Annotated in this window: 52 protein-coding genes and 4 pseudogenes (1 of these 56 cut by a window edge); 25 read left to right on the top strand and 31 right to left on the bottom strand. The window is 64.9% G+C overall.

Features of this window, described 5'->3' with window-relative positions; all coding sequences use genetic code 11:
• From NI2_RS30205 to NI2_RS30190, 5 genes and pseudogenes are all read left to right on the top strand, one after another.
• A protein-coding gene (locus NI2_RS30205; RefSeq protein ID WP_067497928.1) for an NADH:flavin oxidoreductase crosses the window boundary here: on the top strand, positions 1 to 393 show its 3' portion. The gene continues 804 nt to the left of window position 1, outside the view; the window shows 393 of its 1197 coding nt (coding positions 805-1197); the start codon falls outside the window, past its left edge; its stop codon occupies positions 391 to 393.
• Positions 394 to 416: 23 nt separating this feature from the next.
• On the top strand, positions 417 to 1250 hold the full coding sequence (locus NI2_RS30200; RefSeq protein ID WP_067497924.1) for an SDR family NAD(P)-dependent oxidoreductase: 834 nt from the start codon (positions 417 to 419) through the stop codon (positions 1248 to 1250).
• A 220-nt stretch (positions 1251 to 1470) separates the two neighbouring features.
• The gene (locus tag NI2_RS30195; RefSeq protein ID WP_067497980.1) at positions 1471 to 1971 is read left to right on the top strand and encodes a GNAT family N-acetyltransferase; all 501 of its coding nucleotides are present in this window, start codon (positions 1471 to 1473) and stop codon (positions 1969 to 1971) included.
• A 207-nt stretch (positions 1972 to 2178) separates the two neighbouring features.
• A pseudogene (locus NI2_RS34235) lies at positions 2179 to 2559 on the top strand (RrF2 family transcriptional regulator); the annotation flags it as partial.
• Positions 2560 to 2652: 93 nt separating this feature from the next.
• The gene (locus NI2_RS30190) at positions 2653 to 3876 is read left to right on the top strand and encodes a globin domain-containing protein (RefSeq protein WP_067497978.1); all 1224 of its coding nucleotides are present in this window, start codon (positions 2653 to 2655) and stop codon (positions 3874 to 3876) included.
• A 99-nt stretch (positions 3877 to 3975) separates the two neighbouring features.
• Here the strand turns inward: NI2_RS30190 and NI2_RS30185 are convergent, their stop codons facing one another.
• The 3 genes from NI2_RS30185 to NI2_RS30175 all read right to left on the bottom strand — a co-directional run bounded on the left by NI2_RS30185 (position 3976) and on the right by NI2_RS30175 (position 6763).
• Positions 3976 to 4194: a hypothetical protein gene (locus NI2_RS30185; RefSeq protein ID WP_133734299.1), complete on the bottom strand. Its 219-nt coding sequence runs from the start codon at positions 4192 to 4194 to the stop codon at positions 3976 to 3978.
• Between the two features lie 795 nt (positions 4195 to 4989).
• Complete coding sequence (locus tag NI2_RS30180) at positions 4990 to 5703, bottom strand: ABC transporter ATP-binding protein (protein WP_067497918.1); 714 nt, start codon at positions 5701 to 5703, stop codon at positions 4990 to 4992.
• Between the two features lie 10 nt (positions 5704 to 5713).
• Positions 5714 to 6763 carry an ABC transporter permease gene (locus NI2_RS30175; protein WP_067497917.1) on the bottom strand — a complete coding sequence of 350 codons (1050 nt, stop codon included), beginning with the start codon at positions 6761 to 6763 and terminating at the stop codon, positions 5714 to 5716.
• Between the two features lie 130 nt (positions 6764 to 6893).
• On the opposite strand from NI2_RS30175, the gene NI2_RS30170 reads away from it, so the two are divergent.
• The 3 genes from NI2_RS30170 to NI2_RS30160 all read left to right on the top strand — a co-directional run bounded on the left by NI2_RS30170 (position 6894) and on the right by NI2_RS30160 (position 9539).
• The gene (locus tag NI2_RS30170; protein WP_067497975.1) at positions 6894 to 8234 is read left to right on the top strand and encodes a sensor histidine kinase; all 1341 of its coding nucleotides are present in this window, start codon (positions 6894 to 6896) and stop codon (positions 8232 to 8234) included.
• Complete coding sequence (locus NI2_RS30165) at positions 8231 to 8848, top strand: LuxR C-terminal-related transcriptional regulator (RefSeq protein ID WP_067497914.1); 618 nt, start codon at positions 8231 to 8233, stop codon at positions 8846 to 8848. Before NI2_RS30170 ends, NI2_RS30165 begins: the two co-directional genes overlap by 4 nt.
• Before the next feature lie 451 nt (positions 8849 to 9299).
• Positions 9300 to 9539 carry a hypothetical protein gene (locus tag NI2_RS30160; protein ID WP_133734298.1) on the top strand — a complete coding sequence of 80 codons (240 nt, stop codon included), beginning with the start codon at positions 9300 to 9302 and terminating at the stop codon, positions 9537 to 9539.
• Between the two features lie 253 nt (positions 9540 to 9792).
• Here NI2_RS30160 and NI2_RS30155 read toward each other — a convergent pair whose 3' ends face one another.
• Complete coding sequence (locus tag NI2_RS30155; RefSeq protein WP_243750156.1) at positions 9793 to 11073, bottom strand: PucR family transcriptional regulator; 1281 nt, start codon at positions 11071 to 11073, stop codon at positions 9793 to 9795.
• 229 nt (positions 11074 to 11302) lie between these two features.
• Between NI2_RS30155 and NI2_RS30150 the strand changes: the two genes are divergently transcribed.
• From NI2_RS30150 to NI2_RS30140, 3 genes are all read left to right on the top strand, one after another.
• Positions 11303 to 12499, top strand: coding sequence for an esterase/lipase family protein (locus NI2_RS30150; RefSeq protein ID WP_243750155.1), 1197 nt, complete (start codon positions 11303 to 11305; stop codon positions 12497 to 12499).
• Positions 12500 to 12506: 7 nt separating this feature from the next.
• The gene (locus NI2_RS30145) at positions 12507 to 13628 is read left to right on the top strand and encodes a PucR family transcriptional regulator (protein ID WP_067497902.1); all 1122 of its coding nucleotides are present in this window, start codon (positions 12507 to 12509) and stop codon (positions 13626 to 13628) included.
• Positions 13629 to 14018: 390 nt separating this feature from the next.
• On the top strand, positions 14019 to 15341 hold the full coding sequence (locus NI2_RS30140; protein WP_067497972.1) for a lipase family protein: 1323 nt from the start codon (positions 14019 to 14021) through the stop codon (positions 15339 to 15341).
• A 137-nt stretch (positions 15342 to 15478) separates the two neighbouring features.
• Here the strand turns inward: NI2_RS30140 and NI2_RS30135 are convergent, their stop codons facing one another.
• The 5 genes and pseudogenes from NI2_RS30135 to NI2_RS30115 all read right to left on the bottom strand — a co-directional run bounded on the left by NI2_RS30135 (position 15479) and on the right by NI2_RS30115 (position 21139).
• Positions 15479 to 16276: a helix-turn-helix domain-containing protein gene (locus tag NI2_RS30135; protein ID WP_067497900.1), complete on the bottom strand. Its 798-nt coding sequence runs from the start codon at positions 16274 to 16276 to the stop codon at positions 15479 to 15481.
• Positions 16273 to 17868, bottom strand: coding sequence for a hypothetical protein (locus NI2_RS30130; protein WP_133734297.1), 1596 nt, complete (start codon positions 17866 to 17868; stop codon positions 16273 to 16275). Before NI2_RS30130 ends, NI2_RS30135 begins: the two co-directional genes overlap by 4 nt.
• Positions 17865 to 18647 carry an AAA family ATPase gene (locus tag NI2_RS30125; protein WP_243750154.1) on the bottom strand — a complete coding sequence of 261 codons (783 nt, stop codon included), beginning with the start codon at positions 18645 to 18647 and terminating at the stop codon, positions 17865 to 17867. Before NI2_RS30125 ends, NI2_RS30130 begins: the two co-directional genes overlap by 4 nt.
• Positions 18644 to 20163 (bottom strand): annotated as a pseudogene (locus NI2_RS30120) (TnsB C-terminal domain-containing protein). Before NI2_RS30120 ends, NI2_RS30125 begins: the two are co-directional and overlap by 4 nt.
• A 364-nt stretch (positions 20164 to 20527) precedes the next feature.
• Positions 20528 to 21139, bottom strand: coding sequence for a TetR/AcrR family transcriptional regulator (locus NI2_RS30115; protein ID WP_067497895.1), 612 nt, complete (start codon positions 21137 to 21139; stop codon positions 20528 to 20530).
• A gap of 113 nt (positions 21140 to 21252) precedes the next feature.
• Here NI2_RS30115 and NI2_RS30110 point away from each other — a divergent pair, with 113 nt between their 5' ends.
• Complete coding sequence (locus NI2_RS30110) at positions 21253 to 22269, top strand: NADPH:quinone oxidoreductase family protein (protein ID WP_067497967.1); 1017 nt, start codon at positions 21253 to 21255, stop codon at positions 22267 to 22269.
• A gap of 143 nt (positions 22270 to 22412) precedes the next feature.
• On the opposite strand, the gene NI2_RS30105 is transcribed toward NI2_RS30110, so the two are convergent.
• From NI2_RS30105 to NI2_RS30055, 11 genes are all read right to left on the bottom strand, one after another.
• Positions 22413 to 22970, bottom strand: a complete 558-nt coding sequence (locus NI2_RS30105; RefSeq protein WP_067497891.1) for an NUDIX hydrolase — start codon at positions 22968 to 22970, stop codon at positions 22413 to 22415.
• Positions 22957 to 23451: an NUDIX domain-containing protein gene (locus NI2_RS30100; protein ID WP_067497888.1), complete on the bottom strand. Its 495-nt coding sequence runs from the start codon at positions 23449 to 23451 to the stop codon at positions 22957 to 22959. The genes NI2_RS30105 and NI2_RS30100 overlap by 14 nt, the downstream gene beginning before the upstream one ends.
• A gap of 44 nt (positions 23452 to 23495) precedes the next feature.
• A complete protein-coding gene (locus NI2_RS30095; RefSeq protein WP_166655846.1) occupies positions 23496 to 24338 on the bottom strand; it encodes an SAM-dependent methyltransferase in 843 nt (280 codons plus the stop codon).
• 101 nt (positions 24339 to 24439) lie between these two features.
• Positions 24440 to 25117, bottom strand: a complete 678-nt coding sequence (locus NI2_RS30090; protein ID WP_067497882.1) for a hypothetical protein — start codon at positions 25115 to 25117, stop codon at positions 24440 to 24442.
• Entirely contained in the window at positions 25114 to 25641 is a 528-nt protein-coding gene (locus tag NI2_RS30085) for a hypothetical protein (RefSeq protein ID WP_067497879.1), read from the bottom strand. Before NI2_RS30085 ends, NI2_RS30090 begins: the two co-directional genes overlap by 4 nt.
• A 168-nt stretch (positions 25642 to 25809) precedes the next feature.
• Positions 25810 to 26094 carry a hypothetical protein gene (locus NI2_RS30080; RefSeq protein WP_067497878.1) on the bottom strand — a complete coding sequence of 95 codons (285 nt, stop codon included), beginning with the start codon at positions 26092 to 26094 and terminating at the stop codon, positions 25810 to 25812.
• Positions 26095 to 26125: 31 nt separating this feature from the next.
• Entirely contained in the window at positions 26126 to 27865 is a 1740-nt protein-coding gene (locus tag NI2_RS30075; RefSeq protein ID WP_084476989.1) for a cutinase family protein, read from the bottom strand.
• Between the two features lie 373 nt (positions 27866 to 28238).
• On the bottom strand, positions 28239 to 28838 hold the full coding sequence (locus NI2_RS30070; RefSeq protein ID WP_067497872.1) for a DUF5753 domain-containing protein: 600 nt from the start codon (positions 28836 to 28838) through the stop codon (positions 28239 to 28241).
• A gap of 86 nt (positions 28839 to 28924) precedes the next feature.
• Positions 28925 to 29365 (bottom strand): hypothetical protein, encoded by a 441-nt coding sequence (locus NI2_RS30065; RefSeq protein WP_067497869.1) that lies wholly within the window; start codon positions 29363 to 29365, stop codon positions 28925 to 28927.
• A 236-nt stretch (positions 29366 to 29601) separates the two neighbouring features.
• Positions 29602 to 30021, bottom strand: coding sequence for a hypothetical protein (locus NI2_RS30060; RefSeq protein ID WP_067497866.1), 420 nt, complete (start codon positions 30019 to 30021; stop codon positions 29602 to 29604).
• Between the two features lie 20 nt (positions 30022 to 30041).
• Complete coding sequence (locus tag NI2_RS30055) at positions 30042 to 30587, bottom strand: hypothetical protein (RefSeq protein ID WP_067497864.1); 546 nt, start codon at positions 30585 to 30587, stop codon at positions 30042 to 30044.
• 488 nt (positions 30588 to 31075) lie between these two features.
• Here NI2_RS30055 and NI2_RS30045 point away from each other — a divergent pair.
• Positions 31076 to 32241 (top strand): IS3 family transposase gene (locus NI2_RS30045; protein ID WP_157104700.1). Its coding sequence is split into 2 segments (ribosomal slippage): positions 31076 to 31360 and positions 31363 to 32241, totalling 1164 coding nucleotides; the frame shifts between segments, so codons are not numbered across the junction.
• Here NI2_RS30045 and NI2_RS30040 read toward each other — a convergent pair.
• Positions 32238 to 32483 (bottom strand): cold-shock protein, encoded by a 246-nt coding sequence (locus NI2_RS30040; protein WP_067497856.1) that lies wholly within the window; start codon positions 32481 to 32483, stop codon positions 32238 to 32240. The two genes, NI2_RS30045 and NI2_RS30040, sit on opposite strands and share 4 nt — an antisense overlap.
• Positions 32484 to 32716: 233 nt before the next feature.
• Between NI2_RS30040 and NI2_RS30035 the strand changes: the two genes are divergently transcribed.
• Positions 32717 to 34072 carry an NsdA family TPR-like regulatory protein gene (locus tag NI2_RS30035; protein WP_208115434.1) on the top strand — a complete coding sequence of 452 codons (1356 nt, stop codon included), beginning with the start codon at positions 32717 to 32719 and terminating at the stop codon, positions 34070 to 34072.
• Positions 34073 to 34322: 250 nt separating this feature from the next.
• Here NI2_RS30035 and NI2_RS30030 read toward each other — a convergent pair whose 3' ends face one another.
• Entirely contained in the window at positions 34323 to 34829 is a 507-nt protein-coding gene (locus NI2_RS30030; RefSeq protein WP_067497962.1) for a hypothetical protein, read from the bottom strand.
• A gap of 442 nt (positions 34830 to 35271) precedes the next feature.
• Here NI2_RS30030 and NI2_RS30025 point away from each other — a divergent pair, with 442 nt between their 5' ends.
• The 3 genes from NI2_RS30025 (at position 35272) to NI2_RS33375 (ending at position 37730) form a co-directional block, all read left to right on the top strand.
• Positions 35272 to 36540: a helix-turn-helix domain-containing protein gene (locus NI2_RS30025; RefSeq protein WP_084476983.1), complete on the top strand. Its 1269-nt coding sequence runs from the start codon at positions 35272 to 35274 to the stop codon at positions 36538 to 36540.
• Positions 36541 to 36550: 10 nt separating this feature from the next.
• Entirely contained in the window at positions 36551 to 37021 is a 471-nt protein-coding gene (locus NI2_RS30020; protein WP_067497850.1) for an SAM-dependent methyltransferase, read from the top strand.
• A gap of 97 nt (positions 37022 to 37118) precedes the next feature.
• The gene (locus NI2_RS33375; protein WP_084476981.1) at positions 37119 to 37730 is read left to right on the top strand and encodes an NUDIX hydrolase; all 612 of its coding nucleotides are present in this window, start codon (positions 37119 to 37121) and stop codon (positions 37728 to 37730) included.
• Here the strand turns inward: NI2_RS33375 and NI2_RS30015 are convergent.
• On the bottom strand, positions 37668 to 38768 hold the full coding sequence (locus NI2_RS30015; RefSeq protein ID WP_067497847.1) for a helix-turn-helix domain-containing protein: 1101 nt from the start codon (positions 38766 to 38768) through the stop codon (positions 37668 to 37670). The genes NI2_RS33375 and NI2_RS30015 overlap by 63 nt on opposite strands.
• 568 nt (positions 38769 to 39336) lie before the next feature.
• Between NI2_RS30015 and NI2_RS30010 the strand changes: the two genes are divergently transcribed.
• From NI2_RS30010 to NI2_RS35425, 3 genes and pseudogenes are all read left to right on the top strand, one after another.
• Complete coding sequence (locus NI2_RS30010) at positions 39337 to 39822, top strand: hypothetical protein (protein ID WP_067497844.1); 486 nt, start codon at positions 39337 to 39339, stop codon at positions 39820 to 39822.
• Positions 39823 to 39945: 123 nt separating this feature from the next.
• The gene (locus NI2_RS30005) at positions 39946 to 41709 is read left to right on the top strand and encodes a hypothetical protein (RefSeq protein ID WP_133734313.1); all 1764 of its coding nucleotides are present in this window, start codon (positions 39946 to 39948) and stop codon (positions 41707 to 41709) included.
• A 173-nt stretch (positions 41710 to 41882) separates the two neighbouring features.
• Positions 41883 to 42002 (top strand): annotated as a pseudogene (locus NI2_RS35425) (dUTP diphosphatase); the annotation flags it as partial.
• Positions 42003 to 42317: 315 nt separating this feature from the next.
• On the opposite strand, the gene NI2_RS30000 reads toward NI2_RS35425, so the two are convergent.
• Positions 42318 to 42521: a hypothetical protein gene (locus NI2_RS30000; protein ID WP_067497959.1), complete on the bottom strand. Its 204-nt coding sequence runs from the start codon at positions 42519 to 42521 to the stop codon at positions 42318 to 42320.
• A 307-nt stretch (positions 42522 to 42828) separates the two neighbouring features.
• Between NI2_RS30000 and NI2_RS35420 the strand changes: the two are divergent.
• Positions 42829 to 43381 (top strand): annotated as a pseudogene (locus NI2_RS35420) (GrpB family protein).
• 4 nt (positions 43382 to 43385) lie between these two features.
• Here NI2_RS35420 and NI2_RS35570 read toward each other — a convergent pair.
• Entirely contained in the window at positions 43386 to 43739 is a 354-nt protein-coding gene (locus NI2_RS35570) for a hypothetical protein (protein WP_279537634.1), read from the bottom strand.
• 227 nt (positions 43740 to 43966) lie between these two features.
• Between NI2_RS35570 and NI2_RS29985 the strand changes: the two genes are divergently transcribed.
• Entirely contained in the window at positions 43967 to 44212 is a 246-nt protein-coding gene (locus NI2_RS29985; RefSeq protein ID WP_133734314.1) for a hypothetical protein, read from the top strand.
• Between the two features lie 143 nt (positions 44213 to 44355).
• Here the strand turns inward: NI2_RS29985 and NI2_RS29980 are convergent, their stop codons facing one another.
• The 5 genes from NI2_RS29980 to NI2_RS29960 form a co-directional block, all read right to left on the bottom strand.
• Positions 44356 to 45153: an SAM-dependent methyltransferase gene (locus NI2_RS29980; protein WP_067497832.1), complete on the bottom strand. Its 798-nt coding sequence runs from the start codon at positions 45151 to 45153 to the stop codon at positions 44356 to 44358.
• Between the two features lie 178 nt (positions 45154 to 45331).
• Positions 45332 to 45940 carry a DUF5753 domain-containing protein gene (locus NI2_RS29975; RefSeq protein ID WP_067497829.1) on the bottom strand — a complete coding sequence of 203 codons (609 nt, stop codon included), beginning with the start codon at positions 45938 to 45940 and terminating at the stop codon, positions 45332 to 45334.
• A gap of 203 nt (positions 45941 to 46143) precedes the next feature.
• The gene (locus NI2_RS29970) at positions 46144 to 46665 is read right to left on the bottom strand and encodes a DUF8176 domain-containing protein (protein WP_067497827.1); all 522 of its coding nucleotides are present in this window, start codon (positions 46663 to 46665) and stop codon (positions 46144 to 46146) included.
• Between the two features lie 156 nt (positions 46666 to 46821).
• Positions 46822 to 47043: a hypothetical protein gene (locus tag NI2_RS34220; protein ID WP_133734315.1), complete on the bottom strand. Its 222-nt coding sequence runs from the start codon at positions 47041 to 47043 to the stop codon at positions 46822 to 46824.
• 623 nt (positions 47044 to 47666) lie between these two features.
• Positions 47667 to 47882 carry a hypothetical protein gene (locus NI2_RS29960; RefSeq protein ID WP_067497821.1) on the bottom strand — a complete coding sequence of 72 codons (216 nt, stop codon included), beginning with the start codon at positions 47880 to 47882 and terminating at the stop codon, positions 47667 to 47669.
• Between the two features lie 251 nt (positions 47883 to 48133).
• Here NI2_RS29960 and NI2_RS29955 point away from each other — a divergent pair, with 251 nt between their 5' ends.
• From NI2_RS29955 to NI2_RS29945, 3 genes are all read left to right on the top strand, one after another.
• Positions 48134 to 49486 (top strand): helix-turn-helix domain-containing protein, encoded by a 1353-nt coding sequence (locus NI2_RS29955; RefSeq protein ID WP_166655847.1) that lies wholly within the window; start codon positions 48134 to 48136, stop codon positions 49484 to 49486.
• Positions 49483 to 50367 carry a phosphotransferase enzyme family protein gene (locus tag NI2_RS29950; protein ID WP_067497818.1) on the top strand — a complete coding sequence of 295 codons (885 nt, stop codon included), beginning with the start codon at positions 49483 to 49485 and terminating at the stop codon, positions 50365 to 50367. The genes NI2_RS29955 and NI2_RS29950 overlap by 4 nt, the downstream gene beginning before the upstream one ends.
• Before the next feature lie 339 nt (positions 50368 to 50706).
• Positions 50707 to 50937, top strand: a complete 231-nt coding sequence (locus tag NI2_RS29945; protein WP_133734317.1) for a hypothetical protein — start codon at positions 50707 to 50709, stop codon at positions 50935 to 50937.
• A gap of 388 nt (positions 50938 to 51325) precedes the next feature.
• On the opposite strand, the gene mobF is transcribed toward NI2_RS29945, so the two are convergent.
• The gene (gene mobF / locus NI2_RS29940; protein WP_067497813.1) at positions 51326 to 57223 is read right to left on the bottom strand and encodes a MobF family relaxase; all 5898 of its coding nucleotides are present in this window, start codon (positions 57221 to 57223) and stop codon (positions 51326 to 51328) included.
• Positions 57224 to 57406 lie beyond the last annotated feature (183 nt).

Genomic DNA, 57406 nt, shown 5'->3' with positions numbered 1-57406 from the left:
CGCCGCTCCTTCGCGAAAGTGCTGCCGGGTCCGGCCCGCCTGGGCTTCCGCCTGGTCGGGAGCTCCTTCCTGAAGGAGTACCCGTACCAGGAGGCGTACCTGCTGGAGCGGGCCCGCCACTTCCGGCGAGCGCTGTCGATGCCGCTGATCCTGTTGGGCGGCATCACAAATCTCGACACCATGTGCCTGGCCAGGACCGAGGGTTTCGAATTCGTCGCCATGGGCCGGGCCCTGCTGCGCGAACCGAATCTGTTGCGCCGCATCCAAGCCGATGACTCGACGCGCTCGGCGTGTGTGCACTGCAACGAATGCATGCCCACCATCTACACGGGCACGCGCTGCATGTACCGCCCCACCCTTTCGCGTGAGCCGATCCAACTCACGCTCGACTGAACACCCGACAGAGGAAACCACACATGCACATCGAGCGAAGCGTCTTCGTCGTCACCGGAGCCGGGAACGGCATCGGCCGATGCGTCGCATTGGAGCTGATCGCCCGCGGAGCGTTCGTGGTCGGGGCTGATCGTGATGAGCAGGCACTGACCGCTACCGCCGCACTGGTCACGGACCGCGAGCGCTTCACCTCCCACCCGATCGATATCTGCGACCGTGCCGCCGTGGCCGCGTTTCCAGCCAGCGTGATCGCCTCTCGCGGACAGATCGACGGTCTGTTCAATATCGCGGGAATCGCCCAGGAACTCCAGCCCGTCGCAGATCTGAGCGACGCCCGGATCGAGACGCTGATGCAGGTGAACTTCTTCGGCGCGGTGTGGATGTCGCGAGCCTTCCTCCCGCACCTGCTGCAACGCCCACGAGGGGTCATCCTGAACACCTCGAGCCTGTCAGCGATCGTTCCGGTGCCCGGCTCCGCGATGTACGGCGCGTCCAAGGCCGCGCTCGCCCTGTTCAGCTACGGTCTGGCGCAGGATCTGCGGGGCCGCTCGAATGTCACCGTGACCACGGTGCTCCCGGGTTCGGTGTGGACCGACCTGGTGCGCAAGGTCGCTCGGCAAATGGGTGCGCCCGAGAAGCTCGCCAAGGCATTCTCGGCCCAGCCCGAACACGTGGCGCACCGTATCGTCGACGCGACCGTAAAGGGTACGGGCCGTGTCGTGATCGGCAAGGACGCCCACTTCTACGACGCCGTCCGACGACTCAGCACTTGGCTGGCCGATCGGCTGTCCTACTTACAGGTCGGTCACGGCGTCTACCCCAAGCGCGCCGCACCCGCTCGAGGCAGCGACAATTGACCGACCCCATTTCGCCCATATGCCGCCGCTACGTGCGATTTCACACACGTTGACGCAGGAAAACCAGCTACTCGACTTGATCCTCGAACAACGAACCCCACGTGGGAATCCATGCACTACCTGCACATTGACGAGAACTCTCGACTCGCCGGGGTCGAATCCGGCTGCCCGGAAATTATCCGTGTGACAAACCCGGCGTTCCTCGACCATGCTCGACCGCATGCTGATTCGCACAGGTGGCTCCGCCGACGCCGCGGCCATCGCCGCTCTCCATACCGCCAGTTGGCGTATCGCCTACGCGGGCATCTTTCCCGACGAGTACCTCGACGGCCCGGTCGACGCGGATCACGCCATCCGCTGGCGCACGCTGCTGTCCGAGCCGGTCACGGCGGGAGTGTTCGTCGCCGAGAAAGACTCAACCGTCGTCGGTTTCGCCTATTTCCGTCCCACCGAAGACGGCAGGGTCCTGCTCGACAACCTCCACGCACACCCCGATGCGCACGGCGTCGGTATCGGTACCGGCCTCATCGACTCGGGTCTGACCTGGTCGGCCGCTACCTACCCCGAGCGCCCGGTCTACCTGGAGGTTCTTACTGCGAACACCCCCGCCATCAAGTTCTACGAGAGTAGAGGTTGGCACCGAACCGGTTCCGGCACCGTCACATTCGAGGCGGGATTCACTGTCCCCGAATACGAGTACACCTGGCAGCAGACGGGGTGAGCGGCGTGTGACGGCGGCGGACCCGAGGCGGCCGAGCGCGCGACTTGGGCTCCAACCACAGAGGCCGATGCCCATTATCGCTGCACGCTGATCAAGCGTGACGGCGGTAGTCACACCAGATTGCCTGACCTATGCGCACATCGGGCCGCGCGTAACACCTGTCACATAAATTAGTATCCCAGATACGAATTAAAGTACGGTCTGGTCATGCAGCTCACCCGGTTCACCGACCTCGGACTGCGGATCGTCATGCGGCTCGCTGTGGCCGCCGACGGTGAGCGCCCCGGAAGCCGGGGCATCGCCGACGAACTGTCGGTGTCCTACGCACACGCGACGAAAGTGATTACCCGACTCTCCGAGCTCGGCATCGTCGATGCACGCCGCGGACGCGGAGGAGGCCTGACTATCACCGAACTCGGGCACACCGCCTCGGTGGGATGGCTCGCGCGCCGCCTCGAAGGTGACGCGGAAGTGGTCGAATGCGACGGCGCCAATCCGTGCCCGCTGCGGTCGGGTTGCCTGCTGCGCTCGGCGTTGCGCCACGCACAAGAAGCCTTCTTCGAGTCACTGGACCCTCTCACCATCGAGGACCTCACCCGGGCACCCACCGGAACCATCCTGCTCGCCCTGCCCCAGCCGGTCGGCGCAGTCACCCGCATTTCTTCAACGATCGGAAATGACATGCTCTCGCCCACTGCGACCGAGATCATCCGCGCGACCCTGCCCGTAGTCGGCGCCGCCATCGAAGACATCACAACGCTGTTCTACCGCAAGATGTTCGCCGCCCACCCCGAACTCGAACGCAACCTGTTCAACCGCGGAAACCAGAAACAAGGCGGCCAGCAGAAAGCGCTCGCCGGAGCCGTCGCCGCCTTTGCGGCTCTTCAATTGGAGCCCGATCAGGCCCGTGTCGATCTGATCCTGTCCAGAATTGCCAACAAGCACGCGTCGCTGGGAATCGAGCCCGCACAGTACGCGATCGTGCACACGCACCTGTTCGAAGCCATCGTCGAGGTGCTCGGTGACGCCCTCACCCCCGAGGTCGCTGCTGCCTGGGACGAGGTGTACTGGCTGATGGCGCAGACACTGATCTCGATGGAAACCGGGCTCTACCAGGCTGCAGGTGTCGCGGTAGGCGATGTCTGGCGCCAGGTGCGTGTCCGCGACCGCCGCCACGAGTCGGCCGACACGGTCTCCTTCGTGCTTGCCTCGGCAGACGGCACACCCCTGCCTTCCTTCGCCCCAGGACAATATCTGTCGGTCGGTGTCCATCTCGAGGATGGCGCGCGGCAGATCCGTCAGTACAGTCTGTCCTCTGCACCCTCGCACGATGACTGGCGCATTACCGTCAAGCGCGTCGACGCCCGGATTCTGGCGAACGAGTCGCCTATCCCCGCTGGCGAAGTGTCGAACTTCCTGTTCCACAATGTTTTCGAAGGCGACACGCTGAACGTCACCACGCCGTTCGGTGACCTGGTACTTCACGACGATGACGCGCCGTTGCTGCTGATCTCGGCCGGCATCGGCTGCACGCCGATGATGGGAATGCTCAGCCACCTCGCCGAAACCAATGACTCGCGTCCGATCTCGGTGCTGCACGCCGACCGCTCACCCAGCAACCACGCTCACCGTGCCGAACTCACCGAACTGGTAGAACGCCTACCGTTCGCGGTCATGCACCGCTGGTACGAGAACCTCGGCGCCCGCCACCCCGAAGACGGCCTCCGGCAGGGCCGCGCCGACCTCGGTGAGATCACCATCGCACCCGGCACCCGAGCCTACCTGTGCGGTCCTCTGCCGTTCATGCTCGGCATGCGAGAGGTGCTACTCGCCAAGGACGTGGCACCCGAGAACATCCACTACGAGGTCTTCGGTCCCGACAGCTGGGCGACTGCCACCGTGTGAGCCGCCCATCCGCACGACCGCCAAGGGGCGGCAGAGCGGGTAGCCCGGCCTCGGACCTTCGGACAGAATCCGCCGGAACCCGTGTCCGGAGACGATGCTTTATTGGATCGCCCGACGTAGCCGACAGTCATCATCGGTGGGGCTCTCGGCCACGGTCAGCCAATCGGCCACATTGCCCAAAGTGCCGAAGCACACAACCCGGAACGGGTTGTAAAGCTCCCACCCGGTGGGCGGTTCGTCGGACCACCTGATCGCCATCGAACGGCGCTTGGCCCGCTCGGTCAACTCGGCGGGTACGCGGCGGGTTGTGTCGTTCATCGGCTGTGCGGTCTCCTCGAGGGCGGTGAAGTGAGCGCCCACGGCGCCGGTGACTGCTCGTCGGATCGGCGTCGTGCGGCGTGGCCATAACGCTAGGAGTGGGGGCGACCGCGACAGAATAATGTTGCGAAATGTTGCGCAACTGTGAGCCATTGACCCATCCGCATCCCGGAGAGACCAGGATGAACGGGCAGCAGATCGCGCAACACCTTTGGGGAGGGGGCTGTCATGAGTTTGTTGTTCGTCGTCTTGAACGTGTGTGGTGGAGGAATGTCCATGGCCGCGGTCGTCGGGTTGGTCACCTCGGACCGTGTCGGGCACGAGGGGGCGTAGCGTTCGTTTCCGCGATTCTCATCGGTTGCGCTTCAAGCTTGGGCGAAGCTGCGGCGTTCAAGTAACGCGCAATGAGCCGCACTTGTTCGAACGAATTCAGGGGCGGCTCCCTTCGGCTCGACTGTGCTGCAACACTTCCGGCACCCTGGTGACGAGGCTGGCGGCTGACACTGAAATGTTGGCCGCGGATGCGAGGTCGATGGGGCGCAAAGCAGGCTATGAGCTTCCTGGAAAATCGAAAGCGGTCCCGCCCGCCTCACCGACCGGTCCATCAGACACCGGCGTGAACCGGGCATTTATTCCGGTCGCGGCCCGGTACCGATTGAAGAGCGGCTGGCTTCTCCCGGGCCGCGAACAGGAGCGACCCGACATTCGCAGCGATGCCGAATCATCCGATATTCGAAACCCGCGAACCCGCGGACTGCTGGCAACCGACGATCAGAAACATGCGCACCGGGACCGTCAGCTGACCGTGCTCGGCACCTCGAATGTGGTCAGTGTGCCGTCGGTCATTCGGTAGACGGCGTCCATGCGGTGCAGGTGGGTGGAGTCGTGGGTGACCAGGATGGTCGCCGCGTGGTGGGTGCGGGCGATCGTGGTGATGAGGTCGATGATGGCGGCGCCGCGCTCGGAGTCCAGCGCACTGGTCGGTTCGTCGACGACGAGCAGGGCGGGGTCGTTCATCAGGGCTCGGGCGATATTGACGCGTTGCCGCTGGCCCCCGGAGAGTTGGGCCGGGCGTTTGTGGGCGTGTTCGGTCAGGCGAACGGCGTCAATGAGTTCTTTCGCGCGGGCGCTGGATTCGCTGCGTGATGCCCGCTTCGGGCCGCCGAGGTGGGCAATGACTTCCAGCTGCTCGATGGCGGTGAGCGAGGCGATGAGATTGGGCTGTTGGCAGACGATGCCCATCGAGGTCCGGCGAGCTGTCGCCGCCGCCCGTCGGCTCAGCGTGGCGAGATCGGTGGTCCCCGCATCGCTGTCGAGCTCGACCTTGCCGGAGTCGGGACGGATCAGGGTCGCCGCGACGGCGAGCAGGCTCGACTTGCCCGAGCCGGACGGCCCGGTGACGGCGGCGATCGTGCCACCGGGAACATGCAGGTTCACCCGGTCCAGGGCGGTGAGACGGCCCGCGCCGTCGGGATAGGTGAGGGTTACGTCGGTGAGGGTGAGCGCCATGGGAAGTCCTTCAGCGAGTCGCGCCGAGCGCGGTCAGTGGGTCGGTGGTGAACAGGAAACGCAGCGCCACAGCGGCGCCGGCCAAGCCGAGCACGATCAGGGCCAGCGCGGGCACCAGGGTGGTCGCGGCGCTGAGCACGAAAGGCATAGCGTCGCCGAGCAACAGTGAGGCGACGGCCGTGATGGACAGGCCGAGGGTGACACCCGCGATCAAGACGATCGCCGCTTGGGCGAGAGCGTCGCGGACCAGCGACCCGGTGGTCGCGCCGAGCGCTTTCAAGGTCGCGATATCGGGTTGGCGCTGCACGGTCCACACCGTGAAGAAGGCACCGATGACCAGCGCCGAGATGGCGAACAACAGCAATGTCATCAGGGTGAGCGAGCTGTTCTCGGCCTGGTAGGAGCCGATAGCCCCGACTGCATCCTTCGCGGGCAGCGAGTGTGTCCCCGCTTCGGCATCGAGACCGCCGGGGACGCCTCCGGTCACCGCGAGCACTGTCGCGCCACCGGCGCGCGGGCTGGCCGCCTGCCAGTCCGGCATGCTCGTCCAGATCACCGGCGTGTGGCTGTACCACTCGTCCCCGGCGACGTCCGCGACGGTGAACTCGTGCCCCGCCAGCAGCACCGTGTCACCGGCGCCCGCGGACAGTTTACGAGCCGCCGCCGAACTCAATACCACCGCTCCTGGCTCGGTAGCAGGACGATTGCTGAATGCCGACGGGCTGCCGCCGAACAACGCGACCTGCGTCGGGCTGGCGCCCGCGTGCTCGGCCCGCGTGCGCGAGATGCCGATCGGGGTGGCATCGAGCCCGTCCACCGACTGCCACCGCGCGATCTGCTGGTCGGTGAGCACCGACGAGTCGAAGGACGGATCGGTCCCGGTCTCGGCGAAAACCACCTGGTCGGCGTCGATGCCTTGGACAGCGGAGATGTTCTGATGCGCCAGCCCCGCGGTGAGCCCGCTGAGGAAACTGACCAGCACCGCCACCAGCAACACGACGGTGGCGATGAGCAGGAAACGGCCACGAGCGGCCCGCAGATCTCGGAGTGCAACGAACATGACTCCACTGTGTCCGCACCGGCCGTCGACGCCATCGCACCGGCGCACGAAACGCCGTCCATCCAAGGTCTGTCGGCGTTTACACCTTTCGATGGATGCCCGTCCGGTTGCCGCACATAAGCTGGTCGACGTGCACTCGTCCCCTTTGACCCCGGTGGTCACCACGCTGCGGCTGGGCCTGCATGTGCTGGTGACGACACTGGCAGCAGTGGTCGCGGTGCGTGCGTTGCTGCCCGACGGTGGCGGCCACGGTGTCACGGTGGTTGCGCTGACGGTGGTGTGGTTGCTCGTCTACTTCGCCGGGGCCGAGCTTCCTCGTCGCTCTGCTGAGCGTGCGGAACCCGTTGGTGCCGGCGCAGTCCGGGGGGATCGCGCGGTTGCCGGTGGTGTGCGGGCGAAGCCGGTTGGTGGCGTTTCGGCTGCGCGGGGTGATGGTGCGGTGGCTCGCGGTACCGGAGCGGCGTCGGTCGATCATGTCGAGCCCGGTGCCCATCGGTGGTCGGGTGCGGTGTGGATATGGATGGCTGCGCTCACCGTGCTGTGGCTGGCCTTGCTCGCCCTCACTCCCGATGCCGTCTATCTCGCGTTCGGGTTGTTCTTCGTCTACCTGCATCTGCTGCCTCGACCGTGGAATCTGATCGCGGTGGTACTCGCGACCGGGGTCGGGGTGCTGGGTTTCGCGGCGCATCGTGGATGGTCGGCCGGTGCGGTGGTCGGGCCGGTGCTCGGCGCGCTGGTGGCGATCGGGATCGGGCTCGGGTATCAGGCGCTGCGTCGCGAGGCGGTCGAACGGGAGCGTCTGATCGACGAATTGCTCGGTACCAGAGCGATTCTCGCGGAACGGGAACGCACCGCGGGCAAGCTCGCCGAGCGTGAGCGGCTGGCCAAGGAGATCCACGACACCGTTGCCCAGGGCCTGAGCAGTATCCAGCTGCTCCTGCACGCCGCCGAGCAGGCCGCGCCGGATCATCCTGCGCTGGATCGTATTCGGCTCGCGCGGGAGACAGCCGCGGAGGATCTGGCCGAAACCCGAAGGCTCATAGACGAGTTGTCGCCCGCCGCACTGGACGGGCAGTCACTCGCCGAGGCGCTGGAACGCATCTGCCTTCGCGCGCAGTCGCCGACCCTGACCACGCAACTGCTCGTCGAGGGCGAACCGGAGCGACTGCCGATGCCGGTCGAGGCGGCGCTGGTGCGGATCGCGCAGAGCGCGGTGGCCAATGTGGTGCAGCATGCGCGGGCCGAGCGCATGCGGGTCACCCTCACCTACGACGACACCGACGCGCACCTGGACATCGTCGACGATGGGATCGGCATCGAACCGGATATGCTGCGCCACCCCAGATCCGGCGCTTTCGGCCTCGCCGCCATGCGCAGCCGCGTCGAGCAACAGGGCGGTGCGATGACGGTCGAATCCGAACCCGGCCACACCGCCGTGACGGTGAGCTTCCCGCTCGGAGCGGCATCGTGATCCACCTGCTCCTCGCCGACGATCACGCTATCGTCCGCGCGGGCCTTCGCGCGCTCCTCGACGCCGCCGACGACATCGCCGTTATCGGTGATGTCGCGGATGCCGATGCGGCAGTGGCTTTTTGCGCCGCCACCCCCGTAGACCTGGTCCTGATGGACCTGCGCTTCGGTGACGGCCGCTCCGGTGCTTCCGCCACCGCGGGCCTGCGCGCCCTGCCCACCCCGCCGAACGTGCTCGTCGTCACCAATTACGACACCGATGCCGACATCCTCGGGGCCATCGAAGCAGGCGCCGTCGGCTATCTCCTCAAGGACACCCCACCCACCGAACTTCTCGCGGCAGTCCGCGCCGCGGCAGCAGGCGAAAGCGTCCTGTCCTCAACAGTCGCCTCCCGCCTGATGACTAGAGTCCGCCGAGCCGACACCACCCTCAGCCCCCGCGAAGTAGAGGTCCTGCGCCTGGTAGCCGCGGGCCTGTCCAACCGCGACATCGCCAAACAACTGTTCCTCAGCGAGACAACCGTGAAGTCCCACCTCGTCCACAGCTACGCCAAACTCGGCGTGAAATCCCGAACCTCCGCCGTCGCGACCGCACGGGAGAGCGGTGCAATTTGAACCCTGAAGTCAACGTCGCTGCCAGCGTAAGGAACCCGCGGTAATGATTTTTCCTTCGGTCGTAGCGAACGATCGCGAAGGGGTGGGGAGGTCAGGAATGCGAGGAGCAGCAGCGCCGAATCGCGCACGCCATCTACGACCCGACCAACTACCCGACCTACCATGAGGCACCGGGACCGTTCGAGCCGATCGGACTGGTCACCGCCTACTGCGGGGGCGGTAACACCTCACTGTCAGGAACATCGATCTGTGATTCCTGGGTTGATGCCGCCTTCATGAATCCAGTCAACTAACCAGCTCGAGTCGGTGGATGGGTCACCCAGTGGACTCCATCCACCGGCTCCAGGTCACCGGGCGTAATCGGTGCAACGACGTCATCGAAATACATGGTCATCGCCGAGCCGGAGTCGCCATCGACCGCGGCGGCTCGCAGCTTCGACAAGATCAACCGATGCCCGACTCGCGACTGCACGAACTCACTGTTTCCGTGGTGCTCGACCACGACCACGACCACGTCTTCGATCGAATTCAGCTCGACGCTGGCGACACGAAGGCCGCCCCGGTCCTGGCGAACGATCAGTCCTCCGACCAGCCGTTCTATTTCCCCGGCTGTGCTGCGCGCAGGATCGGCTCGCAGTCCTCGGTTTCCGACCTTCAACAGCGGACTCGTTCGCAGGGCAAACAGAATTAGCTGTCGGAACGACGGTCATCGGCGCACCTCACATTTTCGGGGACGGAGCATTCACGAGAGCAACCCCATCACAGTTACCGGTAGGCAAATAGGGCAGAAAGCCCTTCCAGAAGAAGGCTTTCCGCTGCGCACGCTTCACAGCGGCGGCCACCCACTCACGGCGCGAACCGCCTGATCAGTAGCGGTTTGCTGACACTTTGATGACGAGCCTCGATCACCGCAGCCACCGAGAGCGCGACGCCGCGATCGGTCGTTACTGGGTCGGCGAAACAACCGGCGGCGGGTACATGTGGTGGATCGTCAGTGACGCCGCCAGAATGCGTGATTCGTTCGGGTCTGTCGGACTCATGCCGGTGAGTTCACCGATGCGGCTCAGCCGGTAGGTGAAGGTGTTGGGGTGCACATGCAGGTACTTCGACGCCGATTTGCGGTCGACCCCGAAACGCAAGTGAGCCTCCAGCGCTTCGAGCAGGTGGGGGGCGCTGAGCAGAGGAGCGATGAGACCGGCGAGTTGATCGCGTGATGGGCCCGGTCGGGTGAGTTGGTATTCCAGGAGTAGATCTTGGATCCGGTACAGGCCGGTGGGTCGTCCGAGAAGCCGGGCCAGGGTCGCGAGCTCAGCGACTTCCTCCGCCGCGCCGGGCAGTTCTGCACGCGCGACGGTGACCCGGTTGGCGAGGAAGACCGGCTTGCCGAACTGCTCGGCGAGATCTGCCGCCATCGCAGCGTGCAGTGCCGCGGTGCTGTTCGGGTCGGAGTCCTCTGGCAGCAGCGCGATCCCGTTGGCGCCGTCGAAAGTAACCAGCCCGGTTCCGTTGGTGAGCGTTTCCAGCGCCCGATGCAGGATCCTCATCCGTCGCCGCGCCAGCAGATCCGCTGTCGGGCCGGGTTGGTCATCTGACACGGTCTGGATCGCGAGGACGGTGTACTGGTCGGTCACCGGTGTCGCGGCGCGAGCGGCCAGTTCATCGGTGGGCTGACCACGAAGCAGCGCCAGGCACAGCTCTCGGCGAGCGGCTCTTTCGGCGTTGTAGATCGAGTGCTCGACATCGTTGTAGGACTCTGTCACGACGACATTGATGTGCATCAGCAGGACAAGGGCGCGTGAGGAGATCGCGACCAGTTCGTTGATCTCTGTTGGTTGTGCGAGCGCGGCGGCCGCGGCCAACACCGCCTGGGCAGATCCGTGGATGGCTTCGATGAGGATCGACAGCGGGAAGCGGTCCTCCGCGTGACGCTCCGCGACCGGGGCTACGAAGGTTTCGACCTCGGCTCGGGTGAGGTCGCGGTCCTCACCGAGAGCGAACAACATCGCTCGCCCGCAGGCGTAGATGGCGGGCAGTACTTCGCCGGAAAAGTGGTCGTCCGGAAGGCCCGCTGCCGGTGTCGTGGCACCCAGACCCAAAGCCAGCATCCCCTCAGCGAGCTTCGGCCAATTGGTCAGTATGCGTGCTGCGAGGGGCGGATCTGCGGTGGTCGACGGTATAGCGGCTGACATGGGTTGATTGTGACCCCAGGGCAGCCAATCGGACAACAGAGCACCGCTGGCTACTCAGACTTTGGCGTCGACTACAAGGTCAAGTCTCTCGACTCTGGACCTCAGTGCAGTGACGGCCCATACCGATCGGTACAGACTTTTCCTTGCCGCCACCACGAAGCGATGTCCATCACAGTGTCGCTTGATTGTGGTCCGAGTCACTTGGATCGGTTGTGTGTGGTCGATCAGATAGGAATTGTTGGAAATGCTTGCAATGAAGCAGCACATGCGTCGGTCCGTTGTGGCCGCCGCGCTCATCGTGGGAGTCGCCGTTGGGCACGGACTCGCAGCCACACCCGCCGCCGCGGAGACCGCGCCTACCTCGGACTTGCAGTCTCTGGCCGACGCGATCAGCGAGGGGCTCAAGCCTTCGCCGGACGGCAGACAACCTCAGGCGATCGTCGACTCGGGCGGTAGTTCGGGCAGCGGTTCCGGCAGTTCGGGCAGTGGATCAGGCAGCGCGTCCGGGAGCGCCTCGGGCAGCAGTTCCGGGTATGGACACAGCACGGCCGCAGCGCCTACCGGCCAGGGCCCGGAACTGAGCGCCCCGCTGGCCGCCTTCGCTTACGGGCTGGTCAGCCCCGATGTCGCCCCCGCGGGCGCGAACAACTGGGATTGCAAGCCCAGCGATGCCCATCCCCGCCCGGTGGTGCTGTTGCACGGCACCTGGCTCAACGCCTTCGACACCTTCAGCTACCTCTCACCGCAACTCGCACGAGCCGGGTTCTGTGTCTTCGCCCTGAACTTCGGACGCTCCGGTCTCATCGAGGGCGGCGGCGTCGGCGCCATCCTGCCCGGCCGCTACGGCGTCGGACCCATCGAGGAGTCCTCTGGCCAGATCGCTGACTTCATCGACCGGGTACGCACGACAACCGGTGCGGACAAGGTCGACATCGTGGGCCACTCCCAAGGCGGCACCGCCGCGAACCATTACCTGAAGTTCGAAGGTGGCGCGGACAAGGTCGACAAGCTGGTCACCTACGGTGCCACCCACCACGGCACCACCCTGATGGGCATCGCGACGCTCGGTCGGGCGATCAATAACCTCGGCATCGATGTTCTCGGGTTCGGCGAACCGATCATCGGGATTGCGAATATTCAGCAGACGGTCGGGTCTCCGTTCTACGCCACGCTCAACGCGAAGGGCGACACCGTTCCCGGTGTCGACTACACCGCGGTGGCATCACGCTGGGACGAGGTCACCAACCCCTATGACCTTGCGTTCCTCAAAGCAGGTGAGGGCGCGACGGTCCGCAACATCACCCTGCAGGAAGGGTGCGAACAGGACCTGTCCGATCACCTGACCCTGATGTATTCACCGCGCTCGGCCTCTATCGCTCTCAACGCCCTCGACCCCGTCAACCACCCGGCCCTGAACTGCTCGTTCAACCCGTGGTTGATCGGTGGCAGCGGCAAGCTGTGAGTCCGCGATGACCGCCGCCCATATCGAGGTCTACTCGCCGGCGCAGCTCGCGCCGGCGACCGACCGGATCGCACACAAGATCCTCGAAACCATCCCCCGTCGTAGCCGACGAGGAAACGTGTTGCGCGAGGAGATCAGCGCCATCGTCGTCGACTGCCTGGCACTGGTCTCCGACACAGAGCGCACACGCCCCGGCGGCCGGATCCCGCGTATCCGTCCGGCCGCCGCACGCTGGGCCAGCATCGGTGTACCGATCGAAACAGTGCAGCAGCATGTGCACGCCGGGTTTCGACTACACCTCGACGATCTCGAGGCCCGCGGTGCGCCTTTCGGCGAAGTCCATCGACTGATGGACGCGTTGAGCTCGGTGACCGCGACGGTGTCGACGATCTATATGGAGGTCGCACCGCCGAGCGACGACCGCGGTGGGTACGTGGCTCACACGCTGCTCAGCGGCCGCTATACGACCAGAGCTACTCGTGAGCACGGTGCGCCACTCGATGATCGGTACACCGTGCTCGCGGTGGCCGCCGATCGGTCCGGGCGCGAGACGGTATCACCACGCGAGTTCCGGGAGATGCTCTCGGTCCGATTCGGCCAACCCGTGCCGGGACTGGAGTCCCCGTTCGGCGCGACGATTCTGGTGCCGGAATCCTTCGCCACCGACAAGATCCGCCAGATGGTCAAACGGACCTCACTCACCGTGGTGGGGGTGACCGTCGACCGAGACCGGATTCCCTGCACCGCAGAAGAGGCACACGAACTGCTGGATGTGGCGATACGCCTGCATCACCCACCGGGCATGTACGAGATCGAAGACCTCGCTATCGAGTACCAGCTGACCCGGCCAGGGCCGGGACGGGATCGCCTCGAAGTGTTCCTCGACCCGGTGGCTGAGTTCCCAGACTTGATCGCCACGCTGCGCGTCCATATCAACAACGGCCTCAACCGCCGACTCACCGCACGCGAAACCCATATCCACATGAACACCGTCGACTACCGGCTCCGACGGATCTACGAGCTCGTGGGACTCGATGCGCGCGATCCAAAGCTCATCTGGCTCCTACAGGCCGCACTGATCGTGCGCGACTACCAGTCGGTCGACCAGCCCACCAGCACCGCCGTCTAGTGCCCGGTCAAGCAACAGGGAGATATGTCCGGCGCCGGATCTTGGAACCGGTGGCGAGGTCACGGACCGGTCCGGCGGACCGCCAACGGATGTAACCCCCTGATCGCGTGCCCTGCTCGATCAGTCGGGCGCCGGGCCGAACGCCGGGCCTCCAGCGCGGTAGCGCTGCCCGTCCGGCGTTGACCGGACCCCACAAGCAGGGGCCCGGTCAACGCCGACGTCGGGCCCCTGCTCTGCGGGTACACACAGTAGCGATCGAATTGTACTGGGAGACAATTCTTTTCACCACCACTTCTCATTAGGTTTGGGATGTGCATGCGGCCGTTCGGTCGGCTACCCCCTCTGCCATATCGGCGCCCGGAGAACGTGGCGCGCGAAAGGACCACCAGGATGAGCTCGCCCCGCGTGTCGGATGCTGTGCCCCCGACTCTCACCGACAATCCCGCCGCCCGGGCGATCCGCCCGGAAAGCGACGAGTTCTACTGCCCGCCCGCGGATTTCGCGACCCGACCGCCGGGTACGATCCTGCGCACCCGCGTCACCGAGATCGCCTTGTTCGGTCTGATCCCTCAGCGGTTGTCGGCCTGGCAACTGCTCTACCGCACCAGCGATCTGCACCGCGCCCCCGAGGTCGCAGTCACCACGGTGCTGCTTCCGGCCGACGCCGAAGCCATCGCGCGCCCGCTGGTGTCGTTTCAATGCGCGATCGACGGTGTCAGCTCGAACTGCTTCCCCTCCTACGCCCTACGCCGGGGCGCGCGAGCACTGGGGGCGATTCCGCAACTGGAGTTACCGGTCATCGCCGAAGCCCTAGCCAGAGGCTGGGCAGTCTCGATCCCCGATCACGGAGGCATGGGCGGGCATTTCGGAGTCGCGCGCGAACCCGGCTATCGCGCCCTCGACGCCGCCCGCGCGGCACTGGCTTTCGAACCACTGAGCCTATCGCCCACCACCGAGGTCGGCCTGTGGGGCTATTCCGGCGGAGGGCTTGCGACCGCGTGGGCGGCAGAAGTCGCCGCGGACTACGCACCGGAACTCAATATCGTCGGCGCGGTCGCGGGCTCACCCGTCGGCGATCCCGGGGCCACCTTCGTCCGGCTCAACGGCTCCCTGATGTCAGGGTTCTCCACGGTCTGCGTCGCGGCATTGCAGCGCGCCTACCCAGTACTCGAGCAACTACTGGCCAACCACGCCAAACCCGAATTCCACACCCTGCTCGCCGACGCCGCCTCGCGCACCACCTTGGCATTGTTGTCGCGATTCGCGGGCAAGAACCTCGACCGCTACAGCGAGTCCAGCTTCGCCGAACTGCTGGACCTGCCCGAGATGCGCGCTGTCCTCGACGACATCCGCCCCGGGGCGCAGGCGCCCTCGATGCCGGTCCTGGTCATTCAAGGTGTCAACGACGAACTGATCGCCGTCCAAGATGTGGACCGCCACGTCGAGCGATACCGGCGCGCCGGCGCACATGTGCACTACGTCCGCGACCGCCTGAGTATGCACCTCGCCCTGCTCTACCTCGGCACCCCGTTGACCATGGCTTGGCTGGCCGATCGATTCGAGGGCCGCACTCTGCCACCCAGTACCACCACGACGGTGTGGTCACTCACCTGGCGCGGAACCGATGTCCTGGCCCACCTACGATTCGCCGCACTATTCGTCCGGATGCTGTGCAGCAGACCCATTTCCCAACGTCGAGCGATGCGGGGATAGCCCCGCCGACTGAGATTCAGCGGCGATCAGTCGACCTAGCCACCACGACAGGCATACCTAGTCCAACCCCCGGCGCGCTCGAACCTGCCTCGCCAGCTCCGATCAGGTCCGTCGCACCAACGCGGCAGTGACCACAGCTACCAGTGCAGTTCGGGGCGTTGGCTGAAGCCGAGGGCGAACAGAGAATCGGGATGTATATCGAGTGCGCCCAGTCTGTCTCGGGGGCTATCGGTGCCACTGTGCTCACTTCGGGACACCGCGATCCGACGATCGATCAACGATTGGACAGGGTCGCCGCCGGTCGCCGATGTCAGCTTCTCGCCGACTGATGCCGGATCAGGGAAGGGTGCCAAGAGATTCTTGCGCAACAGTTTGTGCAGGTTGACCGCTTCATGCGGGGTGAGCGGCTGACGTAAGAAGGCGCGGTCGGTAAACTTTTCGCGTATATGCGACGGCAGTGCGCCCGGTCGCAGGACAACACTCACCCGATGATCGGTGCACACCACCGCCAACGCGGTCGGCGACAGTTGAACGCCGAGCGCCGCCACAGCCTGCTCCAGGCGCTCGTGTGACCAACCGCAGTGGTGAAGCACGAGATCGATGTCGATCCCGTCGTGAGCCACGGCCAACGCCAACAACAGCACCGCGTCGTCACAACCACGGGGTCCCGGCTCGGCCTCGAGCTGCGGTGGCCCAGAGTCGAGTATCAGCAGTTCATTCGGTGTCAGGCCCAAGACCCGTGTCAGTCGTGCGAGCACGGCCAAACTCACACTGCGCTGGTCACGGTCGTTTTGAAGTACTTGCAGACCGATACCGATCGCGGTGTCCAGACGCGCACCGGTCAACCCCAGCTCGGTCGCGCGGTCACGGATCGCCGAATAATTCAGGCACGGCACAAAAGCCGGCTCCCGCCGCTTGTGCACTCGTTCGGTCACGACTGGACCAGCCATCGCCCGGCGGCATCGGTTGTGGCAGTCCAGTCACTGTCGCGGTGCAAATTCGGCCCGACCCACCAGCCCTGCGCCTTCACATGCCAGTTCGTTTCCACGCTTGCCGGTTGCCCCAGTCCGACCCCGCACTCGAGTGCCGATGCCGTAAGGATGTGGCCGCCCACCCCGACCCCGCCGGCGAGCAGCGGCCTGTCCGGCTGGGTCCCGCGCAACTGAAGGAACCTTCGGGCCGCGCGCAACGCCGACCGCGCGGGCTCAGGAACCCCGACCACGAAGTGCCGATTCATGGTTGCGATGGCCCCGCCACGCGGCTGGGTACGCAGGGCCAACACCGCCGCGTCGGCAGACAGAGCGCTGATCGGGATCCTGAGCAGATACTGGGCCGGAAATCCGGTGAACACGGCGGTGACCAGAGCGGCGGCGTGCACCGGGCTGGCCAGCCCGCACCGGATCGTCTCCGCGAGCGCTTCGGTGACCGGCAAGGCCGTCATGCCGGGCCCGGACGCGGTGAACAGGTTGATCCGGGGCAGCTCGATCAGCATGCCGTGACGAAGGCACCCCGCTTGTGCGCCCCGTACGAGGGTAATGGTGTGGGCGCGGGTGGGGCTGGCGATCACCAGCTCGGCCAGGAACCGTTGCACCGCCGCGGCATCGTGGAAGCGTGCGGGAAGGTTCGCGTCGTCGCGCGAGCGCCCCACACACAGCAACCCTGCGACCAGGTTTTGCAGCTGGTAGGACTCGTAGCGGCCATGCAACAGCGCCGAACCAGCCGCGACCTCATCGGCGCTCAACCCGATCGGGAACAATTCCCGCATCTGCTCGACCGTGGCGACGAACCCGGTCGAGGCGTCGGGATCGGGCAGATCGTGCATCCACCGGCACGCCGCGTCCATCCCTGCCCGATACACCGCGTCCAGCGTCGCGAACTGCTCCGGCGACAGAGTCCGGAAGGCCTCGGCCCGAAACGCCAACACATCGGCATCGGGCACCGGCGCCATCACCGGGTTGTGCTGCTCTGGTTCTCCCGCAATCGACGGCACTGGTGGGCGCGCGGCATCGGGAAGCTGAGCCAGATCCTCGATCACCGGGTAGTCCTCACCACCGGGCAGCTGCCATCCCAGTTGCACCCGTGCCCCACCGTGGTAGACCAGCACCAGCTCGATGCCGTCGTGGCGCAAACTCAACAGCGACGTCATCGCCGCTTGCGAAATCCGGTGTGCCCGCAGCACGATGACCCGCGAAATCCCCAACGTGGCTACCCACGCGGCGGCGGCCTGCCAGGCCGGAATGACACCGGAGATCTTCTGTTCCGACAATCGCCGCACCGAACACCCCAGCGCCGCGAGCACGTCATGGGCCAAACCCTGTGCACTCGAGCTTCCCGGGGTCGGATCGACAGTGATCACCCCACCCGACCCGAGCCCCGCGTCGAGCAGGGCGTGAGTGATGGCGGCATCGTCAGCGTGATCCCACACCAGCACCACCGGCGCCAACTGCCGTAGCGGGTCCGCCCTCACACAAGTTTCGTCCCAGTCGTCGATCACCGCATCGGTGACGTCCTTCGATGGAAGGTTCACCAGGTCCGTCCGCTCAACTTGGTGAACACCCAACCCAACACGTCACGATCGACAGTGTCGCGGTCCAAACGCTGTAGCGCCCGATCGGCGTGGGCGGTGATCTTGGCCCAGGACCGAAAATTGCCGTGACCGGCAGCCGAGTCGGCAAAGGAGATCACCTCAGGGTCGGCCTTGGCCCAGATCGGGTGATACGCGGGAATCACCCGCAACACCTGCTCGGCGTCCATCCGCCGGAACTCCTGCCACACATACACCCGCGAAGACAACATCGGCTCGCGCCGCAACACCTGATAGCAGTCCCCACCGCCGACGAACACGATCGCGATGTCGGTGCGCCGGTCGTCCCACAGATGCCGCCAATACTCGAAACACTCCCGCGAGAGCCACTGCGCCTCATCACACACCAACACCCGAAACCGTTCCGAGAGCGCATCTTTGAGGACATGATCGAACTCGATCGGCTTGCCCGGCGGGGCACCGCTGATCGCGAGCGCGTCGAAGAGCACGTGACGGATGTCGCGGGCGGTCGGGCGGGCACGGAACTGCACCCGGCACACCATTCCCGGCGCCAACCGCCGCAACGACGCGTTCACCGACAACGTCTTGCCCAGTCCGGCGTCGCCGTAGAGACACATCATCGCCTTGGCCGCGATCACATCGGCGAGGTTGTCCTGGGTGCGCAGCAACGACTCGGTCGCCACGATATGGGCCCCCGGCAAGCCCAAAAAATGATCGGCCTGCTCATCACCGACATCCAGACCAGGATTACGTGTGCTCACCGAACGTGAGTCCTTCCCTCATCGTCGGAATCGAGATCCACCGGCAACACCCAACCCGGCGCCGGCGGGGACAGCGGAAAAAGATCCGGCCGTGACCATCGCGCCAGATCCTGGATGCATTCGTCGCCGAGTTCACGCCGCGCCTCGGCGACGGTGAAAGTGCCGAGGCGTTGGGCCGCAGCAGGAGTAGTCGTCGCGGCATATCGGACGCGGCGAGCCTTCTCCGCCGCGGCCAGATCCGCCCGCAACTGCAGAGCCTTGCGATTACGGGCACGGCGCACCGCGCCGACAACCTCGGGTGAGGCTTGATCAGCCAAGGCCGCAGAACCCAGGTGCGCACCGGATTTGGCGTCGAATACCTCGACCTCGTGGGTGTGGTGGGGCATGTACCGCAACCGCACCACGGCGCCGACCATCCCGACCATCCAGTCCGCCACATAGTGGCGCCCACGGCCGAACCCGACCCCTTTGGTGGTGATCTTGCGATGCTTGCGGTCATCTTCGAGAGTGAACATCCACAGCGCGTCCGCGTCGACCTCGTGCAACGGTGTCGGGTCAGCCGACCACGACTCCACAGGCGAAAGGCCACCCAGACGGTCGATGTCGTGGTCGATGCTGGTGTTCCATCCGTCCACCCAGCCAGTAACTCGGCGACGAACGCCTCGAACGGCAGCGCCGGGGCGTCTGGATCGACTCGCGCACCGTTGATGCCGGTTTGGGCGTGGGTGTAGCGCGGCATCTCCGCAACCAGCATCCGCTCCATCGCACCGTTGATCGTCTCGATAGTGCCTTTCAAGTGCGGTGTGTAGCCGGGCAGATCCACCACCCGCACCGCGAACGCACCCATCGCATCGCTCACGGTGCGTGACAGGAAGTCTTTGCCCTGATCAATGCGTACCACCGTGGGCAGCCCTCCGGCCGGACCGTACGGCGGTGTCCGCAGAATCGAGGCACGTAACGCCGCCAAGATCGACTCCCGGTTCGGTGTCCTCGGGGTCACCGCCGCACCCATAATCACGCAATGGGCGGTGTCGACGAACCAGGTCACCCACGGTTTCATCAACCGCCCATCGACATCGACCTCTACCGCGGCTTCCACATGATCGGTTTCCCATACCGCATTGCGATACTGACCGGCGCTGGGCCGTTTGAGGAACACATCGAACTTGCGTCGCGACCGCTCACCTGCCCGCAGACCTGCGATGTCGCCACGGGTCATATCCACCCGGATCGCACGATGGATCGTCGACAGACTTGGTGCTGGTGGGCCGCCGTCACGTTCACGTTGCCGCAGCTCACGATGTAGTGCAGAGGCGTTGCCACGCCAATACGCCAATCGAACCCGTAACTGCGCGTCGATTCGGAACCGTGGGCTCGCCGCTGACGTCGAGGCGGTCCGCATGGCAGCGACCCATCGCCAGACCGTCCGTTCGGTCACGCCCAACGTTTCAGCGGTCAATCGGACGTGATCGCTGGACAGGTCACCGCATTGGTCCAGTACTGCCAACCGATCCATCGCGGCCTGCCGCAATACGCGCCCCGCAGCATCGGCCACCAGTACACGCCTTCCAGATCCGTTGGCCTGCAACTTATCCGAGCAAGCGCGCTACAGAGCATTCGATCACGACTCAGGTTGTCGGTGGGGTGGTTTTTACTGACATGAAGTGACGAATCGGCACTGACATTTCAATGACGAGTCTCACCGACCCGTCCATCTCGCCAAGTGAGTAAACAGCGGTAGGCCCCCGACCATGAGGATGATCTAGGTGTTGCTGGCCAGGAGGTGTTGACGCCGGAACTGCGTCGGCCGGGTAAATGACCGGATGATGCTGGAGCCTCGACGGAGCGGTCGGCACCCAAGTGCGCACCCCGACGAGTGTCTACGCAGCGCTTGTGAGTGCGGACCATCCGGCCATCGCGCCTGTCACAATGCCTTCCAGTTCGGCGCGCGACGCACCATCGCGAGCTTGAATCGAGAGGCCCTGCACGATGGTGGCGTAGTAGCGTGCGACGGCGTCGATGTCGGTTTCGCTCGCAGCGAGCTCGCCTTCATCGATCCCGCGTTGCAGCCGGTCCCTGATCGCCGTGAACTGCGAGCGCCGGATTTCGGCCAGGAACTCGCGGACAGGCTCGTTCTCGATCGCGCCTGTGGGTGCGGCGAGGATGAGCATGCAGTAGTGCGGAGCGTCGGATCGCGTGATCTGGTCGACGGTCGCCCGCAGCATGGCCTGGATCGCCTCTCGCACGGCCGAGTGCTCGTCGAGCGCGTTGCGTGGCGGTGCACCGGCGGTCGCGCCGTAGCGGTCCATGACCTGGCGGAAGAGGCTCTCTTTGCTGCCGAAGTAGGAGTAGATGCTCGCCGAGGCGATGCCCATCGCCCGGGTCAGGTCGCTGAGTGAGGTGCCCTCGTAGCCGCGTTCCCAGAACACCTCGAGCGCCTGCTGCAAGGCGGTGTCAGGGTCGAATGTGAGCGGCCTCCCGCGACTGGCCATGTCCGTGTGCCTCCATGCTTTGTTTGTCGTTCGATCAACATTAGCTTGACCAGCTCCGAACCTCCGTGACAAGGTTTGTTTGTCAATCAGTAAACAAACCCGATCGGATGGTCATGAGCATTCCTGCAACGATGCGCGCCCTACAGCAGTCGTCCCTGGACGGACCCAAGAGCCTTCACCTGATACCTGATGCGCCGGTGCCCGCTCCCGGCCCGGGCGAGGTTCTGATCCGGGTCGGCGCGGCGGGCGTCAACTTCGTCGACATCTCGCAGTCCCATGGCGTGTTCGCCGGTGGCCCACAGCCTCCATACGTGGCGGGCATCGAGGCGGCCGGCGAGGTTGTCGCACTCGGCGAAGGCGTCTCCGGCGTCGAACTCGGCGCCCACGTCATCGGCGTCACGATCATGGGAGGGGCCTTCGCGGAGTACGCCGTGTTGATGGAGGCTGGGACAGTGTCGTTGCCACCGGGTTGGACCGACGAGCAGGCGTTGGGTCTGGTCGTGTCCTGGCCGACCGCCTTGGCCGCGCTCAAACCGCTGGGTCAGCTCGAATTGGGGCAGACGGTTCTCATCCACGCGGCCGCAGGAGGAACCGGCCAGGTGGCCGTGAAGCTCGCCAAGCACTACGGCGCAACGGTGATCGCCGCGGCGTCCTCCGACAAGCACGAGGTGGTCAAGAACCTGGGCGCGGACTACCTCCTCGACTCACGCAGCAGCGAACTTGCTACCGAGGTCCTTCGCCTGACCGACGGCGCGGGCGTCGACCTCGTGCTGGAGTCGGTCGGCGGCGCCACCTTCGAGGCGAGCCTGGCCGCCGCCAAGCCGATCACTGGCCGCGTCGTCGTGTTCGGCCTCGCCGGAGGCGAGGCTTCGATCACCAACTGGGACCTCGTCTACAAGCACCAGGTCCACCTCATCGGGCTGAACATCGGGATTCTGATCCAGTCCGCACCGCACATCTTCGGCCAGGTAATGGGAGAGATGTTCGGCCTCATCGCGAGCGGGGTCCTCGGTCCAGGCACTCCTACAACCCGCGAACTGTCGGACGGCACGCAAGCACTCCAGGACCTCGAGGCACGCACCACGGTGGGAAAACTCGCGCTCGTGCCGTCAACATCACTCTCGGCGTAACCCTCAGCGGTAGGAGTGAAAGGACCGTTCCATATTCGCCGCTGACTCCGGAGGGCGATCGGGCTGCGCTCGCGCAGGTTGCCAACTGTTGAAGCTACTGCACCGCAGAGGCTTTCGACACTCTCGGGAGCCAGCGGAGCTGATCAGCCGATCCTGGCTCGCGCGTCGACCGCGCGCGCGATGCGCGTACCGACGAGGCTCTCTGCCTCGGCGAGCGGATACCAGTTGGCGCCGGTGATTTCGGACTCCTGGATGTCTCCGATGTCGGCCTGAGTCGAGAAGGAGTATCCGATGTCCAGGTGGAAATGGGCGGGTTCGTCCTTGGCGGTCCTTGGCGGGACCTCGCCGAACTCGACATAGGCCGGGACCTGGGAGGTCAGGACGACGTCGTCGGGGCGAATGCCGGTCTCCTCGACCAGTTCGCGCACCGCCGCGCCGATCAACGTCACGTCCTCCGGCTCGAGATGGCCGCCGGGTTGCAGCACGATCCCGTAAGCGAGGTGGTCAACGAGCAGGATCTCAGCGCCGTTCCGAACCAACAACGCACCGACAGTGACATGGAGAGGAAAGCTCCGGCGCGACGCGAAGTTCTCGCCTTGACGCATCAGCCGCATCGGCTCGGACAGTTGTTCGGACTCTTCCGGATGCATCTCCAGATAGACCGACAACGCACCAGCGATGTCGGAGTCACTGATCGCCATGCATCGCTACCTTACAAGTCGGCCAGGACTCATGACGAAACTCACGTGCCTCGACAGGCAACCCGGCGACAACCTGGCCTGGTACCTTGACAACCTCAGATAACGGCCGAGCTGGAACCGGGCCATACTCGATGTAGACAGGATTCGGTGACTCTAGGGCGACGACGCTTGGATCGAGCCCGGTTTCCTCGGCAAGCTCGCGCACCGCCGCATCGATCAGCGTGACGTCGTTTTCCTCAAGATGACCGCCTGGCTGCAAAAGCATCCCTCCATACGCTTTGTGGCGCACCAAGAGGACTTCGGAATGCTGGCGGACCAGCAGGGCGCCGACAGTCACGTGCATGGGGAAGGTTCGCCGTGAGGCGAAATCGTGTCCGCCGCGCAGCAACCGCATCGGCTCGGATAGGAGCGTGGCCTCGTCCGGGTGGTCCTCCAAGTAGGCAGCGAGCGTGTCCGAGATGTCAGAATCGCTGATCGCCATGGATTGTCCTCCGTCGAGAGCGTGTGGCAAGCGGGAGCGGCTGGCTAGCTGAGGATTTCGTCGGAAGGACCCAGGCTTCCCACCGCGACATAGCTGGCTGCCGCTGTTGACGCCGACAGCGGCGGGCGTTCGTCCATCAAATCTGATGGCTGTCCGTAGTCGTGGGTGGGGCGCCACAGATGTGCTGCGACCAGACCTGGGGCGAGAAGCCGGTACGGGGCCAGCATCGCGGTGATCTCGTCGCGGCTGCGCGGGTGAAGTCCGATCCCGTTCGCACCGAATATTGCGACTGCTGCGGCGATTTCGTCTGTGAAGACGTCGGCGGTGATGTGGCTCAACACAAGCCAGGACCCAGCGGGTAGCCCGTTGGTCAGTGCTGCGAGGACTGCGGGGGCATCGGCGAGATATTCCAAGGATCCGGACAGGCAGACCGCGACTGGTTGGGCAGGGCCCATCACCGTGGCGACGTGTTCGAGGATTGTGGGCGTATCGGTCAGGTCGATGTGGGCGACGTGGTTGCCAGGTTCTCTCAGCAGTGCACGGGCGTGGACGGTGACGAGCAGGTCGGAATCGATGTAGAGGGTTCTCACCGAGTCCCTGTGCTCCTGGGCGATGTCGTGCAGGCTCGGCGTCGTCGGGTAGCCGCATCCGAGTTCGACGATTTGAGCGATGCCGTGACGGGCGGCCAGGTGTGCGATAGCGCGTTCGACGAAGCGGCGGGATTCGGTGATGGCGATCCGTAGCGGGTCGATGGTGCCCAGCAGTTCCCCGATGCGGCGGTCGTGGAGTTCGGCGTCTTTGCGGCCGAGGATGGCGTTGAGGATGCGGGCCCGGTTGGGAGCCTCTTGATTGAGTACCACTGTTGTCGAGCTCTCGGTCTTGGGCAAGGATGCTCCTTTCGGCCGTCGGGTGGGGTGTTGGTGGTTGGTCATGGTGCCTCGCTGATCGCGGTGATTCTGGCTGCGCCGTCGGAGTGGTTCGCGCAAAGTCAGGGTGTAGTCAGCTCCCTACGACGCGGTTGAGCTCGACGGGGCACCAGGTGGGTCGGCGGGGGCGCGGGTGGTTCGATGCGGGCGAGCAGGGTCGCGATGTCGAGGTTGGTCGGATCGAGGAGGTTGAGGTGGTGTGTGCCTTCGGCGGCGGCGGCGATCGCTTCGACGAGGACCGAGCGTTGGGCCAGCCGCGCGCGTGGAGTGCCGGGTGCGAACCCGTGCTCGATCACCGCGTCCAACAAGGAGCTTCCGACGTCGACGGTGTCGCAGGCGAGGTCGATCATCGTCATGATCTCCGACCCGAACCCGGCCCGGAATTCCCAGAGCCCGGCCAGATCGCACAGCGCCTGCGATTTTCCGTAGGCGCGCAGCTCCGGCACCGGGGCGTAGGCGGCCAGGGCCCGAGCGTGGCGCCAGCATGCATCGATGCGGCGGGCCAGTAGCCGTCGTGCTTGCCACGGATCCCCGTGATGGTTGATCAGATCGCATGCCACCTCGACCGGTAGTGAATCTGATTGGCCCGTGAGGCTGTTGGGGTGCACGGTGAGGTAGACCAAGGAAAGGCACGTCGGGCCGAACGCGAGCCCGACGACGGTGTCGGGGCCGTGTCGGACCAACGCTGCGGTGGGGTCGGTGATGTTGGTGTAGTGCAGCATCGGAGCTGAGGGCTTCATTCTCGGTCGCTTGCGGGGATGCCGAGTTCGATCCGCTGCGGTCGCGCGAGGGGTGGCAGGCCGTCGGCGCGGCGGCGAGGTTGGCTGCGACCACGGGCCAAATCCAGCATCAGCCTGTCGAACTGGCGGCCGACACCCACGAATGCCGGGCCGATCGGGCACTGACCCAGGGTTGGTGGCCACTTGTCGAACAGCACCGTGAACATCGCGAGCCGGCCGACCAGTTCTCCCGCGGTGACGGGCCCGGGGACATGGTCGTCGACGAGCACCGCCACATCGGGTTGGTTCCCGAGGTGCCAGCTGATCTCGTCATCGATCACCCGGGCGATGGTGCGACTGCCTCCGGTTGCGGTGTCGGGAAGCTCGAAGTACTGCCAGTCACCGATCTGCGTGTGGTCGACGTCGAGGAGGCACATCGTCCAGAGCGCGACGTAGGCCCGGGTGGCGTGTTCGAGCGAGGTTGCCTCTGGTTGCGCACCGTTCCATACCGCGAGCAACCGGCTGGTGTCGGGCAACGGTGTCATTGGGCTGGGCATCGGTTTCCGATCGATAGGTGATGGCTGGCGGGCAGCGCGCTGCCAGACAGCGGATTCGAGGGCGTCGCGCCTTCGATGACGTGGGCAGCCCGCGGGCAAGGTTCAGTGGATGCCGGGCTGGTCAGGTGCCGGACCGAGGTTGGTAGCGGGTCAGGCTCAGCTGCCGATGACGGCGTTCATGATGGTTCCGCCGCTGGTGGCTACGACGCCGCCGATCATGGCCCCGGCGATCATCTTCGGTGATTCGAGTCCGCCACCGGTCCATTTCTCCCAGGCGAACTTCCCACCGGCGTAGGTGATGGCCACGATGCCCGAGAGCAGGATGAACCAGGTCAGGTAGCGGACCATTTGCAGGATCTTTTCCGACAGCGGTGGCGCTTGAGGAGAGGGGTTGTGCAGTTGTGTCAGCAGGTCGCTACCGGCAGCGAGCAGCGGATTCATCGGTCGCCTTTCATGGAGGTGGGTACGGGGATCAGCGGGTGGGATCTGTGATGCCGGGCTGGCGAGCAACGGTCGAAGGAGTGGTTGTGGTGTCGACGGTGATGCCGGGCTGGCGTGGCGGGGCAACGGTCACCGCAGGGGTTAAGGATGGTTGCGGCAGGGGCGGTGGAGGCGCGAGGTGTTGGGGGGCTCCCACCACCTCGATCGGCGAGGGGCTCGATCTTGGTGAGGTGGTGGGAGCGGGCGAGTCCACACCAACCGGCGCGGACATGGTCGTGGCGAACGCCGAGAGTGTCGGGGTGCTCCTGAAGGCCGAAGGCGAACGCTCGCTGGTGTGCTGCGATGGCAACGGCGCCGCGGCAGCGTCATGCGCTGCTGCGGCCAGCCACGCTCCCGCCCACGCAACGGGCGAGGGGCCACCGCCAGCGGGGTGGGAGTAGGCGTCGTGTCGCATGCCGGTTTCCCAGATCCGCACCCAGGTTGCTAGGTCGAGAAGGTCGCGGTTGTCGACGATTTCGCGTTGCACGATCTCGAAGGCGGCGCTGATCAACTCATCACCGGTCGTCGGCGGCACCAGTTCGCTGATCGCGGTGGTGAACTTTTCGCCGAGCAGAGCGACAGCGGCGCCTGGATTGGACAGGGCCACGGCCGCCAGCTGGGTGAGTGCGGCGGGGTTGAGTACCGATGCGACCACGGCGCGGACAGCGTTGAATCCGATGGTGCCCATGCGGGTTACAGCGGCCAGGGCCTGGTGGACATTCAACGCGGTTCTCCGGTCCGAGGCATCGGCGAGGCGTTGCGAGATCGACTTCTGCGGGGACACCTTCAGTGCGGCGACAGAGTCACCGGAAACATCGTCGTCGACGAGGGTGACGGCTGCGTTGAGGGAGGTGTAGGCGAGGGCTTGTCCGATCGAGATCAACGACGCGATCGGGTCCCCGGTCGAGAGCAGCGACTGCGACGCCACTCCCGCGGCGGCGCGCAGGATCACCGACCCAGCCGGGGTGTCGCAGGCCAGATCGCCTGCGACGCAGAGGCTGGCGACGCGGCCGGTCAGGGCCCCGAAGTCCTCGGGTGTGTCACGCTGGGGACCGATCCCGCCGCCCGATACCCCCGATCGCAGCGGCGCCGGTGGTAATGCTGCCAGGTGCTGGCCGTTGGTTCCGGGAGCAGGGGCCGGGGCCGTGGCGTCGGTGCCGGGGAACAAGCCCGCGCCGGGGGTGCGGGTGGGGTCGGCCATCAGAATGACGGCGGCGATCAGCTCGGGTGCGACAACACCGACCCCGGAGCCGATGTCTTGTGCGGTGATCGATGCGACATGGGCACCTTGGGAGTAGGCGAGGATCGCGATGCGAGTGGTCGGGCAGGCCGAATGCAGCTGGGTGATCATGGATTCCAGACGCAGCACCCCGGTCGCCACGGACTGTGCGTACGGGACGGGGGAGGCACCGACTGCACCACCGAAACCCGCCGGGTAGGGCACGTACGCACGATCGACCAGCCCGGGACCGGGCGCGGCGGCCAACATCGGCCGTATCACCAGCGACAACATCCCGGTATCGGTACTGGGTGCGGCATCCGGTGAGGACTCACCGGTGCCCTGCACCGCGAACACATACAGCGCTGGACAACTCGGCAACGACAGCGACGTCGACGGAACCGGCGCCGCCGTCGTTGACGGTGAAGCCCGGACCAGCCCCGCGTGGGGTGCGAACACGGTGAAGGCCACAACGCACGCCAGGGAGGCCACGGTACTGCGATTGCGTGTCATCAGTTCTCCTGCAACGGAAACGAGCCAACCCTGTTTTCCACCAGATACACACCGGGATCGTGGCCGTCGCCCCCGCGCAAGTAGATCGGTGGTGAGCGCGTCCAGCCCCGTACCAGTCCAACGAGCGGAGCCCACGCCACCGCCAACCGGTCCAGGTCGACGGGACGCCCCCGGTCGTGCTGCACATCGCGTGCAGCACGACCCACTTCGGCGGTAGCGGCACGCCTGCACGGATGATCGACAAGATCACCCTGCCGCCAACAGCGCGCAACCGGGATGGACACGATTCGTGCAGTGAATCGATCTGGGGCTCAGTCTAAGTCGAGTCCAGCCCACCGCCGAGCCGAGTGGTTCGGCAGCGGGCTGGGCACATTCAGTCGGTGTGTGTGGCCAGTACCTGGGTGAGCAGGACCCTGGCGTCGTCGCCGTAGACGGCTTGGTTCTGCAGGAGGGCGAAAGTCCGTTCGGCCACTGCGATATCGTCGGGTCGAGTGGCGATGACCTCGCCGGTGACTGTTTCGGTCTCGACCGCGGCGCTGTCGTGGATGACGAATGCCGGTGTGGGCGCACGGAATTCGGTGTGCAGCGGGACGATCCCGATCCGCATGTTGGGGCGGGTATCGAGGTTGTCGATCAGCGCTGTGATCTGGGCGCGCATCACCGCGCTACTACCGACGATGCGGTGCAATGCCCATTCGCCGATGAGGAACTCGAAGCTGTGGGTTTCACGGTCGAGGATGTGTTGGCGTTGCATTCTGGCAGCGACGACGTCGTCGAGGTCGTTCGGAACGCCGAGCACCTCGATGCAGGCGGCCAGGACCGCGCGTGCGTAGTCCTCGGTCTGGACGAGCCCGATGATCAGCTCCGGATTCCATGCGCGGTGGTGGGTGACACCGCTTTCGATGTCGATCAGGCTGCGCTGCAGCTTGGCCAGCCCGGTCTCGGTTCGGGCATACCAACTCACGTACGTCATATCGTTTTCCGTCTCTTCAGCGGTGGTGAACGCCAGGCGGTGCCCGGCGGATCGGGATATCGGTTCAGCGGGAAGTGGTGATCGGGTTACGCGACGTGTAGGGCGGCGCGCGCGGCGTCGAGGGTCATGCTGATCAGCAATTCGAAGTCGGCGAGACTGTCGGGGCGGGGTTCGGCGAGCCATACTCGGCTGTTGTCGCCGGGGGTGGGCAGCGGGATCGGTGAGCCCGTCACGGTACGGATGGCCTGCACCCTCGAGGTAGGCGGAAACAACCTGACGGCCCGGGTATCGCTGGGCTTAGGCGGGGTGGTCAAGAACGTACGGGTACCGGTCGCGACGTTGTCCACGATCGGGGTGCTCACCCGGCTGTGGCCCAGCATGTCCAGCACCAGGTCCGCCAGTTTCGAACACACCTGGATGGCGTGGACGGTGTCGGCGGGCAGGATGATCTGGTCGTGTCCGTCGAGCACGACACGCCAACCGAGGCGGCGGTAGGCGGTGCACCGATCGGCGGGGGTTTCGGTCAAGGGTCTAGCCACAATTCCTCGCAGGGCATTCGGTTGATCGGGAGGAATCCGTCCCGGATCTCAGCAACGGTCATGGACGGATGAGGATGAGAAAGCCAGTCACGCACGAAGTTCCGCACCGCAGTGCGGCATCCGCAGAAGTCGACCACCAACCCGGCACTGATCACCCGCAGATGAGTATCGGGTTCCTCCGGACGAGGTGACGGCATCCGCCGCGGCATCGCGAAGCTCCGGTTCTACCGGCACGCCGAGATCGTGGTGACCACGACCTCGGCCGAGGGCCGATACGGATCCAGCGGCTCGTGCGGTAGCCAACGGCGAGCGGGATCGCGCGGCGAGGGCAGTAACACCTCGTCACCATCGGGCACCAGCACCGCGCCGGCAGCCGACAGCGTCGCGAAGGACCCACCACTGCGCAGATGGGTGGGCACGGGCCCGGTCAGGATCGTCACGACCGGTTCCGGGGTATCGGTATGCACGATGACCGGGCCCGGCCAGGTCAATGCCGCGATCACCCGGTGACCGAGCTCGGACGGCAATTCGACGGCGCCCACAGTCCCGGTCCGCAACACGATCTGGCCGGTGGACTCGCGAACGAATGCATCGAAACCACACACATTGCGATACGTGCTGGCCCGGTGAATAACCTTGTCCACCAGTAAGACTCGTGGTGAGTTCATCGTCTTCCACCACGTTCCAGACACGCCCGGATCGCGGTGAGGACCGCGAAGGTGGTGGGTCGTTGCGGGCTGGTCGGTGGCAACTCCCACTCACGGCACCGGTCGGTATTTGTCGCCGTCGGTGTCGGGAGCGGGATCGGGGCACCGGCGGACAACACAACGACATTTCCCAACCAGAGCCGGGTGTCATCGGGCGTCGGTTCCAGGTCGCGGTCGGAGTTGGTGAGGAACGTCCATGTCCCCGACCTGGGGTGGGACACGATCGGCCCACCACTGTTCTCGGATCGAGTTAGAGCAGCGCGCACGCGTTGCCCCAGCGTCCAGGGAACCATGACCGCCTGCACTCGCCCCGCGACGACGATAATCTGACCGGTGACCGAATCCAGAGAGGCTGGCAGCTGGCACACCTGCTGGTAGTAGGCACAGCGAGATGTCACCGACACACCGAACAGGTCCGGCGCGGCCAACTCGGCCTCTGTTGCGATGCACACATCTGGATCGGGAACCTCGAGGAGGACGGTTCCGGTCGAAGTGGTGTTCATGGGTAGCCTCCACAGGCATCGGGATCGAACCTCGTAGGGGTGGCAGCTTTTCGAGACGATCGGGAGTCGATGACAGCGGCCAGTGCCCTGTCGATTGCGGCCGATCGGCGGCGGCGAGCTCGCCCACCCAACCGGTCTGCTTCGGCTTTGAGCTGTGCGACAAAGGCTTCCAGCTCGCCGGGATCGTGCCGCGCAGCGGACCTCAGGATGGCCATCAGCTCGTGGTGTTTTCGGTTCCGCACCGCTTGTGCACCCCCAATCGTGTGCGCGACTCATAGCGATCAGATAACCAGCGGCCCGGTCCGGGCTGTATGGATTCGGTGTCCACACCATGTCCACAGCTGTGACAGGAAGGGCCACCACGGAACTGGCATCAGCCAACTTTCATGGCGCGTTGCCAGGCAGAGGAGCGGAGGTGACGGGGCTGCTGCAGGGGTAGGTGACAATCGAGATGGCTTGCCGGGAGGCTGGCCTGAGAGGATGTCACAGTGCCCAAGCCGTATCCGAAAGAGTTCCGTGACGACGTGGTCAGGGTCGCCCGCAACCGCGACGACGGGGTTACCCTCGACCAGATCGCGGCCGATTTCGGCGTCCATCCGATGACGTTGTCGAAATGGATGCGCCAAGCTGAGGTCGACGACGGCAACAAGCCCGGGACCACGCGCAGCGAGTCCGCCGAGTTGCGTGATGCTCGTCGCCGGATCCGCCTGCTGGAGCAGGAGAACGAGGTGCTCCGCCGCGCGGCCGCGTATCTGTCGCAGGCGCAGATACCGGGAAAAGGCTCTACCCGCTCGTGAAAGAGCTTGCCGCCGAACGGATTCCCGTGGCGGTGACGTGCCGGGTGCTGCAGCTCGCTCGCCAGCCCTACTACCGGTGGCTGGCCGACCCGGTGACCGCCGGCGAGATCGCCGAGGCGTATCGGGCCAACGCGTTGTTCGACGCCCACCGCGACGACCCCGAATTCGGGTACCGATTCCTCGCCGACGAGGCCCGCGAAGCGGGTGAATCGATGGCCGAGCGGACAGCGTGGCGGATCTGCTCGATCAATCGGTGGTGGAGCGCGTTCGGCAAGCGAGGGCGCGGGAAGAACGGCAAGCCCGGACCGCCGGTCCATGACGATCTGGTGCGACGGAACTTCACCGCTGATAAGCCGAATCGTTTGTGGCTCAGCGACATTACCGAGCATTCGACCGGTGAAGGGAAGTTGTATTTGTGTGCGGTCAAGGACGTGTTCTCCAACCGGATCATCGGTTACTCGATCGATTCGAGGATGAAGTCGCGGCTCGCGGTGGCCGCGGTGAACAATGCCGTCGCCCGGCGAGGTGATGTCGCTGGTTGCGTTCTGCACACCGACCGTGGAAGTCAGTTTCGCTCGAGACGATTCGTCGGCGCGCTCAATCGCCATCGGATGGTCGGATCCATGGGCCGCGTCGGCGCCGCCGGTGACAACGCGGCCATGGAAAGCTTCTTCAGCCTGCTGCAACGCAACGTGCTGGACCGGCAGCGCTGGGACACCCGCGAACAACTGCGGATCGCGATCGTCACCTGGATCGAGCGCACCTATCACCGTCGGCGTCGTCAGGCCCGGCTCGGCCGGTTGACCCCGATCGAATTCGAAACCATCATGTCCCCAGCAGTCCGACAGGCTGCTTAACCACTGTCACTCGATCCTGCAGCAGCCCCGACCGTCGCTTCTACGCGTTGCACTTGCACCGCCTGGGGTCCGCGTTTGCCCTGCGAGATTTCGAACTGGACGCGATCATCTTCGGCCAAGCTTCGAAATCCTTGGCCGATGATCCCGGAGTAGTGAACGAAGACATCAGGCCCGTCGGCACGGGCAATGAATCCGAATCCCTTCTCTGCGTTGAACCATTTCACGGTTCCGGTGATGGTCATGTGGCTGCCTTTCATCGATGCTGTTGGGTGTCTCGAGGCTTTCCATCGGTGGGGCGTTTGCCTGCGGTGCGTTGGCAATGACGCAACCCCGAGGAAATCAACCGCCGATGTTTGTGGCGGTGTCGTCAGAACCCTTGGTCCGGACGCGATTTCAGTGTGTACTGGGGTTCTGTAGCGCGGTAGCGCCACAAGGGGTGGCAAAGGGTGGCACTTCCTACACGACTGGAGGGGTAGTGACTGACAAGCCGAGATCGGCCCTGGACCACTGGAGGCTGCGCGCAGGCCTGAGCAACAAGGAGTTCGCGCGCGAGATCACCACCCGCGCCGCAGCTCGGGGGCACAATCACGTCGTGCCGGACGCCACCACCGTCCGACGATGGATCGAGGGCAGCAAACCTCGCCAACCCGTCCCGGATCTGATCGCCGACCTGATTTCCGACAAACTCGGCTACCGCGTCACCACGTACGATCTGGGACTCGGAGAGCCCCACAGCGACCGTGGGCTCATTTACCATCAGTCAGTGAGCGACAGCATCGAGTCTGTCGCAGACCTCGGGAGAGCCGACGTGGACCGACGCAAATTCCTGACCGCCGCACCGTTTGTGGCGCTGGCCGGACTCGGACCCTCCCGCGACTGGCTACTCAACACACTCGAGCAACTTCCCCGAGCAGGGCAACGCGTTCATCTCGACGATGTCACCGCGCTACGCGACATGTTTTCCAAGTTCCAGGAAATCGACATCTTCCAAGGTGGAGGATCCGGTCGACTGGTCCTAGCCGCCTACATGAACAACCACGTCTACCCCCTGCTGCGTCGCTCTCAATCCGCCGAGGTCCACCACCAGCTCTACGGAGCGGTCGCAGAACAGACCTACCTACTCGGGTGGATGGCATTCGACAACGGCGAGCACGGCGTCGCACAGCGCTACCTGATCCAGGCACTACGCCTCGCTGAAGAGTCACGCGATCCAGCAATCGGTGCGCACGTATTGGCTGGGCTGGCCGACCAAGCAACACTGCTCGGAAACCCAGCAGAGGGCCGTCGACTAGCACAAGCCGGCCGACACGGACTCCGCGCCACCGACTCCCATGCCTGTATGGCCGACCTATGGACTCTGGAAGCACGCGCACTGGCCGCGACAGGCGAGCGGAGCGCGACGATCACGGCTCTAACCCAGGCCGAGAAGGCCTTCGAGCAAGTCGACACCGACAGCGAACCGGAGTGGGCTCGCTTTATCGACCCGGCCTACATCCATGGCGAGATCGCCAACGCATTCAGAGACATCGGATGCCCAGATGAAGCTGAGCTGCACGCGAACCGATCTATCGAGCACGCCAAATCCCAGGGCCGAGCGCGGCGCGGGGCGATGTCGAACGCTGCGCTGGCCGCTGCTCACCTCCACCGTGGTGATCTCGAGGCCGCACACGCGGCCGGTATCCGCACCCTCACCCTTTCCAAAAGGGTCAAATCCACCCGATCCGTTCAGGCCGTTCGCGACGTCCACCTGCGAATGGCTCGACTCGGCGGCCCCGATCACCCGCTCGTACGGGAATTCGGCGAGCTCACACACTCGGCACTCAACGCCTGAGCCAAACTGTTCGTGTCGCGCCAACACCAGCGAACTACACCAACGATCCGCGCCGCTGCGCGGCACGAAGGCTCAGCTTTGGGCCCCCAATGGTGCGAAAGCAGTCGAAGCCGTCTACGCTGCAGGCCCTGCTTCGATGACAAAAATCGATACGTTCCACTGTCTATTGGCGTGGCGAGCTCCTGGTCGTCTGTGCCCTCGAAAATCGGTAGCTATGCGCCAGTGCGATATGACGAGCTTTGTTGAATAGCTATCGCCCGATCCACACCATGTGATGAGGGGCGACGCGGAGTCCATCGCGGTATCGGCCGCGGAGCACTCCGACGCGTGTCCTGCCTTCGACGACCTGAAGTCCGGTGGTCGGTGGATTGAGAAGGGCACGGTCGATGAGTAGCGGCGCGCGCAACCATGTTCCGGCCGTTTCCCATGCGTACGCGATCTCCGGTGGGCGCACCCGCACCCAATGGCGATGGTCAACTGCGTACTGCTCCAGCACTGCGGACTCGCTCGGGCCAGTCGGCAACGACACGAGCTCTACGTGCGAAAGTGACTCTTTACTCCACTGCACCGACTCCAGCTCCAAGTCGCCGTAGTCATCGAGGAACTCCTCGTGTCGGCCGTGCTCCCAAAGCCATTGGTCAACGACATCCCCGGGCCATCGCAATTGGGCAACCCGCGGGTCGGCCAGAAACTCCGCCAGCGTTCCAGCCTTTTCACATCCTGGGCGAGGAATGTCGAGCAGGTCGACGAGCTTCATAGCGATAGTCATACCTGAGCACCGGTCAGACTGGACAGGCGGTTAGGAAGCAGGGGAGAAGGAGGTCGACGTCGCCCGGGCCGACGACATTCACCGCCTGATCAGGCATGATTGTCGGCGAGGTTCCGGGTTGTTCCCCGACGGAGCCGACCAGCTTCAGTCTTCTGCCCACCGACGCGGACGATGATGCCGAATCTCCTGCTCCGATTGCATCGCCATGCGACCGAGCCCCCGCCAGCCGGGCGCGAGCGGAAACCGTTAATCCGGGGCAATCATTTGGTGAGTGAAGCTGGCGCTAGAAATTCGACGTAGTGCATGTACGGCGCTTGTAGCTAAGGGCGATACTGCTGCGCAGCTACCTTCTGGCACTGCGTGAATCTCGCGGGCGCTGGGAGAAATTCGCCGTCCACAACGTGTCCACAGGGTGGCATGATACGACAGCATGGACAGTCACAGCGCTATCGTCGGTGCGCAGCTGCGAGCTGCCCGCGAGGCTGCAGGCGTGTCGTTGGCTGCGTTGGCAGGCCAGATACACCGAGGGAAGTCGGCGTTGGCGTACTACGAGACCGGGGAACGCACACCGCCTCCGGATGTCATAGCGTGTTATGAGACGAGATTCGGTGGCCTTCGAGACCCAGTCGCCACTCTCGCCGACCTTGGAAAGGCTGACGTGGAAAGACGCGCTTTCTTGCGTGGCGGGTACTCCACAGCGCTGGGTGCTTCAGTGTTGTTGCCCCGATGGCTAGACGCGCCTGTGGCCAGAGTCCAGTGTGGGGTTCGGTGCGTCGGATCTTCCGATGTCGCCGACGTCCGAAATGTTATGGCGCTGTTCTCTCAGATCGAGCAGCGCATGGGCGGTGGCCACGGCCGGCGCGCTGTTGTTCAGTACCTCAGTAGCGAGGTCGTCGAGTATCTCCACGGCAGTTACCCAAGCGACACCGTACGTCGCGATATGTTCTCGGCAGCGGCTGAGATGGCGTACCTGGCAGGGTGGATGGCCTTCGACAATGACGAGCATTCCGCGGCTCAGCGCTATTTCATGACGGCCACGAAGCTCGCCGTCGAGGCGGAGAATGCGCCGTTGACCGGCCATATCTTGCGCGCGATGGCGCACCAGGCCGTTGATCTCGGACATCCTGCCGAGGGGCTGCAATTGGCCGAGGTGTCCGTCGCTGGGTCCCGTTACAGTACTGCGACACCCCGTGAACGAGCACTGCTTAAGATCGTGCACGCAAAAGCGCTCAGTGCCGCCGGTCGCCACCGAGAGGCGGCGAAGGCAGTAATCGTCGCCGAACAGGATTTCGCGTCGTCATCGATTTCTGTCAGTGAACCCTCGCGTATGTTCTTCTTCACTGAGGCAAGCCTGGCTCACGAAACCGCTTGTGTCCTTCGTGATTCCGGAGACCTGGAAGGTGCAGCTGAGCAGTTCGAGCGCAGCGTACGCAAACGCAAAGCGCAGGCGTTTGCGCGCACTCACGCAGTCACACTCGGCTATCTAGGCGCGATCCAGGCAAGACAAGGCGACCTTGAAAAGGCTTGTGCGACATGGGATTCTGCACTGTCGTCGATGGAACAGGTTCAATCGGGACGCACGCGCGCCGTGGCACGCGGCATCCGCGCCGCCGTCGCGCCGCATCGCGATTCGACGGTACCGGGAGTGGTTGAAGTCGAGAACCGCGCCTCAGAATATCTGCAAGCACAGCGGGAATAGGAATGCAGCGATGACTGATGAGAAGTTCGAAGTGGAGGCGATCGCGCACGTGGTCGGTGGGCGACATGAGCCGACCGATGATCACTGGGGCGGCACAGAGGCGATCATCCGGATTGATGATCCGCGGTTCGGCGAAGACTCTGTCAAAGGGCTCGACCAGTTTTCCCATGTTGAGGTCGTATTCCGCTTCCACCTGACTGACCAAGCGGACCTCCACTTCGGCGCCCGGAGCGCGCGCGACAACCCTGAATGGCCTGAGGTCGGGATCTTCGGGCACCGCAACATGCGTCGCCTCAACTGGTTAGGAGTTTCCCGCGCCCGACTTCTTCGAATCGACGGCCTAGACCTCCATGTCGCGGAACTAGACGCCGTGGATGGCACCCCTGTGTTCGATATCAAGCCATGGTTCACAGAGTTCGGGCCTCGGGGAGGTATTCAGCAGCCCTCTTGGTCAAAAGAGATGCTCAAAGACTATTTCTGATGGTGAGAATTGCCTCGAAGTGGCTGGGGTGGTGCGGGAACGTAGCAACCCGTAGCACGCGCGACGAAACCCGTGGTCTGGCCGGTACCGTGAAGCAATGGCTTCCCCCGCTTCGTCCGCGTTCCCGCCCATGACCGAAGTACTTGGTGAACGCATCGTCTACGCCGCACCGCCGTGGCTGCGCGTGGGCCTGCACGACATCGTCACCCCTGACGGCGTCGCCCGCACCCATCACGCGGTGCGGCTTAATCCGGTTGCCTGCGTGATCGTCCTCGACAACTGTGGACGGGCGTTGCTGCTGAATCGTCACCGCTGGATCGTCGATAGAGTCGGGCTCGAAGCGCCAGGCGGGATCATCGAGCCAGGCGAAGCCCCGGAGACCGGGGCGCGCCGGGAACTATTGGAGGAAACCGGCTTCGAGGTCGAGCAGCTGGAGCTGGTCGCGGTTCTGGAGCCGATGCCCGGTTTGGTAGAAACCCCTCACCATATTTACCTCGGTCGCAAGCCGCGCCAGGTCGCGCCCCCCAGCGACGCCGAGGAGGCCGCAGACTTGGTGTGGGTGCCGTTGGCCGAGACTCGTGAGCTTCTCGGGACCGGTCAGCTACTCGGGACTGCGACTGCGGTCGGGATGCTGGCCGCTTTGCCTCTATTCGTGGCTGGTGGACCGCTCCCGGACGCGGTGCGCGAGCAGGTCGTGCCGGTTACGTAGGCGCCGTGACCCGACTGTGGTGATCGCGGTCGCTGCTGAGGTCAGTAGCTCGGAGGCCTGATCCAGCTCGCTTTTGCGGGTCGCGTGTTCGGCCAGATCGAGTAGTTGTCCGGCGCGTGCCCGTACAAACTCGCCTGGCAGAGCAGCCAAGGCTTCGCTGGCGATCGCGCCCGCCGCCGGATCACCCACGCGCACTAGTAAGTGGCCCTTCCATCGTTGCCAATGGACCTCGTTGAGGGCCAGGAACGGCAACGCTACTTCATCGCCGGGTCGGGCTCTCTCTAATGCGTTCTCGGCCTCGGTAATCGCCGCAAGGACAGTCGCGGTCTCGCCGGCGCAGTAGGTCGCGACCTGCGCCCGAGTCGCGGCGAGCCAAGCGCGCAGCAACAGCGGTAGACAAGGAAGCGCCTCCGCGCGGCGGACCTGTGCCAGCGCTAGGTCTGGTTGACCGGTCTCAGACATCATGACCGCGTGTTCCCCGAGCGCGTGCGCCAAGAGCGCCGATTCACCCGACCTTGAGGCGGCGAAGTGCGCGAGCTCGTAGTGCTTTTCGGCCGCAGTGTGGTCGCCGACGTCGAGGTCTTGCCAGGCCGCAAGCGCGGCCGTATCGGCTTGGACACGGGCGACACTGCGCCGATCGGCGCCCGAACTGGTCGTCCACAAAGCCTCCAACGTCGTGACGTAGTTGGTGGTTTGCGCTCGCACCAGTGGAGCACCTAAGCGTCGATCCATCAGGCGCAGGCTGTTCGTGTGATGGGCCAAGATGCCGAAAAGGGTGTCGTCGGAGGGCTCCCTGACTGATTCCGACTCAGTCGTGCTGTCGGCGAGTGGGAGGTTTAGGACGTGGCACAACAGCCGTGTATGGACCGGATCGGGGACAATGTGCCCGTTCTCCCAGCGAGACAATGCGACTCGCAAAGAGTCTGGGCTCATCAACGTGATCCGCTCGATCGAGGCTTGCGCTCGCAGCGCGCTGAGCAGCCGCGCTTGCGACCAACCGCGGGCATGGCGAGCTGCACGGATGAGGGATCCGTCCATTCGCGATCGGTCCTTTCGACCGGACCATCCGTCAGCGCCGCCAGGCGGGCAACTCGAAATCTGCACTGTGAGGGCGATATTCCAGCCTCTCACATCACTCTTGGTCCCGCATCTCGAGGTGCGTGCTGTCGATGGTGCAGCGGTCGAGGGCTATGCGTGAATACCTTATGGGTGGTCGACGATCACGGGGATCATGCTCCGCTTGCAGGAGATGTTCGAGTGTCGTCAGCCCTTGAGTCCGGGATGCGCTACGAACCGGGACTGGTCGGCTTGCGCCCCGATGATCCCCACGAGTCGGTCATCCCGACTGTGGCAGAGGCCGACTAGTGACGGCATTCTTCACCGGCTACGGCCTCGGCCTTCCCGACCTGACCGACCCCTAAATGTCGACCAATGGGCTTGTCTGTACCGGCCCGACCACGGGTTTCAAGGGGTTGTGCTACGAGTTGCTACGTTCCTACACCATCCGCCTGCGGTGATCTTTGAAGTGTGAAACGTTCTTTCACTGGGCGGATACGATGACCAATACACGAACCGGAGCTCCCCCTCGCGAAAGGTTCACACGACCGTGGGCGAAGACCGACCGTATAGCGAATTCGAACTGCGTCGCCTGGCGAAACAGCAGGTGTCGCCGGAGTTCCGTGCGTGGCTGGACCGTGAGGTCGACGATCTCGCCCGCCTACTTCATGTGGTTCCCCGCCTCGCCGAACTCGACGACCCGTGGACGGTCGACGGATTGGCAGCGATCGAGGACGCTGCCTTGGTTCGGTTCCCGAATCCTGGCGAGACCGTCACAGACGACGAAATGGCGTACCTCGCGCTGTGCGCCCGCGGCATCGGCCACACTTACCTGCGCGCGATGGGCGTCGGGAAGTGGGTGTGGGTGCAAATCCTCGACGGCAACCCGATCGGCGCAGCACTCGAATTCCCCGGCATCGGTGTGTACGTCGACCCTGAGGAGTCGATCCGTCGCGTCATCTTCGGCCGGGAGCCAGCCACGCTCGCGCGGGAACTGCACACGCTTATCACCTGGGACACGCCCGTCTGCCCGTAACCCTGCCCGGGGTGGCCTATGACAGGTCCGACCCCCGAGGCGCCCGATCCGTCCCGCGACGTCGTGCCCCGCACGGACCGCGGACTCACCGAGGCCGGTGACCGCGGGCACCAGGCGTACGTGATGGCCAAGATCGCGGAGGCGGCCACTCAGGTATCGCTTACCGCGCAGCAACTCGAGCATATCCGCAGTCCTGAGTCGTGGGAGCATGCAGTCGAGTTGTGGGGCGACGCGAAGACCCTGCACGACATGCTGGCCTACGGCTACCAGCACATCCACGGTCGCACCCCAGAGCAGGGATGGCGGCAGGAGCACCGGCGACACGTCCCCGGACATACTGTCCGGCAGCACGACGCCGCGCAGGTCGTGAAGCAAGCCGGTCGCGAAATCGTCACCAGGACCACCGAATACAAGGCCGGTGGGGTCGCCATCGGTAAGGGGCTCGAGCAGCTGGCCAAGGAACGTCAGCTGCTCAAGTCCGGTAAGACCCGTGACCTGTCCGAGTACATCGTCCGCGCGGCGCGTCCACCAGCACCAGAGGTGATGCGGGAAGCCCGCAAGCTCGAGAAAGAGTTCCCGGGCAAGTTCAAGGTGATCGAGTTGTCGGAGGGGGATTTCCGGCGGTATATCGACGCAGGCCGCCCCATCGCGCACGCGAAAGCGGTAGAGCGGCTGGGACACCTGATTGAGAAGGTACGTCAGGCGCCGGAGCTGACGACCGCGCCGCGGGCGCTTGAGGGTTTTGTCAAGGAGATCGAGAAGGCAAAGGAGAAGGGCCGGCCGATTGACCTGGAAGTCCTCGCGGGCGCACAGATCGAGCTGGCACAGATGATCGAGGTCGATAAGCAGATCACTCGTGAGCGGGACAAGATCGCCCGCGAAGCCGCCCAATTGCGCCTGAAAGAGGCACAAATCGTCGAGCGGGTCCAAGCTCAGCAACGTGAGGCGCGTGAGCAGAAGCTGCTGAAAATCCTCGAAACAGTGGATCGGGAGGTCGTGATCGCTGCGGTCGGGGAGGCCCGCGCCTTAGCACCACCGGCGAAGGAGATGGCGATCGAGCCGGGGATGGACCCGGAGCTGGCGGCGATGATGCAGCAGATGCACCATGTGATCGCCGGTCAGGAGCCGGTGGCGAAGCAGGTCCAGATGCTGGAATATCTGCCGATGCCGACACCCCAGCACCGCGAGCTCGCGGCGCTGGTGCTGGCCCAGCACGCCCAGCAGCCCGGTAGGCCGATATCGGAGGCTATTGCGGCAGTAGAGGAGACAATCCGGGAGCGCGAGGCGAAAGAGCTCGAGAAGGCGAAGGCTATTGAGGCACAGCGGGTTCGCGAGCTTGAGAACCGTGACTTGATGGCCAGGATGGTCGAAGCACACAACCGGCAGTTGGAGCGGGTCGCGCTTGAGCAGGGGCAACGGGACACGGGCGACCGCATATCCGACGCGCAGCGAAACGAGCGGACACAGAAGGCTGCGCAGTCGCTGCGGTTGGATCCGCAGCACCTGCTCAAGACCGGTGTCGATCCACGGGTAGTAGAGGCACTCGCCAGTAAGGAGGTGCAGGTCGACAAGCAAGCACACGCGCTCATCGTCGAGGTGGACGGCGAGCAACGGTGGGTGGACCAACACAGCAAGGAAGCTGGGCTCGCGAAGCAGATCCGCGGTGTTTTCGGCGGAGTGGATCTGGCCCAGCTCGAAGTCACGCAAATTACCCACCAGTCCCATCGCGGCCTCAGTGCGCAGAAATCGAAGGAAGCGCTACAAATAGAGCGCGAGAAACAGCGGAAAGAGCATGACCTTGCCCTCGAAGCGGAGCTGCGCCCGAAGTCCCGATCCCGTGAAGGGCCGTCGAAGGGCATCGAATTGGGCATCGAGAGGGGCCGATGATCGCACGGCGCGCGCAACCCAGTCGCTTCCGGGCAGAGGTTTACACCCCACGGCCCCACAAGCCGCACCCGACATAGCCTCGATCGGAGACACCTCCGATCCGCACGGTCCCCTTCATTAGCTCGATCCCGAGTTGACACACCCCCGGCCGGGCTCATCCCAGCGACACCGGTATTGACCTGCACGCCACCGACGATGTACGTCTGGCGCCACACGGCCGCGCCCTGATCGGCACCGGCGTCGCCCTCGCGCTGCCGCACGGCACCGTCGGCCTGATCCACCCCCGCTCCGGGCTCGCCGCGAATCACGGTGTCACCGTCCTCAAGGCTCATGGCACAGTTGACGCTGGCTACCGCTGCGAGAACCGAACCCGTCACCCCAATTCAAACAGCCTCCGGCTCAGCTGGATTCGACTCGCATCGCCCCCAGATGTCGGAGGCTGTCTCTATGCTCTGAGCACTGGTGGATGCCTTGCCGAATCTGCCCACGCCTGCGGTGGAGGCGGTGACCGTGTTCGACCATGTGTTACTGACCATCCACGAGCACATCCCGCAGGAGCACTAGGCAGGATCGCGCGCCGGGGCGACGTTCTGTTTTCGAAGTTCCGGTCACTCGTTTTCGGTGACGGTGGTGTCGGGGTGGCGGCGGCTGGTGTCGGGTTTGACGAAGTGTCCGGTGACTGAGGATCGGTCACGGCGGTTGTCACCGTCGTGGGGCTCGTTTTCGCCCAGGGTGGTCCGGGGGTTCTCGGCCGCGGTTTGTTCGGTCACGTACTCGCCGGTCTCGGCGGAGCGGTAGCTCTTCTCGGCCACGTCATCCTCCTCGAATCTCGTGTGCGGCATTGATATGCAAACCACACCGTTTCTACACGGGTACCGCATCGCCGGTCAGTGAAACCGGTCCGGGTCCGGCGTCCTGGTTATGCCAGTGAATTCTGGCGTCGTTGATCGGTGAATCCTGGAGTCGCTGTTGGAGCGAGCAGCGTCGGTGTGACGGTGAATTTTGGCGTCACTGACCGTGTCGCCGCCGCCAGAAGTCTGTGCGGAGCTCGACGTTCCTGCTGGATCCGTGGACGGTGAACGCGTAGGTGGCAGCGGATCTGGGCTGTAGTGTGGCGCGGTGGATGAGAACGCGCCAGCGTGGGCTTATGAAGCGGTGCAGGTGTGCCCGTATGACGCCCGGTGGCCTGCCCGAGCCGAGGTGGAGTGCGAGGAACTGGCGGACCTGCTGGCGCCGTGGTTGGTCGAGGGTGTGGAGCATGTCGGGTCGACCGCGGTCCCTGGTCTTGCCGCGAAGCCGATCGTTGACGTGATGGCTTCAGTCTCTGACCTCGATATTGCCGTTGAGGAAGCGTCAGAGCGTCTCGCTGTCGCCCGCTGGTGTTATGTGCCCCCGGAACTGGACCGTCGGCCGTGGCGCCGCTTTTTCGTCAAACCGGACTCCGCGGGGCGCCGCAGGGAAGCCCCATTTGCACCTGATCCAGGCCGGAAACTCCCGCTGGGTCGAGCAACTCCGGTTTCGCGATGCTCTGCGGGCCGATAGCGGCCTGGCACAGAAATACGCGGACCTGAAGTATCGACTGGTGGAGCTGAGCGGTCACGATCGTGAAGCGTATGCAGAAGGCAAAGCCGATTTCGTGGCCTGTGTCTTGGGCCGACGCGGTCCGGTCTGAGTGATCACCGTTGGCCCGGTGCTTCCGGTGCGGGCCATCGGTGAATCGCGGTGTCGGTTTCAGGGATGTGTTCTGGATCTATCGGCGAATTTCGGTGCCACAGCCCATTGATGGTGGCAGTGTCGATATTGGGGTTGGCGTCGAAGTCGAACGCGCGCAGCGATTTGTCCCGGGGAACCCTGCGGCGCGGATCCGCCGTTCGGAGCGCCGACCACACCATACTCGTCGCCGCCTGAACCGTGCGCCACACCACCGGACCCGAGACCAAGCACACCGACCCTCGCACCGCAACCAAGATCACGACGTCAAAATTCGCCGTTACGAACATCTCCCGATCCCGACTGACGTCCACATCCACCGATGAGTGACGTCACAGATGGCCGATCGAACCAGGCGTCCCCACCGCAACTGGTCCTTGCTGTTGCTGCGCGGGCTTCATCTTCGATCTGGACACGCTCACCGTGGGGGACACGAGCGCGACGTTTGCGGCAGCGCTGGATCGGCTGGTCGCCGATTTCGGCGCCGATACCGATGTGGTGCTGCTGGATTCGGACCGGGGAGCGGACCAAGGTCCCGACGCCGCGGTTGAACCTCAAGGACGAGCTGATCCGGATCCGCGCCTTCTACCTCGACCTCGCGCACTGGGCCGTCGAAGAACCCGACCGCTGGAGCCACTGGGTGGCGCCGTGCCCAATCACCGACACCGAAATCCAGACCGCCAAGGGAGCCTGGCTGGGGCGGGTGGAGCGGCGCCGCGCGATGAACGCGCGGTGGGCTTCGATCGTCTCGGTGGGGTTCGACCTCGGTTACGCGACCCCAACTCGGCACTGAATCTCACGGACATCACGCTCAGGACCACCCAGTAAAGCTCATTACCTCTCCCAATCAGACGGAAGAGGTCTACCGGGCCACCGCGAGCGCCCGACACCAACACACCGGCGTTCGACCCGTTAATTCGGTCAATAGCTCGACTCCTACGTCTCAACGGAGTACCGGCCTACTGCGGCGTAGCCGCTGAGGTCCGATTGCGGGTGGTGGGATGGGTGATAGGTGGGGTCGCCGGTGTCGGGTCGCCAGCGGTGTGGTGCGACGATGCCGGGTGCCAGTAGCTGGTAGGGGGCCAGCATCGCGGTCACGGCGGTGTGATCGCGAGGACGGTAGGGGATTCCGTTGTGGGTGAGATGGGTGGCCCATGTGCGGATCTCGTCGCCGAAGATGTCCTCGGTGATGTGGCTGAGGATGAGCCAACTGTTCGGCGGGAGTCCCCCGGCCAGCTCCGCGAGCACGGCGTGTGGGTCGGGCAGGAGTTCGGCGGTGCCGGACAGGCACAGCGCGATCGGCAGGTCGAGATCGAAGAACTCGGTGATCTGGTCGAGGACGGCGGTGGTGTCGGTGATGTCGACCATGGAAAAGCGCCGGCCGGGACCGTTGGCCAAGAGGGCACGGGCATGAACGGCGACGAGCTGGTCGTGGTCGAGGTAGAGCACCCGGACGCGCTCGACGTCGCGACCGGCGACGTCACCGATGTTGGGCGGTAGCGGGATACCGCAGCCGAGGTCGACGTACTGATGCACAGCGTGTTCGTTGGTGAGGTGATCCACTGCCCGCAGCAGGAACCGGCGGGCCTCACCAGTGACCGTGACAATCCTCTCGCCCGCGTGCTCGGCGACCAGTCGGTCGATGTCGTAGTAGTCCTTGCCGCCGAGGAGCCAGTTGCCGACTCGCGCGCTGTTGGCAACGTTGTATCGCAGTTCAGTCAGGCAGGGGCTCATGTCACACCGCCCGCCGGCGTGCGGCTGTGAGCATCCCAAGGGCAGGGAGACCGGTTGTCGGCATGAGATTCAAGTCCTATCGGAGGTGGCGTCCAGGCCCCGGCCCGGTGCCTGTGGCCGCGACGAGGGATACGGCCCGGCGGGTGAGGGTCGGGGTCTGGAACACCGTCAGGTGGATTTAGATGCCGGGGCCGACGTGCTCGGCCAAAGCCCGATCGAGTAGGGCTCGGGCGTGCTCGCCGTAGCGGGCCTGGTCGGTGAGCAGGTCGAAGGTGCGTACCGCGAGGGCGATCTCGTCTGCTCCGCTTGTTTCGACCGAACCGGTGACGGTCTCGATATCGACGCCGGTCTCGTCGTGGATGACGAAATTGTCTGCTTGGCCGATGAATTCGGCATCGAGCGGGATGATGCCGATATCGACGTTGTCGCGGCTGGTGAGGATGTCACCGAGCTTGCGGATCTGGGCGGCCATGATCGCGTGACTACCGACGGTGCGCCGCAGGGCGGCTTCGCCGATGAGCAGGTGGAAGCGGTGTCCGGGCGCGTCGAGCACGGCCTGGCTCTGCATCCGCACCGCCGCAGTCGCCTCGCTGTCGTCAGGTACGCCGAGCACAGTCGTGCACTTGGACAGGATTGTGCGGGCGTAGGCGAGGGTCTGCACCAGACCGGGCAGGATCTCGGGGCTGTAGCTGCGCTGGTATTTGGTCTCGGACTCGATATCGATCAGACTGCGCTGCAACGGTTCCAAGCCGTCATCGGCCGCGGCGTACCAGCTGGAGTAAGACATTTCTAGCCTTTCATTCTGTTCTCGATAGTTGGATTGGTAGGTGGGAGCCCGCCGGGGTGTGGTTGCTGGGTGCGGGGGCGCGCTCCCGGAGGCGCGGGGTCGTCGGGACGGCCTCCGGGAGCGGTTCCCCACCCTCGGACCGACCGGCCAGCGAGCTGGCCGCGCGGTGTTGGCCCAAGGTATTCAGGTGGTCGGAGTTGGTCTCAGGTGCGGGCGATGGAGCTGATGAGCGTCGCATCGCCGAGGGTGCGGGTGGTGATGATCTGGCGCGGCGCGAACGGCTCACTGTCGGGGTGGTATTCGGTGACGGTGACCGCCCAAAGGTCCGCATCCCCCACACGGACCAGCGGCGAGATCGTGACGCAGTGCCGGGTGCCAGCTGGGATCGCATCGATCCCAGCCTGCAACCGGTCACTGGGGCGGACGAGGGCGTCGGCGGTGAGGAACCGGCGGGCCTCCTCGGCGGAGCGCTGCACGTAGTAGGCGTAGTTGAACCCCAAGATCGCCCCCGGGCCGCTGGACGTGCCACCCGGTCCGAAACCGCTCACTACCCCAGAGGGAGAGGTGATCTGTGCGCAGATGACGGTGGGCGAGCCCGCGTCGCTGTCGGGTGCGGTCACTATCGCGATGGTGGTCAGGGCGGCGAGCGTGCCGAGCACGCTCGCGGCGATCCATCGGCGGCGGTGTGAGCTAGGCGTTGTGGTGGTATCGAACTTGGCGTACATCGTGCTGGGTTCCTTGCTCGAGAGGATCGGGGGCCCCGAAGTCGCCGGAAACAACTCCGGGGCCGCCTCGGCACGGGGCCAGGACCGGAGGGGTCGTGGTTTCTCGCCGGTTCACGTGCGGAGGCCATTCAGGTAGCCGGGGCCGTGACGGGATGGTCAGGGCTGAAGGTAGAGGCGTTCGTTCGGCAGCCGGGGCAGGCCGGTGCACCGACCAGGGGCGACGGCGACGGTTCCGGGGCGGTGGGCGGCCACGTCGCAGACGAACACCAGTGCGGCGGTCACACAGGCGGCGAATTCCATTCGGACGCTCGAAATCAGGACCGAGAGCTGGACGTCGGGTTCGTCGGGGCACGGTGACGGTCTGCTCGCGTGTGTCATCGCCAGGCCGTCTGTCTGTGGGGCGACACGGTCGGCAACAAACCCTCTCGATGGGAGAACTCGCACCGACTGCGCGGGGACTCAGTGAACGGCTGCACTCGTATGTTGGTCGGTGTCATCGCAAGTCGCTGGACGCCTCGGTCACTCCGGTCAACCATCCCGCGCTTACCATCGCCTCGAGCTGCCGAACCATGGTCGGCAGCGTGCAGTCGAAAGTTTGAGGGTTCTCCGTCCCGGCGCGGGCGTCGGCCGACCCACACAGCTCAGTACGCCTCGCCGCGGGCTGGGATGAGTTCGGCTCCTTGCTGCTGTTCATACGAGGCCTCCCAAGTGGCTTTCCAGCGTTGAGGGAAGTCGGATCAGGCAATTGTTGCCTCGGCTTCCCTGGGATGGGGTCCTGGTGAAAGTCCGGGCCCGCCACTGGTATCGAAATTTGCCGCACAGTGATGGCGTAGCGTTCGCGTATCGAGGGGGTTTCCGTTCAACAGTGGGGATTAGCTTGACCGAGCTCGGGGCTGCAGCGGCCAAACCTGTGCGCCAACCGCTTCCGCAGATCGTCTCCGGGTTGGCCTGTTGTTCCTCCCATGGCAGCGGGGTCCTCGGGCCGGGCAAGGCGAGGCGGCTCATCGGCTCGTCTGCCGTGCTGGACGGCGCTTGCCCGCCGAAACTTGCCACTGCGCACAGCGGTTCCGGAACACATCGCCCCTGTGGCGCAGCGCATCCAAAGCTCGCGCGACGATCCACGGCGGCACCCTCAGGTCGTGCGCAATCGTCTCGATGGTCAGCGGTCTCCCGGGCTTGAGGAGGGTGAACACATCGTCTTCGAGGGTGGTTGCCATGGGTCACCTCGGTCGGCTTGCCAGTAGTCGCGGAGTCCGTGCAGGAGCGAATTCGGACGAACTGACAGTCGCTCCACCATGCGGTTACGGGCAACGCGCACAGGGCATAACCGATATACGCGGCACGTATACCAGCCGCGTGTGCCGATGATAGCGTCGAAATATTCGCGTTGTGGGGTCGGAACGACGGGAGCGAAGCGATGGCGGAAACAGTCGGATATGGTCGCACCTGCGCCACGTGCGGAAGTTCGTTGAGCCGATTCAACATCGGCCCGTGGTGTGGCAACTGCGCCCCCATCGCCTCGGCGGACGGGCCGCCCGAGATGCCGGCCGAGTTCTGGGCTCACGGCCCGCTGCGTGAGGCGCTGGCGAATTGGCACATGGGTGCGGTCATCGAGGAGTACCGCAACCACCCCGCTCACGGGCAGCCATTGAGTCAGATCCAGGTGGCGCAGTGGCTGGATCTGAGCCAGGCGCAGCTGAGCCGGATCGAGAACGGCCCGGCGCCCGAGATGCTCTCCAACCTGGTCAAGTGGGCAACTGTCCTGCGCATCCCACCGGATCTGCTGTGGTTCAAGCTGCCGAACGTGGCTACCGTGGAGCCCGTGGACCGACAAGGATTCCTGCGTGTGGCCGCAGCTACCGCTGCGACGGTCATCGTGTCACCGGACCGCCTCGCCCAGATGCTCAGCCAAGCCCGCACCACCGTCAACCCGACGCGAGTGGGCGCAGTGGAGATCAAACAGATTCACGAAGCAGCCCAGCTATTCGCACGCTGGGACGCCACCTATGGCGGCGGCCTGGTCCGCGACGTCGTCGTCGCGCAACTACGGGTCGCGGTCGCCTACCTGAAAGCCAACTGTTCCGCGCGCGACCGCGCAGCCCTGCAGATGGCTGTCGGGTCCCTCGCGCACACGGCGGCGTTCATGGCCTTCGACGCGTGCGCACACGACGACGCGGACTCGATGTTCGCTCTGGCCCTGGACTGTGCGGAAGAGTCCGGGGCGGTGAACCTGAGGGCGAAGATCCTTTCTTCGATGGCGCGGCACGCGATCTGGACCGGCCGCAACCACGACGGACTCGGATACGTCCGCAGAGCTTTCACAGAGGCGGACCAACTCACCGCAACCGAACGGGCGATGCTGCACACCACCGAAGCGCGTGTGCACGCCAAGCTGGGCGATATTCCCGCGACGCTGACCTCCGTCGCCAACGCCGACCGCGACTTCAGTCGGTGCGTGCCCGGCAACGATCCGGCGTGGATGCGCTACTACGACAGCGCGCAGCACGCGGGCGACACCGGCCACGCCCTGTTCGACATCGCCGTGCACGGCAGCTTCGTCGGTGAGGCCCGCGACCGGCTTGCCGCAGCAGTCGACGGCCACGCCGACACCGCCGCACGGTCGCGGACGATGTCGACCATCAAACTCGCATCGCTCGTCATGGCCACCGGTGACCCGGCCGAGGCAACCACCATCGCGAACCAAGCCCTCGGCCGCGCGCGTGACCTCAAGTCCCAGCGCGCGAACGAAGACATCGCCGAACTACGCCGCTACGCCCACCGCGCCAAGGTCCAGATACCGACTCCTGCTACCACCACATGAACACCCCTCTCGTTGAACGCATCGCTCGCACGGCATGCGCAGATGCTGGCATCGACGCAGACGGGATGGTCCCGATCAAACTTGCTGAGAATGCGATCTTCCGAGTACCTGATCAGCGGATGGTCATTCGCGTCGCGCGGGCGGGCCAGATCGAGGCGGCGCGCCGCGAGGTGGAAATCGCGGAATGGCTTCGAGAACACAATATCTCGGCTGTGGAGCCGATGGGCACTCGCGCGGACTTCGCTGTGATCGACTCGCGCCCAGTGACGCTGTGGAAAGAGTTGCCGCCCCACCATAACGGCAGCGAGCGCGAGATCGGGACGGCGCTGCGGGCCTTGCACCAGCTGGCCGTGCCGCCGTTTCTGTCCGAAATCGCGCCGTTCGTCCGGCTCGAGCAACGCATTGACAGCGCGTCGTCGCTGAGTCATGCGGATCGGCAGTGGCTGTACCAGCGGCTCGCCGATCTGCGCGCAGGCTGGGAAGAGTTGCCTACCGGCATGCCGTGGTCGCCGATCCACGGCGACGCCTGGGAAGGCAACGTGGTCACCACTGAAGCCGGAGTGACCACGTTTCTTGACCTGGAGCGTGCCTCGGTCGGCCCACCCGAATGGGACCTTGTCTCCACCGCGATCAAACACAGCTCATTCGGCTGGATCTCGGCCGAACGATACCGTTCCTTCTGCGACGCGTACGGCTACGACGTCACGACATGGGACGGCTTCTCCCTGTTGAGAGACATCCGCGAGCTTCGAATGACCTGCATGGCGGCTCAAGCAGCTGGATCGGACCCGAACCACGCTGCCCAAGCGCAACATCGAGTTGACTGCCTACGCGGCGTATCAGGTTCCCGGCCATGGTCGGGATGGCACCCGATCGCCTAGCAAGCCGTGCAACCAGGTGCGAAACGATGGCGCTTCTTGAAGCGGTCGCGCTGGGCCATCGGCCCACTGCGGTGAGACCCCAGGAATTTGGGGACTAACCGCGGCGGCCAGGTTGACGGTCGCGGGCGAACCTCGGCAGGCAATAGCGGTTACGTCGTAGAGGCCGTGTTCGGCCAGGATCCCGAAACATACGCCGTATTAGGCGATTTCGAAATTCGAATGGACCGGTTGTTCGTTGCCAGGGAGTCGAAGGCGTAGTGGAAGCAGTAGGTTTTAGTTGCAACCGCTTACAACGGACTTCGTGTGGAACTATCAATGATCGCGCCGTAGCGTTATGGCATGACGAACGATACAGATATGCACGAAGTTTGGGCTTGCGACGTATGTCAAATGGAGACCACCCCTGATTGGGATGAAGAGCTCGAGCAGGACATCGGCCTACCGGCCTTCGCAGCCCCGTTGGCCGGCCGGGTGATCAACATCTGCGACGAGTGTGCGGCCGATCGGGGGCCACACGAGCTGACTGACTTGGCCTACACCATCGCCGAAAGCGGGAGACATGGAGCGTGAGATCGTTGAACGCCGTCCTCGCGTGCTCGCATCTCTGGCTCTGACGCATCGCTGAGGCTACCCGGACGCGCAAGCAGACAGAACGATCTCGACCAGATGTGTCGCATCCGTCCGGTGAGGTGCTCTACCGGTTGTTGAGAGCTGTTCCATCTCGTTGTCCTAGCAGGCCCGCAGGTCAGACAGCCTCTCGAGCGTGTTCGGCTCGGGATGTTGAACTGTGCGTGAGCACCACTGGCGCCCGGGCCGCAGATCCCACCCGCACTCGGTGCGGAATGAGTCCGGTGTGGCCGGGATCGAGCCACTGCAGGCGAGGCTCTACGGTGAGGAAACTAGAGGTCATGGCGTTGCTTGTATGTATATAGCCGACATTCAGGGTCCACGTTGCTGGTCACCGGCCGAGGTCAGTTTCTGGACTCGGCTTGTTCCCGTCGGGGTAGGTGTATTCGTCTGGGATGAAATCTTCCGCTGTTGCGTTCACTTCGGTACGTGCGTGTTCCTCCCGTTGTCGCTGAGGGTGTGACAGTTGATGTCGTCTCAGTTGTTCTGCACGGTGGTCGGAGAGTTCGGCGCTCAGCCCGTTCTGAAGTGCCGCGGTCGTTCGTTCTCGGTCGTTGGCGGTGGTGCCAGCGGCGTGGGTATGGTCTGCGAGACGGCGACTTTCGTCTTCGGCGGCGGTGCGTTCGGCGCGGGCGAGTAGTTCGTTGGCGTGCCGGTTTGCTGCCCGCGCGGTGTCTCGGATCTGCTCGTGCGTTTCGCTGCGCTCGCGGTGTTCGCGGACCAAGGTGTTGATGCGTTCTTGCAGGGTCTTGCGCTGGCGGCGGCGCGTCACTGGCAGGGAGTCGAGTTCTTCACGCGCGGTCTCGAGTGTGTCCGCGGTGGCGTGGAGTGCTCGGATAGCGATGTCGAGTTCGTGGGCGTGCTGGCGGGCGGTCAGTTGTGCGTTCTCGGCGGTTTGCCGGTGTTCGGCCACGGTCGTATCGGGTGCGGAATAGAAGTCGTCATGTCGAATCGGGGTGAAGAATTCGGCTTCTGTTGCGATGTTGCTGAGCCGCTGGGTAAGTCCGTCGATCGCCTCGGCGAGCGCGCGGTCGGAGAGACGTTGCAGCGGGGTGAGGACGGGAAGTGGTTGTTCGGTGAGCGGGTTGTCGGTCAGCCACTGCTCGATGAGTGCGCGCCTGGGCTGGTCGAGTATGCGCCAGTCGCGGCGCAGCATCGCCAAGGCCGCAGGTGCGGGGTGGGTCTCGACGATATGGGCGCATCGTGCGGTGATGTGCTCTGCGGGGTTGTGTTCGGGGATGCCTGGCCGTTCGTTGTCGCGGCAGTCGTGGCACAGGCCGTCGTCGGAGACTCTTGGGGGCACGGGAGATCTGGCATTGTCGGGGCGTTCGATGCTGCAATCGACACATGGCAGGCCGATGATGGCGGGTATCGCGGCCAGGTCGTAGTCGATCGGATAGCCACCCGCTGCTGCTCGGGCGGCGCTGATCGACGCCGGATCGCGGCTGTCGAGTGTTTCGGGGTCGGCGAGGTAGGTGTCGACCACGTCGTTGCCTGCGGCCTGGATCGGGTCGAAAGCAGCCGGTGTGACCGTGGGGTCGAAGCGTTCGCGGTGGTCGTAGACGGGCCGGGTGCGGTCGTGGTCGGGTTCGGTGTCACGGCGGAAGACGTGCGGATCTGTTGAGGGTGTGCACGCCTGGATCAGAGCCTGGTGTTGTGGGAACTGTCTGGCGGCCCAGCGGAGTCGGGCTTGCGCGACGGGGAAGCTGTACTGGTAGAGGGTTTCCGAGATAGCGGTGAGGACCGCTTGTTCGTCGTCGGCTAGTCCGGTGTTGAAGGTTCGGAACGCAGCGACAGCGTCGGCGACTCGCCCGGTCGCGAACAATTCGGCAATACGGTCGATGCCGGTGGGGAGGTCGTCCTCGGCAGGTTCGCTGACAACGGTGGCGACAGGAGCATCCTCGATTTTGTGCTGGGTCTGCTCGGCTTTAGCGGCGGTGGCTGTGGTTTCGCTGCCGCCATCCGGGGCGCTCGGTTCAGGCGCTGCCTGTTCAGCGTGGTGGGCAGGTGGTGGTGTCGGGGTGTGGTGGTGCAGTGTGTCGATGCGCCAGGCCAGTGCGGCGGCGAGTTGGTCGGGACGCAATGGTGCGGCGTCGTCGGGTTGGGCGCCTTGGAGTAGTTCGTAGGCGGTGAAGAGCAGATCGCGGGGTGACCAGGATTTGGTGGCGCGTTCGACGGCGGCGACGACCCGGGGCCAGGCCGGTTCGTTGGTGAGCTGTTCGGCTGTGTCGGTGCCCAGGACGGTTTCGAGGTCGGGTAGCCAGTCGGGGTGGAGAGGGTCGGTGTCGGTGGTGTCGAGGGCGGATGGTTCCAGTTCCAGGCGTGCCCATAGTGCCGCGGCGGGCATTTCATCGGGCAATGGTCGTTGTGCGGCGGCGCCGGTGAGCAGAATGGTGATGCCGAGTCCGGCGCGGTCGGCGAGGTCGATTTTGTCGGCAATGACCGGCCACGAGCTGTCGGTGCTGATTCGAGCATCGATGTTGGCGACGACGTCGGCCCACCGATTGCGTGGCAGCGCGGGGTCACCGCAGGCGTCGATGACGCGTTGTTGCAGGCGTTTCTGGTGCAGGCGTTCGAGGTCGGTGTAGCGGTCTGGTCCGGTGGGTCGGGTGTCGGTGTCGGGGATACCGAGTCCTGCCCGCCACACCGCGAGTTCGCCGAGCAACGCGGGATCGGTCCCGAGAAGTGGCCGCGCCCACGCGGGTACGTTGCCCGGCGTCCACCTTCGCGCGGTGTCACGGATTTGTTCGGCGAGGGCGGACACGATCCGTTCGCGGGCCCGAACAAGTTCGGCGAGGGCCTGATCGGTGACGCCGTGGGGCAGTCCTGGGGTCCAGGGCAGTGGTCCGGTGCCGGCGGAATGGGCGCCGGTCGGGTCCAGTCGCCAGTCCAGCACCGCAGCGGGATCATCGGCGGTATCGAGTTCCCGCTTATCCGCGGCGGCGCGGAGCGCGGCGATGGGGTCGGCGCCGGTGAGTGCGATCAGGGCCAGGTGTTGACGCAGGACCGGGTAGGCGGGGCTGTCGGTCATGTCGGGGTGGATGGTGTCGGCGGCGTGGTCGAGTTCGGTGAGACGGTCGCTGCCGAGGGCGTGTTCGGCAGTCAGGCCGAGGGTGTCGAGGTAGATATCGACCGCCCGTCCGATGCGCAAGGCAGGGTCGAGGGCGTCGCGAAGTTCGGTGTGTGCGGATTTCTGTGCCCCGTCGCGCGCCAAGACGCGCTGTAGAACTTCCACCGCGGTGCGCGGGTAGACGGCGGGTTCGGTGTAGATCGAGCCTTCGGCGCCGTCGAGGGCGGTCGCGAGGTAGGCGTGGTTGGCGTGGATCCCGCGGGTCATCGCGACGTAGAACTGTTGGCGGGATTCGCGCCCGGACAACGCGACATGGCAGGCGTCGGCGGTGATTCCCTGCGCGGAATCGATCGTCGCGGCGTACCCCAGATGCACATGGGCGCGCACGTACTCGGCCGGAAGTCGGACGGTTGTGTCGCTGTTGGTGCCGCCGCGTCGGTGTGACACGGTCAGTGAACCGTCCTGGTTGACGGCGGTGATGGTCCAGGAGTAGCCGTTGCGGACCCAATCGGTGTCGCCGAAACGCAGCTTCGGGTTGTTGCGTCGGGTGCGCACGGTGTCACCGACAGAGCCGCAAAGACCGTCCGCGAGGACCACTTCGGTCTCCGGTTTCGTGCCGGTTCGGGTGAGTCTGTCGGCGCGGGCGCGTGCGTTGAGCGCGGTCACGACCTCGTGGGTGGGCGCCAACATGACCGCGTCCCGACCGGCGTTGTGGTCGGCGGCCCATGCTGTATAGGTGTCGTCGTAGACCGACCCGGTGTGCCCGGCGTGGATGCGGTCGTTGTCCAGATACCAGGCCAACGCGGCCGGGTCGCCCTCGCGCAGCCCGATCGACGCGGTTGCTTCGCCGGTGGAGGCGAACCGGACGACGTGTGACAGCGTCACGGTTTGTTCGGGGGAGGCGACGTTCATGTCGGCGTCGGCGCCACCGGCGTCGATCGCGGGCAGTTGCCGGTCGTCACCGATGCAGCGCACCGTGGCCCCGCGACGGGACAGGAACTGCAGCAGTTGCAGGCGTTTGGTGTTGCCGAGTTTGACGTGCTCGTCGACGATCACCAGCGTCGTGTTGTCGATGTCGAGAACCCACTGCGGCAACGACGGCGGATGATCCCGCACGACCGTGGGCGAATCCGCGCGCACGGAGTGGCGATGGATGACGTCGAGGAGCTTGTCGACGGTCTCAGCGCGGGTGCCGATCGACTCCCCGAGCACCGCGGCCGCCGCAGCGGTGGGCGCCATCCCAAGGACGGTGCCGCCGCTGGAATGCCATGCGCTGGTGAGAACTTGCATGGCAGTGGTCTTGCCGGTGCCAGCCGGAGCGTTAGCAGTATGCACGCGCAACCCGGACGTGGCGAAGGACGAGATCACACCGACCTGGCCGACATTGAGCGGCCGATCAGGATGCGCAGTGTTGTATTCCGCGACCGCGTTGGTCAGCAGGTCGGGGTCCAGGGTGCGGGCGCCAGGTTCGATGGACAGTTCGATGAGTGCGGCTTCGACGTCGAGAGTGGTTTCGGTGGTGTAGATCTGGGAGTTCGGACGAACGTGAACGAGGCTGCCGTCGCGGTGGCGCAACCAGGCGGGCACCGCTCGCAGCTCGGGTTCTTCGGTGAGGTCGGGATCACCGCGCGCGATCGTAGACCGCGGTGAGAGTGCTGCGGCGACGACTTTGTCGGGGACCCAGGCCCAGTCGGCGGGGCTGATCCGGCCGCGGAGCTGGCGTTCGACCTCGGCGCGCAAGTTGAACGGCCGCCACGTCGAGCGCCGCTCCGATACAGCGGCCAGCGCACGTTCGGCGGTCGCGGCGATGAACGCGGCGTCCGGCTCCGGGCGCGATATCGGTGGCACCGACACCGCGGCCACCATCACCGCTTCAACGGGCTCATGGCCGCCGAGCACGGCGGTGGCTTGTTCCCGCCAGGTTTGCCGTTGCTGGGTGTGCGATTGCGGAAGGTGTTTGGCCGGGCGGGTGTCCAACGTTGCCCGATCGGCCAGCCCGTAGACCTCTTCCGGGGTGGGTTCGCGGCCGAAGGTTGCCTGGAAATCGGCGGTGAGCCGGTCCAAGCGTGCGTTGATCGCGGTGCCACGTTGCGACCAGGCATGGATCAGTTCCAGCGGGACACCGACGACTTCACGGACCGGGACCTGGTGGATATCGCGGTCAGGGCGGGTTTCGAACTGCAGGGCCAGAGCGAGTTCGAGGTAGTGCTCGAGGCGGGAGTCATAAATCTCCGAGACCGTGACGGCCGCTTCATGGAACAAACGCGAGTCGATCGTGCGCCACTTGCCGTCCAGGGTGCGGACTTTGTTGGCGACCAGGACGTGGGTATGGAGGTCGGGATCGCCTGCGCGGCTGTCGCGATGGGTGAAGCAAGCCGCGACGATGCCTTCGACTTCGGCGTGACGGACGCCGTTGCGGCCGAGCCTGGTGAACACGGCGTTGCGTTCCAACCACGCCAACGCATCCCTGATCGCGCGCTGGTGGGCAACCTCTAACCGCCGCGCCATATCCGGTGGGGCCAACGCCCACAACACCGACACACTCTTCACCGGGGAGAAAGTGATCTCGAGACCGGCTAGCGCGGCCTGGTTGACACGCGAGTTCTTGGCGACCCACCCCGACAACTCTCTCGCGTTCAAGGCTGCACGACCGTACTCGTCAGTGAACATATCGGTCGCCACCTGTGTGCGAATACGTGCACGTTCGTCATCGGAAATGGCGGCAGTGGGCTCCATATTCCGTGCTGAATTGTGTGCGCGGTAGGCCTGAGAACAGCGCTTCCGATACTCCGACCGAACTTCATAGACGGCGAACTTGTTGCCCAGTTTCGTTGCCTTCTCGGCTGCGCGGGTGGCGTCACGGTCGCTTGCGCCGAGCGCGATCTGGCGTGTGTAGACCTCGGTCTTGATCTGCTCGGCGTTCGGGTGAAGACCTTCCCCGAACAGTGACTTCATCTGGGGCTCGGTCACTTCCGACCCGGCCGTGAGGTCGAGGGCGCCCAAGCCGGTGCCGTGCCAGCGTCCGGGTGCTTCACCATGATCGGAGTAGTACTGCGACAGCGATGACCGCCCGCGAGCGGTTCGGTCGTTGGCTGCGGTTTGACGCAAATAGTATTGGTAGCCGTTTCCTGCGGCGACTCGATGAATAGTCGCGACCATGCCTCCATGAGGCATCAATGAATTATGTTGCCGCAAGCGACAATTAATTCGGTTCGACAACTCTGAGCAACGATGGACAACTATCGACACGGGTGTTATCGGATCGTTATCCGAGATGCCAGATGTCTGCCTTTTTAAATGGGCGGAGAGAAGCGAAGGGGAGGTGTGGGGGGAGCGCGGAAA

This window comes from Nocardia ignorata NBRC 108230 (assembly GCF_001612905.1).
GTDB lineage: Bacteria > Actinomycetota > Actinomycetes > Mycobacteriales > Mycobacteriaceae > Nocardia > Nocardia ignorata.
Note: the sequence above shows the minus strand (reverse complement) of the source record. Positions and strands in the feature narration are given on the sequence as shown.

Bases quoted from the DNA above. Each gene is read 5' to 3' on its own strand.
- NI2_RS30115 (WP_067497895.1), bottom strand. From the start codon at position 21,139: ATGGCCAGTCGCGGGAGGCCGCTCACATTCGACCCTGACACCGCCTTG.
- NI2_RS30100 (WP_067497888.1), bottom strand. From the start codon at position 23,451: ATGGCGATCAGCGATTCTGACATCTCGGACACGCTCGCTGCCTACTTG.
- NI2_RS30150 (WP_243750155.1), top strand. From the start codon at position 11,303: ATGCGTCGGTCCGTTGTGGCCGCCGCGCTCATCGTGGGAGTCGCCGTT.
- NI2_RS29975 (WP_067497829.1), bottom strand. From the start codon at position 45,940: ATGTCTTACTCCAGCTGGTACGCCGCGGCCGATGACGGCTTGGAACCG.
- NI2_RS30055 (WP_067497864.1), bottom strand. From the start codon at position 30,587: ATGAACACCACTTCGACCGGAACCGTCCTCCTCGAGGTTCCCGATCCA.
- NI2_RS29980 (WP_067497832.1), bottom strand. From the start codon at position 45,153: ATGAGCCCCTGCCTGACTGAACTGCGATACAACGTTGCCAACAGCGCG.
- NI2_RS30160 (WP_133734298.1), top strand. From the start codon at position 9,300: ATGCCCGACTCGCGACTGCACGAACTCACTGTTTCCGTGGTGCTCGAC.
- NI2_RS30070 (WP_067497872.1), bottom strand. From the start codon at position 28,838: ATGACGTACGTGAGTTGGTATGCCCGAACCGAGACCGGGCTGGCCAAG.
- NI2_RS30105 (WP_067497891.1), bottom strand. From the start codon at position 22,970: ATGGCGATCAGTGACTCCGACATCGCTGGTGCGTTGTCGGTCTATCTG.
- NI2_RS30080 (WP_067497878.1), bottom strand. From the start codon at position 26,094: ATGAATCCGCTGCTCGCTGCCGGTAGCGACCTGCTGACACAACTGCAC.
- NI2_RS30175 (WP_067497917.1), bottom strand. From the start codon at position 6,763: ATGTTCGTTGCACTCCGAGATCTGCGGGCCGCTCGTGGCCGTTTCCTG.
- NI2_RS30145 (WP_067497902.1), top strand. From the start codon at position 12,507: ATGACCGCCGCCCATATCGAGGTCTACTCGCCGGCGCAGCTCGCGCCG.
- NI2_RS29970 (WP_067497827.1), bottom strand. From the start codon at position 46,665: ATGTACGCCAAGTTCGATACCACCACAACGCCTAGCTCACACCGCCGC.
- NI2_RS30140 (WP_067497972.1), top strand. From the start codon at position 14,019: ATGAGCTCGCCCCGCGTGTCGGATGCTGTGCCCCCGACTCTCACCGAC.
- NI2_RS29945 (WP_133734317.1), top strand. From the start codon at position 50,707: ATGACGAACGATACAGATATGCACGAAGTTTGGGCTTGCGACGTATGT.
- NI2_RS30005 (WP_133734313.1), top strand. From the start codon at position 39,946: ATGGCCAAGATCGCGGAGGCGGCCACTCAGGTATCGCTTACCGCGCAG.
- NI2_RS30190 (WP_067497978.1), top strand. From the start codon at position 2,653: ATGCTCTCGCCCACTGCGACCGAGATCATCCGCGCGACCCTGCCCGTA.
- NI2_RS30015 (WP_067497847.1), bottom strand. From the start codon at position 38,768: ATGGACGGATCCCTCATCCGTGCAGCTCGCCATGCCCGCGGTTGGTCG.
- NI2_RS30195 (WP_067497980.1), top strand. From the start codon at position 1,471: ATGCTGATTCGCACAGGTGGCTCCGCCGACGCCGCGGCCATCGCCGCT.
- NI2_RS30110 (WP_067497967.1), top strand. From the start codon at position 21,253: ATGAGCATTCCTGCAACGATGCGCGCCCTACAGCAGTCGTCCCTGGAC.
- NI2_RS30020 (WP_067497850.1), top strand. From the start codon at position 36,551: ATGACTGATGAGAAGTTCGAAGTGGAGGCGATCGCGCACGTGGTCGGT.
- NI2_RS34220 (WP_133734315.1), bottom strand. From the start codon at position 47,043: ATGACACACGCGAGCAGACCGTCACCGTGCCCCGACGAACCCGACGTC.
- NI2_RS30030 (WP_067497962.1), bottom strand. From the start codon at position 34,829: ATGAAGCTCGTCGACCTGCTCGACATTCCTCGCCCAGGATGTGAAAAG.
- mobF (WP_067497813.1), bottom strand. From the start codon at position 57,223: ATGGTCGCGACTATTCATCGAGTCGCCGCAGGAAACGGCTACCAATAC.
- NI2_RS29960 (WP_067497821.1), bottom strand. From the start codon at position 47,882: ATGGCAACCACCCTCGAAGACGATGTGTTCACCCTCCTCAAGCCCGGG.
- NI2_RS30075 (WP_084476989.1), bottom strand. From the start codon at position 27,865: ATGACACGCAATCGCAGTACCGTGGCCTCCCTGGCGTGCGTTGTGGCC.
- NI2_RS30180 (WP_067497918.1), bottom strand. From the start codon at position 5,703: ATGGCGCTCACCCTCACCGACGTAACCCTCACCTATCCCGACGGCGCG.
- NI2_RS30085 (WP_067497879.1), bottom strand. From the start codon at position 25,641: ATGACACCGTTGCCCGACACCAGCCGGTTGCTCGCGGTATGGAACGGT.
- NI2_RS33375 (WP_084476981.1), top strand. From the start codon at position 37,119: ATGGCTTCCCCCGCTTCGTCCGCGTTCCCGCCCATGACCGAAGTACTT.
- NI2_RS30090 (WP_067497882.1), bottom strand. From the start codon at position 25,117: ATGAAGCCCTCAGCTCCGATGCTGCACTACACCAACATCACCGACCCC.
- NI2_RS30040 (WP_067497856.1), bottom strand. From the start codon at position 32,483: ATGACCATCACCGGAACCGTGAAATGGTTCAACGCAGAGAAGGGATTC.
- NI2_RS30025 (WP_084476983.1), top strand. From the start codon at position 35,272: ATGGACAGTCACAGCGCTATCGTCGGTGCGCAGCTGCGAGCTGCCCGC.
- NI2_RS29950 (WP_067497818.1), top strand. From the start codon at position 49,483: ATGAACACCCCTCTCGTTGAACGCATCGCTCGCACGGCATGCGCAGAT.
- NI2_RS30185 (WP_133734299.1), bottom strand. From the start codon at position 4,194: ATGAACGACACAACCCGCCGCGTACCCGCCGAGTTGACCGAGCGGGCC.
- NI2_RS30200 (WP_067497924.1), top strand. From the start codon at position 417: ATGCACATCGAGCGAAGCGTCTTCGTCGTCACCGGAGCCGGGAACGGC.